At 62.6% G+C, this 57434-nt stretch carries 47 protein-coding genes and 1 pseudogene; 18 read left to right on the forward strand and 30 right to left on the reverse strand.

Annotation, left to right across the window (positions count from 1 at the left end; genetic code table 11):
* Positions 1-4: 4 nt before the first annotated feature.
* The 12 genes from tuf to B8784_RS13170 form a co-directional block, all read right to left on the reverse strand.
* A complete protein-coding gene (gene tuf / locus B8784_RS13115) occupies positions 5-1195 on the reverse strand; it encodes an elongation factor Tu (protein ID WP_084398400.1) in 1191 nt (396 codons plus the stop codon).
* Between the two features lie 80 nt (positions 1196-1275).
* Complete coding sequence (gene fusA, locus B8784_RS13120) at positions 1276-3420, reverse strand: elongation factor G (RefSeq protein ID WP_084398401.1); 2145 nt, start codon at positions 3418-3420, stop codon at positions 1276-1278.
* 51 nt (positions 3421-3471) lie between these two features.
* A complete protein-coding gene (gene rpsG, locus B8784_RS13125; protein ID WP_084398402.1) occupies positions 3472-3942 on the reverse strand; it encodes a 30S ribosomal protein S7 in 471 nt (156 codons plus the stop codon).
* A 12-nt stretch (positions 3943-3954) separates the two neighbouring features.
* Positions 3955-4326, reverse strand: coding sequence for a 30S ribosomal protein S12 (gene rpsL, locus B8784_RS13130; protein WP_084398443.1), 372 nt, complete (start codon positions 4324-4326; stop codon positions 3955-3957).
* Between the two features lie 252 nt (positions 4327-4578).
* Positions 4579-8775 carry a DNA-directed RNA polymerase subunit beta' gene (gene rpoC / locus B8784_RS13135; RefSeq protein WP_084398403.1) on the reverse strand — a complete coding sequence of 1399 codons (4197 nt, stop codon included), beginning with the start codon at positions 8773-8775 and terminating at the stop codon, positions 4579-4581.
* 88 nt (positions 8776-8863) lie between these two features.
* Positions 8864-12991: a DNA-directed RNA polymerase subunit beta gene (gene rpoB, locus B8784_RS13140; RefSeq protein WP_084398404.1), complete on the reverse strand. Its 4128-nt coding sequence runs from the start codon at positions 12989-12991 to the stop codon at positions 8864-8866.
* A 170-nt stretch (positions 12992-13161) separates the two neighbouring features.
* Positions 13162-13542: a 50S ribosomal protein L7/L12 gene (gene rplL / locus B8784_RS13145; protein ID WP_084398405.1), complete on the reverse strand. Its 381-nt coding sequence runs from the start codon at positions 13540-13542 to the stop codon at positions 13162-13164.
* Between the two features lie 64 nt (positions 13543-13606).
* On the reverse strand, positions 13607-14122 hold the full coding sequence (gene rplJ, locus B8784_RS13150) for a 50S ribosomal protein L10 (protein WP_084398406.1): 516 nt from the start codon (positions 14120-14122) through the stop codon (positions 13607-13609).
* Positions 14123-14541: 419 nt separating this feature from the next.
* A complete protein-coding gene (gene rplA / locus B8784_RS13155; RefSeq protein WP_084398407.1) occupies positions 14542-15240 on the reverse strand; it encodes a 50S ribosomal protein L1 in 699 nt (232 codons plus the stop codon).
* A 4-nt stretch (positions 15241-15244) separates the two neighbouring features.
* Complete coding sequence (rplK, locus tag B8784_RS13160; protein WP_084398408.1) at positions 15245-15688, reverse strand: 50S ribosomal protein L11; 444 nt, start codon at positions 15686-15688, stop codon at positions 15245-15247.
* Between the two features lie 212 nt (positions 15689-15900).
* Positions 15901-16761 carry a M48 family metallopeptidase gene (locus tag B8784_RS13165; RefSeq protein WP_158085680.1) on the reverse strand — a complete coding sequence of 287 codons (861 nt, stop codon included), beginning with the start codon at positions 16759-16761 and terminating at the stop codon, positions 15901-15903.
* A 127-nt stretch (positions 16762-16888) separates the two neighbouring features.
* Positions 16889-18289 carry a hypothetical protein gene (locus B8784_RS13170; RefSeq protein ID WP_084398410.1) on the reverse strand — a complete coding sequence of 467 codons (1401 nt, stop codon included), beginning with the start codon at positions 18287-18289 and terminating at the stop codon, positions 16889-16891.
* 178 nt (positions 18290-18467) lie between these two features.
* Here B8784_RS13170 and B8784_RS13175 point away from each other — a divergent pair, with 178 nt between their 5' ends.
* On the forward strand, positions 18468-19280 hold the full coding sequence (locus B8784_RS13175; protein WP_233356130.1) for a TrmH family RNA methyltransferase: 813 nt from the start codon (positions 18468-18470) through the stop codon (positions 19278-19280).
* A gap of 10 nt (positions 19281-19290) precedes the next feature.
* Positions 19291-20178, forward strand: coding sequence for a class I SAM-dependent methyltransferase (locus tag B8784_RS13180; protein WP_084398411.1), 888 nt, complete (start codon positions 19291-19293; stop codon positions 20176-20178).
* A gap of 13 nt (positions 20179-20191) precedes the next feature.
* Here the strand turns inward: B8784_RS13180 and B8784_RS13185 are convergent, their stop codons facing one another.
* Positions 20192-22789: a response regulator gene (locus B8784_RS13185; RefSeq protein ID WP_084398412.1), complete on the reverse strand. Its 2598-nt coding sequence runs from the start codon at positions 22787-22789 to the stop codon at positions 20192-20194.
* A gap of 556 nt (positions 22790-23345) precedes the next feature.
* Here B8784_RS13185 and B8784_RS13190 point away from each other — a divergent pair.
* Together B8784_RS13190 and B8784_RS13195 are read left to right on the forward strand one after the other, a co-directional pair.
* Positions 23346-25061: a L,D-transpeptidase family protein gene (locus B8784_RS13190; RefSeq protein ID WP_158085681.1), complete on the forward strand. Its 1716-nt coding sequence runs from the start codon at positions 23346-23348 to the stop codon at positions 25059-25061.
* 133 nt (positions 25062-25194) lie between these two features.
* Positions 25195-26073 carry a TerC family protein gene (locus B8784_RS13195; RefSeq protein WP_084398414.1) on the forward strand — a complete coding sequence of 293 codons (879 nt, stop codon included), beginning with the start codon at positions 25195-25197 and terminating at the stop codon, positions 26071-26073.
* Positions 26074-26083: 10 nt separating this feature from the next.
* On the opposite strand, the gene B8784_RS13200 is transcribed toward B8784_RS13195, so the two are convergent.
* Together B8784_RS13200 and dksA are read right to left on the reverse strand one after the other, a co-directional pair.
* The gene (locus B8784_RS13200; RefSeq protein WP_158085682.1) at positions 26084-27112 is read right to left on the reverse strand and encodes a flagellar motor switch protein FliM; all 1029 of its coding nucleotides are present in this window, start codon (positions 27110-27112) and stop codon (positions 26084-26086) included.
* Positions 27113-27430: 318 nt separating this feature from the next.
* Positions 27431-27847, reverse strand: coding sequence for an RNA polymerase-binding protein DksA (gene dksA / locus B8784_RS13205; RefSeq protein ID WP_084398416.1), 417 nt, complete (start codon positions 27845-27847; stop codon positions 27431-27433).
* A gap of 247 nt (positions 27848-28094) precedes the next feature.
* Between dksA and B8784_RS13210 the strand changes: the two genes are divergently transcribed.
* Positions 28095-29441, forward strand: coding sequence for a hypothetical protein (locus B8784_RS13210; protein ID WP_084398417.1), 1347 nt, complete (start codon positions 28095-28097; stop codon positions 29439-29441).
* On the opposite strand, the gene B8784_RS13215 is transcribed toward B8784_RS13210, so the two are convergent.
* Genes B8784_RS13215 through B8784_RS13225 form a run of 3 tightly spaced genes read right to left on the reverse strand, consistent with a single transcriptional unit; the run spans position 29442 to position 30789 of the window.
* Positions 29442-30080: a MarC family protein gene (locus tag B8784_RS13215; protein WP_084398418.1), complete on the reverse strand. Its 639-nt coding sequence runs from the start codon at positions 30078-30080 to the stop codon at positions 29442-29444. It lies immediately after the preceding gene.
* A gap of 9 nt (positions 30081-30089) precedes the next feature.
* The gene (locus B8784_RS13220) at positions 30090-30404 is read right to left on the reverse strand and encodes a hypothetical protein (protein ID WP_084398419.1); all 315 of its coding nucleotides are present in this window, start codon (positions 30402-30404) and stop codon (positions 30090-30092) included.
* Positions 30394-30789 carry a flagellar biosynthesis repressor FlbT gene (locus tag B8784_RS13225; protein ID WP_084398420.1) on the reverse strand — a complete coding sequence of 132 codons (396 nt, stop codon included), beginning with the start codon at positions 30787-30789 and terminating at the stop codon, positions 30394-30396. Before B8784_RS13225 ends, B8784_RS13220 begins: the two co-directional genes overlap by 11 nt.
* A 190-nt stretch (positions 30790-30979) precedes the next feature.
* On the opposite strand from B8784_RS13225, the pseudogene B8784_RS13230 reads away from it, so the two are divergent.
* Positions 30980-31842: pseudogene (locus B8784_RS13230) on the forward strand (AAA family ATPase); the annotation flags it as partial.
* 13 nt (positions 31843-31855) lie between these two features.
* Here the strand turns inward: B8784_RS13230 and B8784_RS13235 are convergent.
* The gene (locus B8784_RS13235; protein ID WP_233356132.1) at positions 31856-32590 is read right to left on the reverse strand and encodes a TlyA family RNA methyltransferase; all 735 of its coding nucleotides are present in this window, start codon (positions 32588-32590) and stop codon (positions 31856-31858) included.
* A gap of 96 nt (positions 32591-32686) precedes the next feature.
* Here B8784_RS13235 and B8784_RS13240 point away from each other — a divergent pair, with 96 nt between their 5' ends.
* The gene (locus tag B8784_RS13240; RefSeq protein WP_233356134.1) at positions 32687-33295 is read left to right on the forward strand and encodes a superoxide dismutase family protein; all 609 of its coding nucleotides are present in this window, start codon (positions 32687-32689) and stop codon (positions 33293-33295) included.
* Here the strand turns inward: B8784_RS13240 and B8784_RS13245 are convergent, their stop codons facing one another.
* Both B8784_RS13245 and arfB read right to left on the reverse strand, forming a co-directional pair.
* On the reverse strand, positions 33296-34027 hold the full coding sequence (locus tag B8784_RS13245) for an SDR family NAD(P)-dependent oxidoreductase (protein ID WP_084398422.1): 732 nt from the start codon (positions 34025-34027) through the stop codon (positions 33296-33298). It abuts the gene before it with no gap.
* Between the two features lie 10 nt (positions 34028-34037).
* Positions 34038-34472, reverse strand: coding sequence for an alternative ribosome rescue aminoacyl-tRNA hydrolase ArfB (gene arfB / locus B8784_RS13250; RefSeq protein ID WP_084398423.1), 435 nt, complete (start codon positions 34470-34472; stop codon positions 34038-34040).
* Between the two features lie 114 nt (positions 34473-34586).
* On the opposite strand from arfB, the gene B8784_RS13255 reads away from it, so the two are divergent.
* Positions 34587-35213 carry an RcnB family protein gene (locus B8784_RS13255; protein WP_084398424.1) on the forward strand — a complete coding sequence of 209 codons (627 nt, stop codon included), beginning with the start codon at positions 34587-34589 and terminating at the stop codon, positions 35211-35213.
* Between the two features lie 348 nt (positions 35214-35561).
* Here the strand turns inward: B8784_RS13255 and B8784_RS13260 are convergent, their stop codons facing one another.
* Positions 35562-37622: a lytic transglycosylase domain-containing protein gene (locus tag B8784_RS13260; protein WP_084398425.1), complete on the reverse strand. Its 2061-nt coding sequence runs from the start codon at positions 37620-37622 to the stop codon at positions 35562-35564.
* Between the two features lie 94 nt (positions 37623-37716).
* Between B8784_RS13260 and dapA the strand changes: the two genes are divergently transcribed.
* A complete protein-coding gene (gene dapA / locus B8784_RS13265; protein WP_084398426.1) occupies positions 37717-38592 on the forward strand; it encodes a 4-hydroxy-tetrahydrodipicolinate synthase in 876 nt (291 codons plus the stop codon).
* 5 nt (positions 38593-38597) lie between these two features.
* On the forward strand, positions 38598-39077 hold the full coding sequence (gene smpB, locus B8784_RS13270; RefSeq protein ID WP_084398427.1) for an SsrA-binding protein SmpB: 480 nt from the start codon (positions 38598-38600) through the stop codon (positions 39075-39077).
* 139 nt (positions 39078-39216) lie between these two features.
* Here the strand turns inward: smpB and B8784_RS13275 are convergent, their stop codons facing one another.
* From B8784_RS13275 to B8784_RS13290, 4 genes are all read right to left on the reverse strand, one after another.
* Positions 39217-40215, reverse strand: coding sequence for a threonine ammonia-lyase (locus B8784_RS13275; RefSeq protein WP_084398428.1), 999 nt, complete (start codon positions 40213-40215; stop codon positions 39217-39219).
* A 2-nt stretch (positions 40216-40217) separates the two neighbouring features.
* Positions 40218-41216, reverse strand: coding sequence for an NAD-dependent epimerase/dehydratase family protein (locus B8784_RS13280; protein ID WP_084398429.1), 999 nt, complete (start codon positions 41214-41216; stop codon positions 40218-40220).
* A 69-nt stretch (positions 41217-41285) separates the two neighbouring features.
* Positions 41286-42161, reverse strand: coding sequence for a UTP--glucose-1-phosphate uridylyltransferase GalU (galU, locus tag B8784_RS13285; RefSeq protein WP_084398430.1), 876 nt, complete (start codon positions 42159-42161; stop codon positions 41286-41288).
* Positions 42162-42231: 70 nt separating this feature from the next.
* Entirely contained in the window at positions 42232-42501 is a 270-nt protein-coding gene (locus B8784_RS13290) for a hypothetical protein (protein ID WP_084398431.1), read from the reverse strand.
* A gap of 164 nt (positions 42502-42665) precedes the next feature.
* Between B8784_RS13290 and B8784_RS13295 the strand changes: the two genes are divergently transcribed.
* Positions 42666-43709: a mechanosensitive ion channel family protein gene (locus B8784_RS13295; RefSeq protein ID WP_084398432.1), complete on the forward strand. Its 1044-nt coding sequence runs from the start codon at positions 42666-42668 to the stop codon at positions 43707-43709.
* Here B8784_RS13295 and B8784_RS13300 read toward each other — a convergent pair.
* A complete protein-coding gene (locus B8784_RS13300; protein ID WP_084398433.1) occupies positions 43706-44473 on the reverse strand; it encodes an SDR family NAD(P)-dependent oxidoreductase in 768 nt (255 codons plus the stop codon). The two genes, B8784_RS13295 and B8784_RS13300, sit on opposite strands and share 4 nt — an antisense overlap.
* Positions 44474-44531: 58 nt before the next feature.
* On the opposite strand from B8784_RS13300, the gene B8784_RS13305 reads away from it, so the two are divergent.
* The 3 genes from B8784_RS13305 to B8784_RS13315 are packed head-to-tail and all read left to right on the forward strand — an operon-like array spanning position 44532 to position 47446.
* Positions 44532-45656 (forward strand): Re/Si-specific NAD(P)(+) transhydrogenase subunit alpha, encoded by a 1125-nt coding sequence (locus B8784_RS13305; RefSeq protein ID WP_084398447.1) that lies wholly within the window; start codon positions 44532-44534, stop codon positions 45654-45656.
* Positions 45656-46024, forward strand: coding sequence for a proton-translocating transhydrogenase family protein (locus B8784_RS13310; RefSeq protein ID WP_084398434.1), 369 nt, complete (start codon positions 45656-45658; stop codon positions 46022-46024). Before B8784_RS13305 ends, B8784_RS13310 begins: the two co-directional genes overlap by 1 nt.
* 18 nt (positions 46025-46042) lie before the next feature.
* The gene (locus tag B8784_RS13315) at positions 46043-47446 is read left to right on the forward strand and encodes an NAD(P)(+) transhydrogenase (Re/Si-specific) subunit beta (protein WP_407646486.1); all 1404 of its coding nucleotides are present in this window, start codon (positions 46043-46045) and stop codon (positions 47444-47446) included.
* Between the two features lie 268 nt (positions 47447-47714).
* On the opposite strand, the gene B8784_RS13320 is transcribed toward B8784_RS13315, so the two are convergent.
* Both B8784_RS13320 and B8784_RS13325 read right to left on the reverse strand, forming a co-directional pair.
* Positions 47715-49538 carry a DUF885 domain-containing protein gene (locus B8784_RS13320; RefSeq protein WP_084398436.1) on the reverse strand — a complete coding sequence of 608 codons (1824 nt, stop codon included), beginning with the start codon at positions 49536-49538 and terminating at the stop codon, positions 47715-47717.
* 134 nt (positions 49539-49672) lie between these two features.
* Positions 49673-50002 carry a hypothetical protein gene (locus B8784_RS13325; protein WP_084398437.1) on the reverse strand — a complete coding sequence of 110 codons (330 nt, stop codon included), beginning with the start codon at positions 50000-50002 and terminating at the stop codon, positions 49673-49675.
* 148 nt (positions 50003-50150) lie between these two features.
* On the opposite strand from B8784_RS13325, the gene B8784_RS13330 reads away from it, so the two are divergent.
* Positions 50151-52535: a hypothetical protein gene (locus tag B8784_RS13330; protein WP_084398438.1), complete on the forward strand. Its 2385-nt coding sequence runs from the start codon at positions 50151-50153 to the stop codon at positions 52533-52535.
* Positions 52532-53656 carry a hypothetical protein gene (locus B8784_RS21345; RefSeq protein ID WP_143435475.1) on the forward strand — a complete coding sequence of 375 codons (1125 nt, stop codon included), beginning with the start codon at positions 52532-52534 and terminating at the stop codon, positions 53654-53656. The genes B8784_RS13330 and B8784_RS21345 overlap by 4 nt, the downstream gene beginning before the upstream one ends.
* A 34-nt stretch (positions 53657-53690) precedes the next feature.
* On the opposite strand, the gene B8784_RS13340 is transcribed toward B8784_RS21345, so the two are convergent.
* Positions 53691-54422, reverse strand: a complete 732-nt coding sequence (locus B8784_RS13340; RefSeq protein ID WP_084398440.1) for an HNH endonuclease — start codon at positions 54420-54422, stop codon at positions 53691-53693.
* 434 nt (positions 54423-54856) lie between these two features.
* Between B8784_RS13340 and uvrB the strand changes: the two genes are divergently transcribed.
* On the forward strand, positions 54857-57061 hold the full coding sequence (gene uvrB, locus B8784_RS13350) for an excinuclease ABC subunit UvrB (RefSeq protein ID WP_084398442.1): 2205 nt from the start codon (positions 54857-54859) through the stop codon (positions 57059-57061).
* A gap of 100 nt (positions 57062-57161) precedes the next feature.
* Positions 57162-57434, forward strand: a 273-nt coding sequence (locus B8784_RS13355) for a transposase (protein WP_143435342.1), incomplete at its 3' end; no start/stop codon positions are given.

Here is a 57434-nt window from a genome sequence, read left to right on the forward strand (position 1 = left end):
TGTCTTACTCTTTCACCGCCGAGACGACGCCGGCGCCGACGGTACGGCCGCCTTCGCGGATGGCGAAGCGCAGGCCCTGGTCCATCGCGATCGGCGTGATCAGCTCGACGTCCATTTTGACGTTGTCGCCCGGAAGAACCATTTCCTTGTCCGCCGGAAGCGTGACAACACCCGTCACGTCCGTCGTCCGGAAGTAGAATTGCGGACGATAGTTCGTGAAGAACGGCGTGTGACGGCCACCCTCTTCCTTCGTCAGGATGTAGGCCTCGGCCTCGAACTTCGCGTGCGGCGTGATCGAACCCGGCTTGCAGAGAACCTGGCCGCGCTCCACGCCTTCACGGTCGATGCCGCGGATCAGCGCGCCGATATTGTCGCCGGCCTGACCCTGGTCGAGCAGCTTGCGGAACATTTCCACGCCCGTCACCGTCGTCTTCTGCGTGTCGCGGATACCCACGATCTCGACTTCGTCACCAACCTTGATGATGCCCGTCTCGACGCGGCCCGTCACAACCGTCCCGCGGCCCGAAATGGAGAACACGTCTTCCACCGGCATCAGGAACGGCTTGTCCAGCGGACGCTCAGGGGTCGGGATGTACTCATCCACAGCCGCCATCAGCTCCAGGACCTTGTTCTTGCCGATCTCCTCGTCACGGCCTTCGACCGCCGCCAGCGCAGACCCGGCAATGATCGGGATCTCGTCGCCCGGGAAGTCGTACTCGTTGAGCAGCTCGCGGACTTCCATCTCGACCAGTTCCAGAAGCTCCGGATCGTCGACCTGGTCGACCTTGTTCAGGAACACCACGATCGCCGGAACGCCAACCTGGCGCGCCAGCAGAAGGTGCTCGCGCGTCTGCGGCATCGGGCCGTCAGCCGCGTTCACAACCAGGATCGCCCCATCCATCTGCGCGGCACCCGTGATCATGTTCTTCACATAGTCGGCGTGGCCCGGGCAGTCGACGTGCGCATAGTGGCGCGCTTCGGTCTCATACTCCACGTGCGCGGTGTTGATCGTGATCCCGCGTGCCTTCTCTTCCGGCGCGTTGTCGATGTCCTCATACGACTTCGACTCACCGCCCCAGCTCTCGTGAAGCACCAGCGTGATCGCCGCCGTCAGCGTCGTCTTGCCGTGGTCAACGTGTCCAATCGTACCAATGTTTACGTGCGGCTTGCTCCGCTCAAACTTTGCCTTGGCCATTTGGCCTCTCCTTCACTTCAAATCTTTCATTTCATCCCACCCGGCCGGACGTATCCGGACCGGGCCAGCCACCAACCAGCTTAGCCAGCCAGATCCTGAACGATCTTCTGAGCTTCGGCTTTCGGCACTTCGGCATAGTGGTCGAACTGCATGGTGAACTGCGCACGTCCCTGGGACATGCCCCGCAGGTTCGACACATAGCCGAACATGTTCACGAGCGGCACGAAGGCACTGATCACAACGGCATTGCCGCGCGGATTGGAGCCCTGGATCTGGCCGCGACGCGAGTTCAGGTCGCCGATAATGTCGCCCATATACTCTTCCGGCGAAATCACCTCGACCTTCATCACCGGCTCCATGAGCCTCGGATCGGCCTGGGTGCGCAGCTCACGAAAGGCCGCGCGGGACGCGATTTCGAAGGCGAGCACGGAGGAGTCAACGTCGTGGAACTTGCCGTCGATCAGCGTCGCCTTAAAGTCGGTCACGGGGTAGCCCGCGAGAAGACCGTTTTCCTTGGCTTGCGTCAGGCCTTTTTCCACGCCCGGGATGTATTCCTTCGGCACAGCACCGCCGACAATCGCGCTTTCGAAGACGAAGCCCGAACCGGCTTCAAGCGGCTCGAACTGGATCTTGACTTCGGCGAACTGGCCGGAGCCGCCCGACTGCTTCTTGTGCGTGTAGAGGATCTCGGTCGGCTGACCGAGCGCCTCGCGATAGGCCACTTGCGGCTGGCCGACATTGGCCTCGACCTTGAACTCGCGCTTGAGGCGGTCGACCAGGATGTCGAGGTGAAGCTCGCCCATGCCCTTCATGATGGTCTGGCCGGACTCGATGTCGCTTTCGACCTTGAAGGACGGGTCTTCCGCGGCAAGGCGCGCAAGGCCTGCCGACATCTTTTCCTGGTCAGCCTTGGACTTCGGCTCGACAGCGATCTCGATCACCGGGTCCGGGAAGGTCATCGTTTCGAGGACCACCGGGTCGGACTTGTCGCAGAGCGTGTCGCCGGTCGTCGTTTCCTTCAGGCCTGCCAGGGCGATAATGTCGCCAGCACCGGCCCACTCGATCTCCTCGCGGGAGTTCGAGTGCATCATCATCATGCGGCCGATGCGCTCCTGCTTGCCCTTCGTGGAGTTGAGCATCGAGCCACCCTTGGTGATCGTGCCCGAATAGATGCGCAGGAAGGTCAGCGAGCCGACAAAGGGGTCGTTCATGATCTTGAAGGCAAGACCGGAAAACGGCTCATTGTCGTCGGCATGACGCGGGATGTTGCGGACTTCTTCCTCGTCGCCCGGCTTGAAGCCCATATAGGCAGGCACGTCGAGCGGGCCCGGAAGATAGTCGATGACAGCGTTCAGCAGCGGCTGGACGCCCTTGTTCTTGAAGGCCGAACCGCCAAGCACCGGCACGAAAGCCATGGTCAGCGTGCCCTTGCGGATCAGTTCGCGCAGCTTGGCCTCGTCCGGCTCATTGCCTTCGAGGTAGGCTTCCATCGCCTCTTCGTCCTGCTCGACAGCCAGCTCGACCAGCTCGCCGCGCATTTCTTCGGCTTGCTCACGAAGGCTGTCGCGCACGTCACGGACGTCCCAGGACGCGCCGAGGTCGGAGCCTTCCCAGACCCACTCCTTCATCGTGATCAGGTCGACGACGCCTTCGAGCTCGTGCTCGGCGCCGATCGGCAGCTGGATCGGAGCCGGCGTGGCGCCCGTACGGTCCTTGATCATCTTCACGCAGTTGAAGAAGTCGGCGCCGGTCTTGTCCATCTTGTTGACGAACACGATGCGCGGAACTTCGTAACGGTCGGCCTGACGCCAGACGGTTTCGGTTTGCGGCTCGACACCGGCATTGGCGTCCAGAACGCAGACAGCACCGTCGAGCACAGCCAGGGAACGCTCGACCTCAATGGTGAAGTCGACGTGTCCGGGCGTGTCGATGATGTTGAAGCGGAATTTCGCTTCCTGCGGCGTGTCGCCATAGATGCCGGTCGGGTTCTTGCCGTCCTCGGTCCGGAACCAGAAGGTCGTCGTGGCAGCACTGGTAATGGTGATACCGCGCTCCTGCTCCTGCTCCATCCAGTCCATCGTCGCGGCGCCGTCATGGACTTCGCCGATCTTGTGGGACTTGCCGGTGTAGAACAGGATGCGCTCGGTGCAGGTCGTCTTGCCGGCATCGATGTGCGCCATGATGCCAAAGTTACGATAACGCTCCAGCGTGTATTCGCGGGCCATGGGATTACCTTTGTTGTCTTGCTCCGGGAGGGGAACGGTGTTGGGTGTCTGTTACCAGCGGTAGTGCGAGAAAGCGCGGTTGGCTTCCGCCATGCGGTGCGTATCTTCGCGCTTCTTCACAGCCGCGCCACGGCCCTGCGAAGCATCCAGAAGCTCGCCGGCGAGACGCTCACGCATGGTGTTTTCGTTGCGCGAACCGGCAGCAGCCGCCAGCCAGCGAATGGCCAGGGCCTGACGGCGCTCGGGGCGCACTTCGACCGGAACCTGATAGGTTGCGCCACCCACACGGCGCGAACGCACTTCGACAGCCGGGGAAATGGCTTCGAGCGCGGAGTGGAAAACCTCCACCGGGTCCTTCTTGGCCTTGTCCTCGACCAGGTCGAAGGCACCGTAAACGATGCGTTCGGCGGTCGATTTTTTACCATCCAGCATGATCTGGTTCATGAACTTCGAGATCACGATGTCCTTGAACTTCGGATCCGGAAGGACCTGGCGTTTTTCTGCGCGGTGACGACGAGACATGGCTGGCGACCCTTATTTCGGTTTCTTCACGCCGTAATGCGAACGGCGTTGCTTACGGTTCTTGACGCCCTGCGTATCGAGGACACCACGGAGAATGTGATAGCGCACACCCGGAAGGTCCTTCACGCGACCGCCGCGGATAAGGACAACGGAGTGCTCCTGGAGGTTGTGGCCTTCGCCGGGAATATAGCAAAGCGATTCAAACCCGGTGGTCAGACGCACCTTGGCCACTTTCCGAAGCGCCGAGTTCGGCTTCTTCGGCGTGGTCGTGTAAACGCGCGTACAAACGCCACGACGTTGCGGATTGCCCTTGAGGGCCGGTGTTTTCTGCCGCGCCGGCTTCGGCTTGCGCGGATTGCGGATAAGCTGTTGAATCGTTGGCATGAGGGCCTTTTGACTACTTTCTTCCATGGCCCCATCGGACCAGTTCAAACCAAGATAGCCCGATTGGGCCATTCCTGACCCGACCGGACCACCAATTCCGTACTATGCCGGCATTGCGGCGCCAGTAACGGGCCGCCGGAGACCATTTAACTCATGGCCTCAGCCAGCGTTCGGCGCGTGTTAAGACCCTGAACCCGCCGCGTCAAGTCTCCTCGACGGCGGCGGCTGTGATCAGGGTGCATTCCACCTCGCCTATTCCGCCGCATCCGGTGCAGGCAGCGCTGCTGCTGCCTGATCGGCGGCCTCGCGGCGCTTGGCACGGAGCTTCGCGTCGCGCTGGCCGGCAATGCGGCGGAAGTTGCGCATGCCACCGCCAGTACCGGCCGGAATGAGACGGCCGACGATGACATTCTCCTTGAGGCCTTCCAGCGTATCGACCTTGCCCTGAAGGGCGGCTTCGGTCAGCACGCGGGTCGTCTCCTGGAAGGAGGCCGCAGAGATGAAGCTGCGGGTCTGCAGCGATGCCTTGGTGATCCCGAGCAGCACCGGCACACCGGAGGCCTCACGCTGGTCCTGCTTGCGCGAGCGGCGGACAGAAGCGTTCGCCTCTTCCAGCTCGAGCAGGTCGACATGCTCGCCCTTGAGCAGCGTTGTCGTGCCCGGATCGGTGATCTCGATCTTCTGCAGCATCTGGCGGACAATCACCTCGATGTGCTTGTCGTTGATCGGCACACCCTGCAGGCGATAGACCTTCTGGACCTCGTCCACCAGGTAATTGGCAAGCGCTTCGATACCAAGCGAGCTCAGAATGTCCTGAGGCGCCGGGTTGCCATCGACGAGATATTCGCCGCGGCGGATGAAGTCACCGTCCTGGAAGGAGATGCGCTTGTTCTTCGGCACGAGATACTCGACCGGGTCGGCGCCCTCTTCTTCCGGCATGATCGCGATCTTCCGCTTGTTCTTGTAGTCGCGGAGATAGGATACACGCCCGTCGATATCGGCGATGATCGCATGATCCTTCGGACGGCGGGCCTCGAAGAGCTCGGCCACACGCGGCAGACCACCGGTGATGTCCTTCGTCTTCGCGCCACCCGTGGCGGTCCGTGCCAGGCTGTCACCGGCCCCGACCTCATCGCCGTCATTGACGGAGAGGATGGCGCCCGGCGACAGGAGGTAACGGGCCTCGGTGCCGTTCGGCAGCGTCTTGGCTTCGCCCTTGTCGTCGACGATCAGCACGGACGGACGCAGGTCGTTGCCCTTGCTGCCGCGATAATCGACGATCACGCGGGACGAAATGCCGGTGGCTTCGTCGGTTTCCTCGCGGGCCGTCATGCCGTCGACCACGTCGATCAGCTTGGCCGTGCCCGGGATTTCCGAGACGAGCGGTTGTGCGAACGGATCCCAGTCGGCCAGCTTGTCGCCCGGCTTCACCTTGGCACCGTCCTTCACATAGAGACGCGTACCATAGCCCGGCTTGAAGGTCTGGCGGGTGCGCCCGTCCTCGTCGACAACGGAGACAGACATCTGGCGCCCGACCACGACAAGGGTCTTGTCCTGCCTGGTGACCGTGTCGGCCTCCTCGAACTTGATCTTGCCTTCGAAGGCGGATTCGACAGACGATTCCTCGGCCACGGTCGCCGCACCACCGATGTGGAAGGTCCGCATGGTGAGCTGCGTGCCCGGCTCGCCGATCGACTGGGCGGCAATGACGCCAACGGCTTCACCGCGGTTGACCACCGTGCCCCGCGCCAGGTCACGGCCATAGCAGGCCACACAGACGCCGGTCTTGGTTTCACAGGTCAGCGGCGAGCGCACCTTCACCTCGTCGACACCGGCCTCCTCGATCGCAAGCGAGAGGGCTTCGTCGAGATAGGTATTGGCCGGGCAGATCAGCTCGTCGGTCTTCGGATTCTTCACATCCTCGCCGGTGGTCCGGCCGAGAATGCGCTCCGACAGCGGCACCACAACATCGGCGCCTTCCATGACGGCGGCGATCTGGATGCCGTTCTCGGTGCCGCAATCGTCTTCGACGATAATGCAGTCCTGGGCGACATCGACCAGACGGCGGGTGAGATAACCGGAGTTCGCGGTCTTCAGAGCCGTATCGGCCAGACCTTTCCGGGCCCCGTGCGTCGAGTTGAAGTATTCAAGAACGGTCAGGCCTTCCTTGAAGTTCGACACAATCGGCGTCTCGATGATCTCGCCGGACGGCTTGGCCATCAGGCCGCGCATCCCGGCAAGCTGCTTCATCTGGTTCTTCGAACCACGCGCACCGGAGTGGGCCATCATGAAGACCGAGTTGGTCTCCATCTGGCGGCCGGTCTTCTCGTCGACAGCCGCTTCACCGGCGGCATCCATCATCGCGTCGGCGACCTTGTCGGTACAGGTCGACCAGGCGTCGACCACCTTGTTGTACTTCTCGCCGCGCGTGATCAGGCCTTCGGCATACTGACGCTCATACTCGGACACCTGGGCCCGGGTATCCTCGACCAGCTTCGCCTTGGCAGCCGGGATCTTCATGTCGTCCTTGCCGAACGAAATGCCGGCCTTGCAGGCCTCGCGGAAGCCGAGCTCCATGAGCTTGTCACAGAAGATGACCGTCGCCTTCTGACCGCAGTTCCGGTAGACCTCGTCGATCAGCTTGGAGATGGCCTTCTTGGTCATCAGGTCGTTGACGACTTCCGGCTGGATCCCCTTCATCTTCGGCAGAAGCGACGCGATCATGTAGCGGCCCGGCGTCGTGTCGATGATGCGGACTTCTTCATTGCCCTCTTCATCGACGCCCTCGAAGCGAGCCTTGATCTTGGCGTGCAGCGACAGCTTCCCGCTCTGGAGCGCATGCTCCAGCTCGGACACGTCGGAGATCGCCATGCCCTCGCCCGGCTCCTTGTCCTTGTCGAGCGACAGGTAATAGAGGCCGAGGACGATATCCTGCGACGGCACGATGATCGGCTTGCCGTTGGCCGGCGACAGGATGTTGTTCGTCGACATCATCAGCACGCGGGCTTCCAGCTGGGCTTCCAGCGAAAGCGGCACGTGAACGGCCATCTGGTCGCCGTCGAAGTCGGCGTTGAAGGCGGCACAGACCAGCGGGTGAAGCTGGATGGCCTTGCCTTCGATCAGTTTCGGCTCGAACGCCTGAATGCCGAGGCGGTGCAGCGTCGGCGCCCGGTTGAGCAGGACCGGGTGTTCGCGGATCACCTCTTCGAGGATGTCCCAGACTTCCGGCTTTTCCTTCTCGACCAGCTTCTTCGCCGCCTTCACCGTGCCGGCGAGGCCCTTGGCGTCGAGACGCGCATAGATGAACGGCTTGAACAGTTCGAGCGCCATCTTCTTCGGCAGGCCGCACTCATGCAGCTTCATGTTCGGGCCAACCACGATGACCGAACGGCCGGAATAGTCGACGCGCTTGCCGAGCAGGTTCTGGCGGAAGCGGCCGTGCTTGCCCTTCAGCATGTCGGAGAGCGACTTCAGCGGGCGCTTGTTGGTGCCCGTGATGACGCGACCGCGGCGGCCATTGTCGAACAGGGCGTCGACAGACTCCTGAAGCATCCGCTTCTCGTTCCGGATGATGATGTCCGGTGCACGCAGCTCCATCAGGCGCTTCAGGCGGTTGTTGCGGTTGATGACCCGGCGATAGAGGTCGTTCAGGTCGGACGTCGCAAAGCGGCCACCGTCCAGCGGCACCAGCGGACGCAGGTCCGGCGGGATGACCGGAACGATCGTCATGATCATCCATTCCGGCTTGGCACCGGAGGCCAGGAAGGATTCAACGACCTTCAGGCGCTTGGAGAATTTCTTGGTCTTCAGCTCGCTGGTGGACTCGGCCAGGTCCTCGCGCAGCTGGTCGGCCAGCGATTCAAGGTCCAGAGCGCGCAGTAGCTCGCGAACGGCTTCGGCGCCGATCATGGCGGTGAAGCTGTCCTCGCCATGCTCGTCCTGGGCTTCCATATACTCTTCTTCGGTGAGCAGCTGGTTCGGCTCGAGCGGGGTCAGGCCCGGTTCGATGACGACATAGCTTTCGAAGTAGAGTACGCGCTCGACGTCCTTCAGCGGAATGTCGAGCAGCGTCGCGATGCGGGACGGCAGCGACTTCAGGAACCAGATGTGAGCGACCGGAGCCGCCAGCTCGATGTGGCCCATACGCTCGCGGCGCACCTTGGCGAGGGTAACTTCCACGCCGCACTTCTCGCAGACAATGCCGCGATACTTGATGCGCTTATACTTCCCGCAAAGGCACTCATAGTCCTTTATCGGGCCGAAGATACGGGCACAGAACAGGCCTTCGCGCTCGGGCTTGAAGGTCCGGTAGTTGATGGTTTCTGGTTTCTTGATCTCGCCGGAAGACCAGGACCGGATCTTTTCCGGGCTGGCAATGGAGATCTTGATCGCCTCGAAGCTCGGAGCCGGGGCGTTGTTGTTGAAGATGCTGGCGACGTCTTGGCGCATGTTTTCCGCTCCTTGGGAGGGGTGCGACCGGACCGGGGTCCGGCCAGAAAAAATCAGTCTCTACTCGACACGAATGCCTCGCGGCGGCCTATTCGGCCGCCACTGGCGTATCATCGTCATCCTCATTGGCTTCGATCAGTTCGACGTTGAGGCCGAGCGACCGCATTTCCTTGACGAGCACGTTGAAGCTCTCCGGAATACCGGCCTCGAAGGTGTCGTCCCCGCGGACGATCGCCTCGTAGACCTTGGCACGGCCAGCCGTATCGTCCGACTTCACGGTCAGCATTTCCTGCAGCGTGTAGGCGGCACCATAGGCTTCCAGCGCCCAGACCTCCATCTCGCCGAAACGCTGGCCGCCGAACTGGGCCTTGCCGCCCAGCGGCTGCTGGGTAACGAGCGAGTACGGGCCGGTCGAACGGGCGTGGATCTTCTCGTCCACCAGGTGGTGGAGCTTGAGAAGATACTTGTACCCGACCGTGACAGGCCGGCGGAAGGCATCGCCGGTACGGCCATCGAACAGCGTGACCTGACCGGAGGAATCGAGCCCTGCCCGCTCCAGCATCTCGACGATGTCGGCTTCACGCGCCCCGTCGAAGACCGGGGTTGCGATCGGCACGCCGCTCGTGAGATTGGATGCCAGTTCGACGATTTCATCGTCGGTTTCCGGCAGGCTCTCTTCTGCGCCATACACCTTCTGCACGGTCTCGCGCAGGATGGCGTTGTCGTGGTTCTCGTTCCACTCGTCGAGCGCGTTCTGGACGACCCGGCCAAGGCCGTTCGAGGCCCAGCCCATATGCGTCTCGAGAATCTGCCCGACATTCATCCGCGACGGCACGCCGAGCGGGTTGAGCACGAGATCGACAGGCGTGCCATCCTCGAGGAATGGCATGTCCTCGGCCGGGTTGATCTTGGAGATCACCCCCTTGTTGCCGTGGCGCCCGGCCATCTTGTCGCCTGGCTGAAGCTTGCGCTTCACGGCCAGGAAGACCTTGACGACCTTCATCACGCCCGGCGGCAGATCATCGCCGCGCTGGACCTTGTCGACCTTGTCGTTGAAGCGGGCTTCAAGCTCACGCAGCGACTCGTCGAAACGGGTCTGCAGCTGATCAAGTTCGCCCTGGGCCTTTTCGGACTTCAGCGCGATTTCCCACCACTGGCTCTGACGCAGCTCTTCGAGCGCAGCCTCGGTGATCTTGCCGGCCTTGAAGCCTTTCGGGCCTGCCGCGGCGTCCTTGCCGACGAGCAGTTCGTGAAGACGCGCATAGGTGTTGCGCTCAAGGATGTTCTGTTCGTCTTCCTTGTCTTCCTGCAGCTGCTCGATCTGCTCACGCTCGATCTGAAGCGCGCGCTGGTCCTTGTCGATGCCGTGGCGGTTGAAGACACGGACCTCGACAACCGTCCCGGCCCCGCCCGGCGGCACACGCAGGGAGGTGTCACGAACATCGGAGGCCTTCTCGCCGAAGATGGCGCGGAGAAGCTTTTCTTCCGGCGTCATCGGGCTTTCGCCCTTCGGCGTGACCTTGCCGACGAGGATGTCGCCAGCCTTCACTTCGGCACCGACGGCAACGATCCCGGCTTCGTCGAGGTTGCGGAGCGCTTCCTCGCCGACATTCGGAATGTCACGCGTGATCTCTTCCGGGCCGAGCTTGGTGTCGCGGGCGGCGATCTCATACTCCTCGAGGTGGATCGAGGTGAAGACGTCGTCTTTCACGATCCGCTCGGAGATGAGGATCGAGTCCTCGAAGTTGTAGCCATTCCACGGCATGAACGCGACGAGCACGTTACGGCCAAGCGCCAGTTCGCCGAGATCGGTCGACGGGCCGTCAGCGATGATGTCACCGCCGGAAACCACGTCGCCCACGCGGACGATCGGGCGCTGGTTGATGCACGAGTTCTGGTTGGAGCGGCGGAACTTGGCGAGACGGTAGATATCGACGCCGGACTTGCCGGAGTCGATGTCCTCGGTCGCCCGGACCACGATCCGGGTCGCGTCCACCTGCTCGATCACACCGGAGCGGCGGGCCACGACAGCCGCGCGGCTGTCACGCGCGACGACGGCTTCCATGCCGGTGCCGACATAAGGCGCTTCGGACTTCACCAGCGGCACGGCCTGACGCTGCATGTTCGAGCCCATCAGCGCGCGGTTGGCGTCGTCGTTTTCCAGAAACGGAATGAGCGCGGCAGCGACCGAAACGACCTGCTTCGGCGACACGTCCATGAATTCGACTTCCTCGCGCGGGACGAGGGTCGCCTCGCCATTGACGCGGGCGTTGACGAATTCGTGCTCAAGCTCGCCCTGGTCGGAGACCGTGGCGTTCGCCTGCGCGATGGCATAGCGGTGCTCTTCCATGGCGGAGAGATACACCACCTCATCGGTGAGCTTGCTGTCCTTGACCTTCCGGTACGGGCTTTCGATGAAGCCGTACTTGTTCACCCGCGCATGCGTGGCAAGCGAGTTGATCAGACCGATGTTCGGGCCTTCAGGCGTCTCAATCGGGCAGATCCGGCCATAGTGGGTCGGGTGCACGTCGCGCACCTCGAAGCCGGCGCGCTCGCGCGTGAGACCACCCGGGCCGAGCGCCGAGAGACGGCGCTTGTGGGTGATTTCCGAAAGCGGGTTGGTCTGGTCCATGAACTGCGACAGCTGCGAGGAGCCGAAGAATTCACGCACAGACGCCACGACGGGCTTCGCATTGATCAGGTCATGCGGCATCACCGTGTCGATATCGACCGAGGACATGCGCTCCTTGATGGCGCGCTCCATGCGGACGAGACCGATGCGGTAATTGTTCTCCATGAGCTCGCCCACGGAGCGGACACGGCGATTGCCGAGGTTGTCGATGTCGTCGACTTCGCCCTTGCCGTCCTTCAGGTCGAGAATGACCTTCATGACGCCGACAATGTCTTCCTTGCGGAGGATACGGGTCGTGTCCTCCGCCGGCTCATAATCTTCAAGCGCCATATTGAGGCGCATGTTCATCTTCACACGGCCAACCGCGGAGAGGTCATAGCGCTCGCCGTCGAAGAAGAGCTGGTTGAACAGCGCTTCGGCGGCTTCCTGCGTCGGCGGCTCGCCCGGACGCATGACGCGATAGATGTCGGACAGCGCCTCGAAGCGCGTCTCGTTCTTGTCGGCCTTCAGCGTGTTGCGCAGCCACGGGCCGCGGTCGGCGCCGTCGATGTCGAGGATCTCGATCGACTTCTGGCCCTGCTCGCGCAGTTCCGCGACCAGCTCTTCCTCGAGCAGGTCGCCGGCCTCGCCGAAGATCTCGCCGGTTTCCTTGTTGACGATGTCACGGCCCAGGAACTTGCCGACCAGCGCCGTGGACGGCACCAGCAGCTCTTCCGTGCCGCCTTCGGCAATCCGCTTGGCGGCCAGCGCGGTGACCTTGCGGCCGGCCGGCGCGACGACCTTGCCGGTCTTGGCGTCGACCAGGTCGAATTCCGGCTTCTGGCCCTTCCAGGCTTCCGGACGGTAGGCCGCGATCCAGCCCTTCTTGTCGAGCTTGTAGATCGAGCGGGTGTAGAAGAGGTCGATGATCTCATCGGTATCGTAGCCCAGCGCATACAGCATGGTGGTGGCCGGCAGCTTGCGCTTGCGGTCGATACGGATGTTCAGGATGTCCTTGGCATCGAACTCGAAGTCGAGCCAGGAACCGCGATAAGGGATGATGCGGGCTGCGAAGAGCAGCTTGCCCGAGGAGTGCGTCTTGCCACGGTCGTGGTCGAAGAACACGCCTGGCGAGCGGTGCATCTGGGAGACGATGACACGCTCGGTGCCATTGACGATGAAGGTGCCCTTCTCGGTCATCAGCGGGATGTCGCCGAGATAGACTTCCTGCTCCTTGACCTCCTTGATGGACTTGGCGCCCGTGTCCTCGTCGACATCGAAGACGACCAGCTGCAGCCGCACCTTGAGCGGCGCTGCGTAGGTCAGGTCGCGCTGCATGCACTCCTGAACGTCAAATTTCGGGGGTTCGAATTCGTAGGAGACGTATTCGAGAGTTGCGCGCTCGTTGAAGTCAACGATTGGAAAAACGCTCTTGAAGACACCACCAAGACCGTCATCCGTGCGCTCGGCGAGCGCCGTGTGCATTTGCAGGAAGTGCTCGTAAGAGGAGCGCTGCACTTCGATGAGGTTTGGCATGTCGATGGCTTCGGGAATACGACCGAAGGATTTGCGGATACGTTTTTTTTCCGTGAAAGAAAGAGCCATCACTTGTTCCGTTTCTTGCCGCTCAGAAGCCCGGGAGAGAGGCCACGAGGCGGCTTGCCACCTGAAACGCGAGGACGCGGCAGGACCAAAAAGGTCCCGCCGCGCTCATAATCTACTGAAATCGCGCCTCGCGCAGACACGATCCCATGCAAAGCAAGCCGTGAAAAGGCTTACTTGATTTCGATCTTGGCGCCAGCCTCTTCGAACTTCTTCTTGAGTTCTTCGGCTTCGTCCTTGGACACGCCTTCCTTGATCGGCTTCGGAGCGCCTTCCACGAGTTCCTTGGCCTCTTTCAGGCCAAGGCCGGAAACGACTTCGCGCACGACCTTGATGACGTTGATCTTCTTGTCGCCGCCATCGGTCAGGATGACGTCGAATTCGTCTTTTTCTTCTTCAGCAGCGCCGCCGGCGTCGCCGCCTGCTGCCGGGCCGGCAACAGCAACAGCTGCCGCAGCCTTGATACCACGCTCTTCGAGATAATCGTTGAGCTCTTTGGCTTCCATGATGGTGAGGCCGAGAAGTTCGTCACCAAGTTTTGCAATATCTGCCATTTGTCTGATCGACTTTCTGTTTCGGGTTTAGAGGTTGTTCTGGTTTCGCGTTGAATGCCTGACGTTAGGCCGCTGCCTTTTCGCCAATGACGTTGATCGCGCCAGCAAGCTGCTGCCCAGGTGCGTTGATACGCTGAACAACTTCGCTGGCCTGACCCGTCAGACGGGCAACAATGGTTGCAATCAGCTCTTCGCGCGACGGCATCTTGGCAAGCGCTTCCACGCCAGCCCCGTCCATCACTTCGGCGCCCATGACGGCACCGATGAGCTTCAGCTTTTCATTGTCCTTGGCAAATTCGGCGGTCGCCTTTGCAGGAACCGTCGGGTCCTCCGCATAAGCAATTGCCACCTGACCTGAAAAAAGGTCCGTCGCCGCATCACCGCCCTTGCCGCGAAGGGCAATCTTGGCAATCCGGTTCTTGACCACTTTGAGCCGCCCGCCCTGCTCTCTGAGCTTGGCACGCAGCCCCGTCATTTCCGCAACGCTCAAACCGGTATAATGCGTAACGACAACTGCACCGGAATTCTCGAAAACTTCTTCGAGTTCCGCGAGCGCCGCCTGCTTTCCAGCTCTATCCATTACGGTTCTCCAGTTAAGGCGTCCGGCCCATCCGGGCGCCCGGGAATTCGCCTTCGATGGCTGCCGCCACCTCCAGCGCCTGCCCAGGGCCTGGCGAAACCAAACTGACCGAAAGCGTCGCCTTCGACAGCCTCTAACCTCGCCTCACCCCGTCTATCATGGGAATTACATACCGAAGGGCATGACCCATGGTCTTGGACAGGAAAACGGGAGACCGCCGAATGGTTCGGAGAGCTCCCGTCGAGCCGAGCCTGTTAACGTGTAATCCACGGCGCCGCAACCCCTCGCCAGCACAAAATGTCATGCGGCGGGGTTGCTCTATCACCATTTTGCGGGAGGCTACTCTGAAACGCCCCGAAACGCAAACACCCGGACCAGACGGCCCGGGTGCTGCACTGTCTCTGGATTGCTCTGGCGCCTTAGCTGGCCGCCAGCGCGTCCGCCGTATCGATCTGAACACCCGGCCCCATCGAGGAAGAAAGCGCGACGCGCTTCAGATAGGTGCCCTTGGCGCCAGCCGGCTTCGCCTTGATCACGGCATCGAGGAAGGCCTTGAGGTTCTTCTCGAGCGCATCCTCGCTGAAGCTCGCCTTGCCGATGCCGGCATGCACGATGCCCTGCTTCTCGACACGGAACTCCACAGAACCACCCTTGGCGTCCTTGACGGCCTGGCCGACATTCGGCGTCACGGTGCCGACTTTCGGGTTCGGCATCAGGCCACGCGGGCCGAGCACCTTACCGAGACGGCCGACAACGGCCATCATGTCCGGCGTCGCGATGACGCGGTCGAAATCCATCATGCCGCCCTGGATCTGCTCCATCAGGTCCTCGGCACCGACGATGTCGGCTCCGGCTTCCTTGGCTTCTTCCGCCTTGGCGTCGCGAGCGAAGACCGCCACGCGGACATCCTTGCCCGTGCCGGACGGCAGCGCGACCATGCCGCGAACCATCTGGTCGGCATATTTCGGCTCGACGCCGAGATTGAGGGCGACTTCGATCGTCTCGTCGAATTTCGCCTTGGCGTTCGACTTCACGAGCTTGACGGCTTCACTGAGACCATAGGCCTTGGTGGCGTCCACTTCCGCCATTGCGGCGCGATAACGTTTTCCCTGTGCCATGTCCTTACCCCGTCACGTCGAGACCCATCGACTTCGCGGACCCTTTGATAATTTCGGTCGCGGAATCGAGGTCGTTGGCATTGAGATCCGGCATCTTCATCTCGGCAATCTCACGGCACTGGGCCGTGGTCACCTTGCCGGCGACGTCCTTGCCGGGCTGCTTGGCGCCCGAGTTCGGCTTGCCGATCTTGAGACCGGCAGCCTTCTTCAGGAGCACGCTCGCCGGCGGCGTCTTGGTGATGAAGGTGAAGGACTTATCCTGATAATAGTCGATCACGACGGGGATCGGCAGGCCCTTCTCCATGTTCTCGGTCTTCGCGTTGAAGGCCTTGCAGAACTCCATGATGTTGATGCCGCGCTGACCGAGCGCAGGACCAACTGGCGGAGACGGGTTGGCCGAACCGGCCGGGATCTGGAGCTTGAGCTGCCCCAGCAATTTCTTAGCCATGTCATCCTCTCTGGCTTGATACTCTGGCCGGTGGTCTTTCGATCCGGCCGCCTTTCGATTGAGGTCCCGTGGTCTGACCCGGCAATGGACTTGTCTGCCGGCAACCTTCCACAGGAAATCCGCCCATAGTTGAGCGAGAGGCGGGGTACACACGAAAAGACCCGGCAGGTCAAGCCCGCCGGGTCAGCCCTCCTGCCGCACAGGCCGCCTTGCTAGATGATGGCATAGCCCTTGGCATTGATATATTGGCGCAGCTCATTGATCCGCGTGCCCGGATGCGGGTGGGTCGACATGAATTCCGGCTGGCGGCTGGACGAGGCATTCGCCTGCATCAGCTCCCACAGCCGGATCGACTGTTTCACGTCATAGCCGGCCGAATGCATGTAATCGACGCCGGCGCGATCCGCCTCAAGCTCGCTCTCGCGGCTATAGGGCAGGACGACGCCGAATTGCAGGGCCGCCCCGCCGAGCGCGGCAACCGCACCGCCATAATCGTTGAGCGTATCCGAGGAGGACACGGCGACCTGCCCGGCCGCCAGCGCGCCCTGGGCAAGCATCGCCCGCGACATCCGCCGGTTGGCATGACGATAGATCGTGTGGCCGACCTCGTGGCCGAGCACCGTGCTCAGCTGGTCGTCATTCTCGGCGAGGTCGACTATCCCGCGATACACGCCAACGCGGTTGCCCGGCATGACGAAGGCGTTGACGTCATCGGAGTCGAACACCGCGACGTCCCACTGCTCCCCGGCTTTCGGCGTCACGCGCTCAATCCGGCTCCAGACATTGAGGACCCGGTTCTTCAGCCGCGTATTGGAGGTCTGCGGGGTCTGCGATTTGAGGTCCGTCCAGGCGCTCGCCGCCATGGAGGCGATCTGGTCGTCCCCCATGAAGGCCAGTTCGCTCTGGCCGGTATACGGGTTGGTCGTGCAGCTCGACAGGATGGGAAAGACGCTGCCGGCCGCAAGCCCGGAGATGATGGCCCGCCGCGAGAGGTTGATCTTCGGCGCGTCCTTCAGGAGTGCGCTATCAATCTCGATACGTTCTGAGTCTTCAAAATTGACGGGCTTGTTCATGGTCATCCTCCAGTTTGCGCCACTATAGCCAGCGCGGGCAGAACCCCTAAGTTCAAATTTCGTTCAATTCGTCCCTGTCAGACTGGCAAGGCGCAACTGAACCTCACATGAAAGACCCGGCGGCTTCTCAGCCCTCGGCCTGCTCATTGGCCGCGATAAGGTCATTGGCCTGTTTGATCCAGTCTTCGCGGCTCACACGTCCGGCAAAATTCAGCTGCTGGTCCACCCAGGCTTCGTTTTCCGGTGTCCAGCCTGCGATCTGGCGGAAATGCCAGATCCCGAGATCATTCAGGATATTCTGGATGCGTGGACCGATCCCCGTAATCAAAGTCAGATCGTCCGCCTCGCCCTCGGGTTTTTCCAGAGAGGCTGGCGCCAATGGCTCGATTGCCGGCTCCTCGTCGGCATCTTCACCCTCATCTCCGGCGGCCTGATCCCTGGCCTCAAGGGCGCGCAGCATCCTGTCGGAGGGGTGCTCATCCTCTTCCGCAGGCTCATCCTGCGCAGAGACCTCAACAGGCTCCTCTTCCGCGACGGTTTCCGTCGCCGTGCCCTCGTCTTCAGGCTCGACAGCTGTTTCAGCTTCGGGCTCGTTTTCAGCTTCTGCTTCCGGTTCAGCCTCGACCTCCGGCTCGGTGGCCTCCTCGGCGGATGCCTCTGTCGTGGGCTCGTCCACCGCCGGCGTTTCCTCGCTCAGGGCTTCAGCATCGGCGGGAAGATCCGGCGCCGGTTCAGGGGCCGGAGACACCTCCCTGGCTTCGGGCTCTGGCTCTGGCTCTGGTTCCGGCTCAGGCGCTTTGGCCTGTACAGCCGGGGCCTCGGGCTTCTCCTCGAAATAGGCAAGCCGTCCTTCGAGATAACGATTGCGCCAGCGCAACCGCGCCAGCTCTTCCTCAAGCGACGCATCGGGAGCCGGCGCTTCGGCCGGCTGGGCAGCCTTCTCCGCCGCGATCAGCTTTTCCTCGAGCGCGGCGACACGGGTCTGCAGATACTCGACCTGCCAGACCTGCTTGTTCTCTTCCACGGAGGATTTCGGCGCCGGCTTTGGCGCGGGCTCGGCCGGCTCATCGGCAACGGGGGCCTGCGCCTGGGTCGCCTGTTCGTGCAGGCGGATCTCCAGCTCGCCCACCCGCTCTTCCAGGAACGCGTTGCGCGAGGTCAGATCGGCCAGCGCTGTGCTCTCCTGACCGGCCGCCTCTGCCTCCTCGCCGCGCGTTTGGCGCAGGCCGTCAAGCTCGGCCTTGGTCGCTTCAAGTTCATTGGTCAGCTGGGCGAGGCGCTCTTCATGGTCTCTGTCAGCGGCCTCCGCCTCAGCGGGCGGCGCCTGCTTCTGCCGGCGATGGGCGGCATAGAGGCTGTCGAGTTCGCCCCTGACCTGTTCGAGTTCCGTCAGGGCGACATCGCGCTCAACCGTCGCCCGGCGGCGCTTTCCCGCGAGCATCAGCCCCCGCATGAGCCAGGCGAGAAGGAACCCGACCAGCGCTGCGCCGCCGATCACGTACCAGACATATTCAATAACAATATCCATTCAGTACGGCTCCTTGTTGGAGGACCAGATCAGAACCCCGAGTCGTGTCCTTAAAAAGGCAAGGTGTTGCTGTCCCCACTTCTGCACATCTCACGTCGTCCACCGGAACTGTGCGCTTCGTTAACCAGATGCATGCCGCATCAATTGCCTTCAGGCAAGTCTGTGCTAAAGGCCGCCCATGCCGCTGTCCCTTGAGATCATTTCAAGTTCTGCCAATCCGCTCATCAAGATGATGCGGAGTCTGGAGCGCAAGAAGGCGCGCCAGGAGACCGGGCTCTTTCTGGCCGAGGGCGCCCGCCTCGTCGAACAGGGCCTGCAGGCCGGCTGGGCCCTCGACAGCCTGCTGGTATCGGCCTCCAGTATCGACCGGGGCTTCATCCAGGCGCTGGTCGAGAAGGCCCAGGCAAGCGGGGCGCGCGTGGTGCAGGTGCCCGACCGGCTGGCCGGCCAGGTCGCCCGCAAGGACAATCCGCAATCAGTGATCGGCGCCTTCAAACAGAGAGACCTGTCGCTGCAGGCGCTTCAGCCGTCCGCCAGCGATCTCTGGATCGCGCTTTACGAAGTCCGCGACCCGGGCAATCTCGGCACCATCCTGCGCACCTCCGACTGTGCCGCCCTGTCCGGCGTCATCCTCATCAATCAGTGTTGCGACCCTTACAGCATCGAGGCGGTTCGCGCTTCCATGGGCTCGGTCTTCGACATGACCTTCGCGAGCGCCGATTTCGACACCTTCAATGCCTGGCGCAAAGCCGGTGGGCTCAACATGGTCGCCGCCAGCGTCAATGGCACCGAGCGCCATACCGAGATCGACATGGCGCAGGGCACGGTGATCCTGATGGGCAATGAGCAGGCCGGCCTGCCCCGGGATGTCGAAAGCGAGTGCGACACGCTCTGCCTGATCCCCATGCGCGGCGGCGCCGACAGCCTCAACCTCGCCCAGGCGACGGCCATCATGACCTATGAAGCCTGGCGCCAGAGAGACTTTGCCTGAGAGATTTCGAATGAAATACGACCAGACCCTTTTTCTCGCCGATGACTGGACGGACTACGCCCTCCTCGACTCCGGCGACGGCCTGAAGCTCGAACGCTTCGGCAATCAGACGATCATCCGTCCGGATCCGCAGGTTTTCTGGAAGCCCCAGGCCCCGGTCAAAAGCTGGAAAGCCGATGCCTGGTTCGACGCCAAGGCGGGCGATGACGAGCGCGGCCAGTGGCGCAAGCTCAATCCGAAAGCCCCCGATACCTGGCCAATGGAATGGGACGGGCTGAAGTTCAAGGCCCGGCGCACCCCCTTTCGCCACCTCGGTGTCTTCCAGGAGCATTCCATCCACTGGGCCTATGCGCGTGAGCAGATCAAGGCCGCCGGCCGGCCCACCAAGGTGCTGAACCTCTTCGGCTATACCGGCATGATGTCGCTCGCCTGCGCACAGGCCGGGGCCGAGGTCGTCCACCTCGACGCCAGTCCCAAATCCAATGGCTTCGGCAAGGAGCATCAGGAGATGTCCGGCCTGCAGGACCGCACGATCCGCTGGATCGCCGACGACGCGATGAAATTCGTCGCGCGCGAAGGCCGACGCGGCAACCGCTATGACGCCATCATCCTCGATCCGCCCAAATTCGGGCGCGGCACCAAGAACGAGACCTGGCGCTTCGAGGAGGACTTCCCGGCCCTGCTCGACGGCATTGTCCCGCTTCTGGTCGACAATCCGCTCTTCGTCATCCTGACGGCCTATGCCGTACGCCTGTCCCACATTGCGCTCGGTCAGGCGCTGGGCGACCGGATGGCGCCGTTCGGCGGCCGGATCGAGATGGGCGAAATGGCGATCCCGGAACAGAAAAGCGGCCGGATGCTTCCGACCGCTATCTGTGCCCGCTGGCAGGCGAAATAAGAGCTGAAAGGGCTTAAGCCGCCTCGCGTTCCTTGCGCATACCGAGCTGCTGTTTCACACGTTCGGCGAGCTGGCGCACGCTGAACGGTTTCGGCAGGAAGGAGACCTCGCGGTCGTCGTCGAGCTTCTTGGCGAGGTCGCGCTCGGCATAGCCTGAGATGAAGATCACCCGTGCATCGCCGAGATAATCCTTCGCCGCCTTGATCAGGGCCGGTCCGTCCATGCCCGGCATGACGACGTCGGAAATGATGAGGTCGAAGCTGCCAGCCTCGTCTTCGAGGATTTCCAGCGCTTCCTCGCCATCCTCGGCCGAGAGGACTTCATAGCCCCGCGAGATCAGGTGCATGACGGCGATGTCGCGCACGCCTTTCTCGTCCTCGACCAGCAGGATCTTGCCGCGGCCCGAAATATCGACCGGGCGATGATCGACGGCTTCTTCTTCCGGCCCGACGATTTCAGGCTGGGCAATCTCGTCAGCCTTGAGGGCTGGTAGATAGATCTGAAAGTTCGTGCCCTCATCGACCTTGGAGATCGGGCAGACATAGCCTTCCGACTGCTTGATGATGCCGTAGACGGTGGCAAGGCCAAGACCGGTGCCGACGCCGACATCCTTCGTCGTGAAGAAGGGCTGGAAGATCTTGTCCATGATGTTGGCCGGAATGCCGTGGCCGGTGTCGGCAATCTCGATCAGCAGATAGTCCCCGTCGGCGACGAAATTGAAGCCGTGCTTGTGGGCATCCTCGGCGGTCGCCCGCGAGGAGCGGATGGTCAGCTTGCCGCCGGCACGCCCCTTCTGGAGCATCGCGTCGCGAGCATTGGTGACGAGGTTGAAGATCGCGGTTTCGAGCTGGTTCTTGTCGGCCTTCACATAAGGCAGGTTGCGCTGCGGGATGTTCTGGAACTCGATGCGCTCATCCAGGATCTGGCGCAGCAGGATGGAAAGCTCGGACAGGAAGTCGTTCACATCGAAGACTTCGCGCTTGAAGGTCTGCTGACGCGCATAGGCGAGCAGCATGTGGACGAGGTCCTTCGCGCGCACCGAAAACTCGTGGATGCTCTTCAGGTTCTCATAGGAGGGGTCGCCGACCGGGTGACGGGTCATCAGCTCGTCATTGTTGAGCATGATGCCGGTGAGAACATTGTTGAAGTCGTGAGCGACACCGCCGGCGAGCTGGCCGATGGCCTGCATCTTCTCACCCTGGGCCAGGCGCAGCTCGAGCTCTTTCTGCTCGGTCATGTCGATGATGTAGGCGACAGAGGGCTGGCCCATATTGTCCAGCGTGACGAAGACGTTGACGCTTTTCGGCTCTTCGCCGGCAAGTTTCAGGCCCATCGGCTTGTCGACCGCCTCGATCAGCTTGGCCGCGAGCCCCTCTTCGCCATCCTCTTCTTCTGCGGAGAACAGGTCCGAGAAGCGTGTGCCCGGCGCCGAGCGGCCTTCGGCCATTTCCATCAGCGCCTTGTTGGAGTCGAGAATGATCGCGCTTTCGACCGAGTTGCCTTCGAGGCGGACCGCGCCGAACGGGGCGTCATCGAACATCGGGTCCCCTTCCGGCTTGGCCGGGCGGCTGGCGGAGGCCGCGAGGAAACGGCCCTCGCCTTCGAGCTGGGACTGGCTGTTGGCGACAACGACCGTGCGGCCCTGGGCGTCGGCGCCCTTGCCGGTCCAGGTCGTCATGGTCTGCACGGGCATTTCGACCCCGTCGCGCGTGCGGATCATGATATTGGCGCGGCCCGGCGCGCCGGACTTCTTGTCCCGGCCCAGCATGCGCACGAATTCCGGGCGCATGATGTCGTCGAGGCGGACATTCTTGGCGGTTTCAGGCAGGCCGATCAGGTCACGCAGCCAGCCATTCGCATAGGTAATCGTGCCGTCCGGCTTGGCGGCAAAGAAACCGAGCGGGGCATCCTCGACATATAGCGCCTTCATGTCGGCGGCCCCGGTCGCGGCTTCCGCGCCATTGATCCGGCGCAGGCGCCAGACGACACGGTTGCGCGGCAGCGGGGCCACGCTCGCCTCATACTGAACCGGCAGCGCATCGGAGCCGATCGTCATGGCCGGCAGGACTTCACGATGGGTCTCACCCGCCTTGGCGGACTTGGACAGGCGGAAGACCGGTGCCGCAAGCCCCGGGCTCGCGCTGAAGATGCGGTCGACGGTCACCGCAGTGGCAGAATCCTGCTGGCCGGCAAGCGCGATCTGACTCAGCTCGCGATACTTCTCATTGGCGGCGATGGGCGCGCCGCCCTGATCGGCGATCAGAACCGCTTCATCGAGCGACTCGATCCAGCCAAAGCGTGGCATGGTGGCGTTGACGGCATCCTCGGCAGCGCCCTTTTGCGGAAACAGGCCCAGCCGGCGCCCGGCGCCCTTCAGGACCCAGAGCAGGAAGACCATGCCGCCGGCGGCCATGGAGATGAGCAGGATCGGGCCGGTGCCACCCACGGCGCCCGGCCAGGCAATCGCAATACTGGCGGCGGCGACAGCCACCAGCAGACAGCCCCAGAAAGCAAGCTGCAACATATCGAGACTGTCGAGCTTGTTCTCTCCCGATGCCTCATGGTCCAAAGTGGTGATCGTGACGTCGTCTCTGCTCGCGCGTGCCGTCATGAGGCCCAACTCCTGCCGCCTGTCTGGCTTTCTCGCCCGTGCGGCGATTCGCCAAGTCTACACTAGATATCGCCGGGACGCACTTTCTGAGGCCCGGCATATCTTATCCTCACCTCCACTTCTCAGACCGAAAGGTTAATCAATCCAAAAGCGGCGTTAATCAGATCGGGAAAATTTCACCCGCCCCGGTTGCGGTCTGGCGATATTCCGTCTTCGGATAAAGTGAAAAGTTCAGCCTTTTCAGGCCCTGATACGGTGCCTTGCTTCTTCGCCGGCATCCATCTGATTTTCAACGGTTTTCACAAAGGCTCAGCCATTGCTCAGGTGACGGTGTCACGAGCGGTCTGCCGGGCTGGAACTGGCATTTGCGGGAACCGCCGCGATCCCGCCCCCGTTGCCCTTGCAACAGTAGAATGCAGTCGAGGCAACCATGAAAACGGTTTTGATTACGGCAGTTATGGCGACCGCGTCGCCACTGGCGTTGGCCCAGAATGGGCTCAATCCCTCCCCTACCAAACCTGCCCTTTCCGCTCAACAGCAAGCCGTGGACGGCAATATGGCCGTTACCAGCCCCATGGCCCGGGCCATCAAGCATCGGATGCTTGGCGATTCGGCCAGCAGACAGCCTGAGGCCGACATCGCGTCGCAAGTGAACGAGACGGTCCGCCGCGCCTACACCCAGTCGGCCTTCGAGCCGATCTGGAGCGAGGATGGGGCGGTCTCTCTCATGACCCTGGCCGATCATCTGCCAGAATATGGTCTCGCCCCGGACACGCTGCCGGAAGCAGACCTCCGTCAACTCGCCGAGCAGCGCTTCCAGAGCGAGTCTCCCGAAACTCGCGCAAGCGCCGACATTGCGCTCAGCAAGGCATGGCTGCGCCTGACGGCGGCTGTCAGCGGAGGATGGCCGGGGGATAAAGCGTCTGCGCCGTCGCCCCAGCAGACGCCGGCCTATGCGGTGCTTCCCCAACAGCTGAAGATTGCCGGCGAAGGCAATGCCGAGAAAGCGCTGAAGAGCTTCGAGCCGACAGCGCCGCAATACGTCGCCCTCAAGCAGGCCCTGGCAGAGTATCGCGCCATTCGCGACAATGGCGGCTGGCTGGCCATTCCTTCTCTGGCTGACGGTGAAATCATCGAGGCCGGCGACACGGATCCGCGCATTCCAGCCATCCGCGAGCGCCTCGCGGTTGAAAGCTATGACGCAGACCGCAACCTGTTCAACCTGGTCAACGATGCCATCAAGGCCGGCCAGAGTGATGAGGAAACGCCGGTCAGTTCAGCAGCCGCCGCCTCAGAAATCGCAACCGTGGATGTTGAAGAGGCCCAGCAGGTGCTCGATCCGCAGCGCTATGACGAGACCCTCGTGGAGGCCGTGAAGACCTTCCAGAGTCGCCATGGCATCAAGTCGGATGGCGTCGTCGGCCCGAATACGCTCGCCGCCATGAACGAAAGCGTGGACTCGAAGATCGTCCGCATTTCCGAGTCCATGGACCGCTGGCGCAAACAGGGCGCAATGAGCGAGCGCTACATCTGGGCCAATATCCCCTCCTACACCGCGGAAGGCTGGAAGGACGGCCAACGGGAGATCACGGTCAGGACGATCGTCGGCACCCCCGAACACGAGACGCCCGCCTTCAACGACGAGGTCGAATATGCCGTCGCCAATCCGCGCTGGTACACACCGGCCAGCATTGTCCGCAATGAGAAGGCGCCGAAACTGGCGAACGATCCCGGCTATGCCCAGCGCAGCAACTTCAAGGTCATCGACCGTGCCACCGGGCAGGAAGTGAGCGCCTATTCCGTCAATTGGAAAGATGCGTCCGCGGCTGAGAATTATCGGCTGGTTCAGATGCCGGGCGCCAATAACGCGCTGGGCGAACTGAAGATCATCTTCCCGAACCAGTACGCCATCTATCTGCATGGCACGCCGGGCAAGCACCTGTTCGACCGTGCCGAACGCGCTTTCAGCCATGGCTGTATCCGGCTTGAAAACCCGACTGAGATGGCAGGCTGGATTGCCGGGCTCGATTCCACCACCGAGGCCGACACGCTGAAACAGACGGTCGCCTCGAAGACGCGGCAGAAGTTCGAGTTCAAGACCCGTGTGCCGATCCACATCACCTATATGACGGTGACGGTGAACGATGATGGCAGCGTCAATTTCTGGCGCGACATCTATAATCGCACTGGCGGCATCGAGCAGACGCACGAGATGGCGCCGCTCGACAACCCGGATTCGCTGATGCAGACGGCAAAACTTGAGCAAGGATAACTGGCGCTGGCTGACGGGCACGCCCGGCGGGCATGCATTTGACCGCCGGGCCAGGATGAAGGCCTTGCGCTTGTTGCATCACGCCTCCACAAAGCCAGCTCCTGACCTGATGGACTGACAAAGGGGGCGCACGATGCCTGAGATTTTCGGTGACCTGTTCACGACGAGCGGCTTCTTCACCTTCCTGATGCTGCTTCTGCTGCAGGCCGTGCTCGGCTTCGACAACCTGCTCTACATCGCCATCGAGTCGAAACGGGTCGGCGAAAAGGCGCCCATGGTGCGCCGCTGGGGCATCGGGCTGGCCATGCTGTTCCGGATCGTTCTCCTGATCATCATTGTCTCCCTGTTCGGTGTCCTGGCCGAGCCGCTCTTCTCCATCGGGATCCCGCGCGTACTCGATGGCGAATTCACGCTCCAGTCGCTGGTGACGCTGCTGGGCGGCGGCTTCATCATCTACACGGCTGTGAAGGAAATCACCCACCTGCTGACGGTCGACGAGTTCGGGCATGAGGAAGGCGGCAGCGAAAAGTCCGTCGTCCAGGCCATCACGCTGATCGTGACGATGAACCTGGTCTTCTCCTTCGACTCCATCCTGTCGGCCATGGCGATCGCCAATGTGAAGGAAACCGTCGATGGCGTCGTGGAGACGCGCTATCAACTGACCATCATGACCGTGGCCATTCTCGCCTCCGGCGTCGCGATGATGCTGATGGCGGACTATGTGGCTGACTTCATTCGCAAAAACCGGATGTATGAGGTCCTCGGCCTGTTCATCCTCTTCCTTGTCGGCGTGCTCTTGGTCACCGAAGGCGCCCACCTCGCCCACATGCACATCTTCACCTTCGAGATTGCGGCGATGTCGAAGTCGAGCTTCTACCTCGTGGTTGGGGTGCTGGTGATCACCGACATCATCTCGACGAATTATCAGAAGCGGCTCTGGGCCAAGCGTGAGGCGGACCTGCGCAAGCTGCGCATCGCCGAAGCCAGAGAGGCTCAACGGCCCCGCGAATAAGGGTCAGTCGTCAGTCGGCGGTCCGCTTGCGGATCCGGACCGCCATCTGGCCGCCCTTGCGCCCAACCTCGCCTTCGAAGGCACTGACACCATTCCGGCCGCCCGAAAGGAGCTCCACGGGCTGGTCGGCCGGTACGCCCAGAAGGAGCGTATCACCGGGCTTCAGACCGGACAGGCGGTTCACCGGCACGCTGAGCGACGCGATCCGCGCCGTCAGGATGGCGGTTACCGGCTTGCGGCGCGGCGCCTCTTCGGCCACCGGCTGCTCCGTGCCGGCTTTCCGGGCCATCCGGATCAGTCCCAGCTCTGCGGACTGGCCGGCGAACTTCACGGTGAAGCGGAATTCCTGGCCCGTACGCGATGGCAGAAGCGAGGCGGCATAGTCCGGCTCGGTTTCGACCCCGGTCAGGCGGACATCACCATCCAGCGCGCTGCGAAGCGGGGCTGCGAGTTGTTCTATCAAGGCACAGTCAATCGCGCTCAGCGCCCTGTGCGAAGCCATCATCGCCGCGCCCGGGGCGCCGCCGCAGGCCTGGGTCACCATTGCATCGGCGAGCGCCGGCGGCAGCACCATCATGTGCGAGACGTCGCCATCGGCCTCACCGAAGCAGATGAACGCCGCGCCGGGGCGTGCCTGGCGGGCGGTAAGGGTCGTCTCGAAGGCGCTGAACTGCGTATGGCCGGCGATCCGGAACGCTGCCTTCAGCCCTGAAATCTGTGCCATGAGCAGCGACAGGCGCGCGGCAATCCGCTGGCCTTCCTCACTCCCGGCGCTGTTATCCGGCGCATCGAAATCCGGCGCGGCAAGGTCGGTTTCGGCAGCTTCGTCCGAGGCTTCGCTGTCATTAATGGTCGGCAGGTCCGGCCGAAGCAGCGCTTCTATCTCGGCCTTGGAGAGAACGCCGCGCGGCGTGGGAAAGCGGAAGTCCTCCGCCCCGGCCGCCGCCTCGTGCACAGGCTCCATGTCCCGCATCACGGCGCGCGCCCGGCGGTCCGACATGGCCCAGTCACCATCATTGCCTGAAGCGGAACCCTGCATCGTTTTCCCATGCTTTCTGTCAGTCATTTGTGGGCTGCGCTGGTTAATGAGACGTTAGTAATTTGGAGTCCGCCGGGAGAAGAATCAGCTATTTTCCGGATTATGACAGCAAAAAGCCTAACACCTTCCCGGAATTTCTTAACCCTCTGCCTGATGATTTAATCTGGCAGAAAGAAACGGGTAAGAAACGATTTGGATTCTGGTGGCATTGTAACTGGCAACGGACCGGCAACGACAAAAACCCGCCGGGCGTTGGGTGATAAAAAAGCGGCAGCGGTCTTACGACCCTGCCGCTTTTACAATTCATGGGATGTGAAATCAGTCGTCGCGGACCGTGCGCTCCTGGCGCTCGTGACGCTCCTGGGCTTCCAGGCTCAGCGTCGCCGTCGGGCGCGCTTCGAGCCGGCGCAGGCTGATCGGTTCACCCGTCTCGTCGCAGTAACCATAAGTGCCTTCGTCAATCCGGCGCAGCGCGGCGTCGATCTTGGCGATCAGCTTGCGCTGACGGTCACGGGTGCGCAGCTCCAGGGCCTTGTCGCTCTCCGAGGAGGCGCGATCGACGAGATCCGGCAGGTTGCTGGAGTCTTCCTGAAGATTGCTGATGGTCGATTTTGTTCCGTCGAGAATATCGGACTTCCACTGTTCGAGCCGGGCCCGAAAGTAAGCTTGCTGACGCGGGTTCATGAACTCCTCGTCGTCAGAGGGAACATAATCCGTAAGGTTGACGTCTGCCATGGTCTCCACTCCTCCAACAAGGCGGGCCTATATAGCGTGTCGCCTGTTTTCGCAAATGTGCTTTGCATTTTTCGTGCTAAATGCCCTTTCACAGGAATGCGGCGTGAATCGGCCGACAAACTGACACTTTAACCATATTGACCTGATCCGTCTGCTTTGGCGGGCTTGCTTCAGACAGCAAGCCTGTGCGGTATATCTCCCGGCACCGGATACGCGGCGAACGACGGAAGGGTTGAACCAGCTCCACATGGCCCGACTTCGAAGACGCAGGGAAACAGGCAGACAGGGCACATGGCGCCAGGCGCTGCTCTTCAACAGCCTCCTGCTTTTGCTCATCGTTCTTGGCACGCGCGTGATGACGAACGCCTACACCGCCGAAAGCGCCGGTGACGTCCCTGACATCCAGGCGCGAAACGAGACACGCCGCGAGATCGAATCGGCCTTCCAGACGATCGTTCCGAAGGGCAATGTCGCCCGCGCCTTCTGGGCCGACCAGATTTCACGCGAACTCGATGCGCGCGACTTTTCAGCCGCCCGCGGCTATCTGCTTGCCGCCCCCGTCATGCTCGAACGCGACGATGCCCGTGCCATTCTGGCCGCAGCCGATGCCGAGGAGTCCGGCTCGCAGGATCAGCGCCTGGTCAAGGCAGGCTTGCTCTTCCTGCCGAACGAGACCCGCGCCGAATATCAGCGCGCCATCGAGCCGCCGCGCATCGAGGTGGTCCCGAGGCCGGACCTCGAAGCAAGGGAAGAACTTCGCGAAGGCGAACACCCCGGCAATGTCCCCGAACCGTCTGACGACACCGATGCCGCCGGCACAGCCTCTCCGGAGGCGGCGAGCGAAGGGGGGATCCAGCCCCTCAGCCCGGACACGATGCTTGCCACCGAGGACTATGAGGAGCCGGGCGGACCGGCCTTCTCCATGGTGGGCGACCGGACAGACCTGGTCCGGCGCGCGCAGCACTGGGTCAATGGCGACCGGATCGACAGCCTGCAATTGCGCCTGAGCGCCATCAGCCTGATCGGCGCGACGGAGCCGGCCGGCATCTCGCCCTATGCCGAAGCCATCTCGGTCCTGAAAGCCGCCGACCGCGCCGGCCGGCTGACCCCGGACTATCGCGAATACCTGTTCGAGCGCGTCGACCTCGCCCTGCCCGAAGAGACGGCCTTTGCCGCGGTCCGCGATGCGCTTTCCAAAGTCGCCCCCATGGCGGAGCTTGAAGAGCGCGTGCTGGAAGCTTTCCGCAACGCCATCAGCGCCGAAGGCCTGGCCCGGCTGCAGCGTGACCTCTCCGCCGTCGCCCGGATCGCCGACCTCACGAGCCCGTCAGGCGCGGTGACGCTTCTGGAAACGGCCCGCTCGCCGGAGGATGTGAAGAAGCTGCAGCTGATTTCGGAAGCCGGTGGCGACCGGGCCGTGGCGCTGACCAAGCAGATTGGCCCGCGCGTCCTGAAGCTTGCCCAGATCGGGGTAAAATGGTCGCTGAACTTGGTGCTTCAGCTGATGGCTCTTGCGGCGATCGCCATGGCGCTGATCTGGACGGCCGTCTCGGCTGTCGGCCAGGCGCGCCCTGTGCGCCATTACCGCCACTGATCAGACCCCGAACGCCCCAATGATGCCGTCGATGAGCAACTGAGCCGAGAGAGCGGCCAGGATCACACCGAAGATCCGCGTGATGGCGCCGGCAACGCTTTCCCCCATCGCCTTCACGAGCGGCGACGCAACGAGGAAGACCAAGAGACACAGCACCATGTTCGCCCCGATAGCGGAGAGAACCGCGCTCTTTTCCATCCAGCTTTCCGACTCCGACATGAACAGCATCGCCGTGGCGATCGAGCCGGGCCCGGCCAGCATGGGAATCCCGATTGGAAACACCGAGACATCTTCCGGCGTCTCGTGCTCCTCGAGATATTCGTCCGCACGCGTTTCGCGGCGCTCGGTCCGCTTTTCGAAGACCATGTCGAGCGCGATGAGGAAGAGCAGCACGCCACCCGCGGCCCGGAAGGCATCGATGGTGATCTTGAGCTGCTGTAGCAGCCAGGCCCCGAAGAAGGCGAAGCCGAAGATAATCAGCGTCGCGACCAGGATGGAGCGCACCGCCATGTTCCGGCGATAGGCGGCATTCCCGCGCGCCGTCAGCGACGCGAAGATAGGCGCCACGCCCAGCGCGTCGATCAGAACGAAGAAGGTCACGAAGGACGCGGTAAAGATATTCAGGAAATCGCCACTCATGCCGGCGCCTTATCCAGACTGCTTCAAGGCGTCCAGTATCTCTTCCACCAGCGGATGCAGGACAGACATGCCGGAACGCAGCCCTGCCGGACGCTCGACGGGCTCCTCATCGGCCATGGCCTTGAGCAGGCGAAGCCCTCTGGCCCGCTGCAGCAGGCCCGGAAGGTCTTCGGCGCGGCTGGCCGTACCGATATAGCCATGACCGAAATCGACGCGGATCGACAGGTCGGCCTCGCCCGATTCCAGAAGCTCTATGGCCTCGTCGAGAGGAAGGGGCGCTTGTTCGGCGCCCTCTCCCGTCTGCAGGTTGGGTTTAGCTGACATGGGCGCCTCCGCCCGTTTCCATCAGGCCGAGCTTCCGGAAAGCGCCCAGGCCGCGGTAGATCTGACCCGCTGCCACAGCCCGCGTGATATCGAGCACCTTGTCGCGGCTCGCCTGGTCGGGGGCCTCTTCCATCAGGTCGGCAAGCGCGGCGATGCAGGTATCGAAGACGGCGCCGTCTGTCTCCCCGGTGAGGTAAAGCTGCATGACGGCAAAATAGGCCGCCTCGGCCTGCGTCCTGATCCGGTCGGGAAAAATGATGTCGCGCTCACGCAGGATACGCGCCTTGGTTTCGAGCAGCAGGGTACCCCGCCGTTCGCCATTGCGGATCACAGCGCCATTCACGACCACGGCTTCGCCGGGCTTGAGCGACAGTTTGAGAGGCATTTTGCCTTCCCCCCCAAGGGATAATTCGGTCCGAATCAGCTTCCTATCGTAGAAAGTCAATGGTTAATACGGCATTGAAAGTGCCATATGCCAGCGGTTTCCCGCTTGACGCGAAGACAGCGTGAGCCCGACGGTTGCCCTCTGCTGCACTGCGTCTATCATCGCACGGGAATGTGAATTGGAGACTGTCATGCGATTTGAAGGCACCGAGAACTACGTCGCAACCGAAGATTTGCAGGTGGCCGTTAACGCCGCCATCGCGCTTCAGCGGCCCCTTCTGGTGAAGGGCGAGCCGGGCACCGGCAAGACGGTTCTCGCCATTGAAGTGGCCCAGGCCCTCGGCGTTCCGCTGATCGAATGGCACATCAAGTCCAGCACCAAAGCCGCCCAGGGCCTGTACGAGTATGACGCCGTCTCACGCCTGCGCGACGGCCAGATGGGCGACGAGCGCGCCAAGGACATCTCGAACTACATCAAGAAGGGTAAGCTGTGGGAGGCTTTCACCTCGCCCGAGCGCCCGATCCTGCTGATCGACGAGATCGACAAGGCCGACATCGAATTCCCCAACGACCTCCTGCAGGAGCTCGACCGGATGGAGTTCTATGTTTACGAGACCGACGAGGTCATCAAGGCCAAGCAGCGCCCGATCGTGATCATCACGTCCAACAATGAGAAGGAACTGCCGGACGCCTTCCTGCGCCGCTGCTTCTTCCACTTCATCAAATTCCCGGACGAACAGACGATGCGCGACATCATCGACGTCCACTATCCGGGCATCAAGCAGAAGCTGGTGAAGGAGGCGCTGACCACCTTCTACTCCATGCGCGAAGTGCCGGGCATGAAGAAGAAGCCGTCCACCAGCGAACTGCTCGACTGGCTGAAACTCCTCATGAACGAGGATATCGACCTGGAGACAGTGCGTGAGAAGGACCCGGACAAACTGACCCCGCCGCTGCACGGCGCGCTGCTCAAGAACGAGCAGGATGTGGCCCTGTTCGAGCGCCTGGCGTTTCTCTCGAGACGCGAAAACAATCCGCGCCGCGGCCCGGCCGGCTAAGCGATAAAATCATCCATGCCGGGCGTGCACCAGCCGCTCGGCATTGCCATCTCCGCCCGTGATCGGGCTGTCATCGCGTCCGGTCACGTGCCACCCCTGCCAGGCCAGCCAGCTGCAGAAGGCTTCTTCCGCACAGGCCACCGCGGCGGTGTCTTTCACAATCCCGCCCTTGCCGACATGCGCACGGCCGACCTGGAATTGCGGTTTGAACAGGCAGACAAGCTCGGCCTGCTCGGCTGAAAGCGACAAAGGCACGGCCAGCAGCTTCTCGAGCGCGATAAAGCTCGCATCGCAGACAATCAGCGACGGCGCGTCGGCGATCTGTTCGCGGGTCAGGTCCCGGGCATCGGTGGCCTCCAGCGCCGTGACGCGCTCATCGGCGGCGACCTTTTCATGCAGCTGCCCCCGGCCGACATCCACGGCATAGACGTGCTGGGCCCCCTTCTGGAGCAGGACGTCGGTAAAGCCGCCGGTCGAGGCGCCGATATCGAGACAGATCCGTCCTGCCGGATCGACGCCGAAAATCTCGAGCGCATGAGCGAGCTTCAGGCCGCCCCGGGAGACCCAGGGGTGGACGGCGGCCGCCTCGATCCGGTCCGTCGATGCAATCCTGGCCGATGGTTTGCTCAAACAGGCACCATTCACGCGAACGTGACCGCCGGCGATTGCCTCCTGCGCGGCGGCCCGGCTGGCATAGTGGCCAAGCGCCACCAGCAGCCTGTCAGCTCTGTCTGTCTGGCTCAAAAAATTATGCCCTCCGGGAACATCGACTTTATGCCACGTGTTGAACGGTCGAGTGTGATCTTATTAATCTGGATCAGGAAACCAAGGAGTCCCCTCATGACACGAACCACCATCGCTCTGGCATCCACCGCGGCCATGGCCGTCCTGTTTGCCTGCTCGCAGCAAGCTTCGGATGCGCAGGAAGAAGATCAGGCCACGCCGGCGGAAGAGTCCATGCCGGCCGATGAGATGACCGGCGAGGGCGAGACCTCCACCCCCTCAATGATGCGCGCCACCGGCGACCTCATGGGCGGTGACGGCAACCAGATCGGCACGGCCAACCTCATTGAAGGGCCGAACGGAATCGTCATGGAAGTGAACATCGAGGCCGGCAGCCTCGAAACGGGCTGGCATGCCATCCACCTGCACCAGACCGGCGATTGCAGCGATACCGGCGAATACAAGGCCTCGGGCGGCCATATCGGCAAGATCGAAGGCGGCCACGGCCTGCTCAACCCCGACGGCCCTGAAGCCGGTGACTTGCCGAACCTCTATGTTGCCGCCGACGGCTCGGCCAATTTCGAGACGTTCAGCAACATCGTCAAAATGTCCCAGATCCTCGACGACGATGGCAGTGCCGTCATCATCCACGAAGGCCGCGACGACCATATGAGCCAGCCCATTGGCGGGGCCGGCAGCCGCGTGGCCTGTGCGGTGATCGAATAGCTACTGCAGGGTCAGGCCGCCATCGGCGATGATGGTCTGGCCCGTCACATAGCTGGCGAGCGGCGACGCCAGGAACATGACCACACCGGCCATGTCCTGCGGCGTGCCCATCCGGCCCTGAGGAATGCCTCGCAGCGCGCCTGCGAGGCGTTTTTCGTTTTTCGTGGTGACATGGGTAAGCTTGGTTTCGACAAGCCCCGGTGCCAGCCCGTTCACGCGGATGCCATCGCTCGCCCAGGCCGCGCCGAGCGTCTTGGTCAGCCCGACCGCGGCGTGCTTCGATGCGCTGTAGGCCGGCGTGCCGATCGTCGCGCCGAAGCCCGCGACGGAGCTGACGATGATCATCGATCCGCCGCGCGCCTGCAGCGCCGGTTTCAGCGCCCGGGCAACGTCCATGACGCTGTTGATGTTCACGTCCATCACATCGTCCCAGCCTTCACGCTCGAACTCCTGGCGCTTGTAGCGCACAGTGCCCTGGCAGAGGACCAGCACGTCGAGCTCGGTGATATCGGCTGTGGCGCGGTCGATGGCGGCGCGGTCGGCAACATCGACCTGGGTGTAGGCCAGTCCGGTCAGGTCGGAGCCTTCGACGCCGTCATAGTCGGACGCCGTCGGCCTTGTGCCCCAGATGGACACCTCGGCGCCCGCGGCCCGGAAGGCCTGAGCCACCCCGTTTCCAATCCCGCTGGATCCACCGACGACCAGCACTTTCCGGCCTGAAAAATCGAGCATGATGACCTCCCTATTCGTCGCGCTCGACCTTTCCTCTCAGGGCTTTGGTCTGCGCGCGTTCTTTCTTCGCCTTGATCCGCCGTTCAATGGCCCCGCGTCCGGGCCGCGTCGGAATCCGGCGCTTTCGCTTATGGGTCGCTTTCCGGATCATGCCCGTCAATCGTTCCCTCGCGGCATCCCGGTTGCGCGCCTGCGAGCGGTGCTCGCTGGCCTCGACCAGGACATCGCCCTCCTTGGTGATACGGTTCTTCCAGAGCCGGCGGAAGCGCGCCTTGATCGCCGGCGGCAGCGAAGAGGCCTCGACATTCCAGCGCAGCTGAACCGCCGTCGAAACCTTGTTCACATTCTGCCCGCCAGGTCCGGATGCGCGTGTAAATGTCTCGACCAGCTCCCAGTAAGGCACTGTAATTTCGTCATTAATTTTCAAGTCTGTCGAGACCGACATGATGAAGGACCTGTTCAGCTAGGGTTCAAGCACCGGAACATAGGATGAAACCAAGGCTTTAGACTGTAAGCCAAACACATACCGGTTCTCCGGTACAATCATAAGGAGGCTGTCATGGCGCTCTTTTCTTATCTGGCGCGGATTGGCGCAATAGGCGCTCTGGCGTTTGCCGTCCTGGCGCCGGCTTCAATGGCAGACGAGCGCGGACGCGGCGACCGTGGCGGCCATCATGACCGCGGCGATCGCGGCCATCGCGGCGGAGACTGGAACCGGGGCGACAGGGGCCACCGCGGCGACTGGAATCGTGGCAGCCGCGACCATCGCCGCGACTGGAACCGCCACCACAACAACCGCCATGACTGGGATCGCGGCCGGCGCCATGCGCGCGACTGGAACCGGCATCACCGCCCGGCCCGCCACTGGAACAATCACTACCGGTCCTACCGCCCGCGCGTGATCAACCGCTACTATTACAGCGCCCCGCGCTATGCCTATCCAAGGCCGCGCTCGCGGGTGATCTTCCACTATAATTCCGGCTATTATCACAACGGCTACCGGATCGGCGGCTATTACGACTATTCGCCGAGGACGATCATCATCAACGATTATGGCCGCTACGGGCTCTACCGCCCGCCGCACGGACATCACTGGGTGCGCGACCCGTATAGCGACGACGCCGTCCTGACCTCGGTTGCGACCGGCGCCATCATTGGCCTGGCCGTGGGGATCCTCTCCCAGTAGCCCGAACCTGACCGCTTCAACACCGCCCCATGCCCGGTATTCCTTGCGAATGCCGGGCATTTTCATCTTTCATTAGGGCCGAGTCATGCTTTACTTGTCCGTACCGGGCGTAACTTGCGGTCGGTGCTTTGTTTTCAACATCAGAAAGGAGGTGATCCAATGTCGAGTGAGAAACCAGGGGCGGCGATTGGATCCGTCTGTGCTGGTGGCCTTGGAGAGCAGCCTCTCTTCGTCCGCTAGCACTGACATCAGGCAGGATATGTCCTGCCGGGATTCAAGAGCCAAACCGGCTCACGGAGGCCACCCCTCGGGGTGGCCTTTTCGTTTGCGGGGATCCTGCCTGAAAGCTCAGTCACTGCTCGCCGGCTGCACATTCATGGTGCGGCCCCGGTGAAGGTCCTGGCTCAGCTGGATGTCGACCGGCTCCTTGGCGAGCCGCTGGCGGTAGACCTGTGTATTCTCCAGAACCCGCTGGACATAGTTGCGGGTCTCGGAGAACGGGATGAACTCCACCCAGTCGATCGGGTCCACTTCCCCGGCCCGCGGATCGCCATACTCCCTGATCCAGCGCCGCGGACGCGAGGCCCCGGCATTATAGGCCGCCGCCGTCATGATGTAGCTGCCATTGAAGCGATTGAGCAGCGTGTCGAGATGCGCCCCGCCGAGCGTCATGTTGTAGCCCGGATCGTCCGTCAGCCAAGAGGTCCGGAATGGCAGCCCCAGATTACGCGCCTCGGCCCGCGCCGTGCTTGGGATAAACTGCATCAGCCCGCGCGCATTGGCGTGAGACACCGCAGAGGGGTTCATCTCGCTTTCCTGCCGCGACAGCGCATACATCATGGCCCGCTCGACGCCCGGCTCGCGCATCAGGCTGTAATCCGGCACGGGGAAAGCGGCATTCGTCGCCACGATGCCCTTGGCCAGACCGGCCTTGGCGCCGCGCACGCCGATGTCGGCATAGAGATAGTCCGAGGCGAGCTCTGACAGCAGCAGGTAATCGGCTTCGCTGTCGAGCAGGTCGTCTAGGTGATAGGCGAACTGCCTGAATTCCCCGGACTCCCCGTTTTCCGCGAGAAGCTTCAGTGCCTGGACAAGCGGGCGGTCATTGAAGGCCTGACGCTCCTCATCGGTGATGCTTTCGCGCGCTTCGAGATAAAGCTGCGTCTTGCCGACCTTCTCGGCGGCCAGCTGGCCATAATAGACGAAGGGATATTTGGCCGCCTCTTCATACGCCGCCTTGGCAGCCGCCTCGTCATTGAGCGCTTCATGCGCGCGGCCCTCCCAGTAATAGCCGCGGGCGAGACTGATCGGGGTCGAGACATTCGCCGCCAGCGTCTGGAAATGCGTCAGCGCCCGGGCCGGCTGGTTCAGGTGGCGCAATGCGATCCACCCGGCCGCCCATTCGGCGGCAGCGAAATCGGCGCCTGAGCTCATGCCGTGGGGGGCTGCCAGCTGGTAGGCGACCTGGAACTGGCGCTCCTTCAAGGCATCGCGCATGGCCATGCCGCGCTCGCCCCAGAGGTTGTCACGGCCGGCCGGGGGCACATCGGCCCCGTCGATCTGGGCCAGCAGCGGCACATAGGCCGACTCGTCCTGCCCGGCCCGGCGGCGCCATTTGGCCCGGTCATAGAGCAGGCCCGGATGATTGACGAGGTCGCCCGGCACCGCATTGATGGCCGCATCCACACCCGACCGGCGCAGCTGCAGGCTGCTGCGCGCATCGACGAGCCGCTGCCAGCCGGAACTGAGATACGGCTTCAGCCGCGCGACGGCCGAATGCTGGGCCGTCCAGAGGAGGAAGTCGGCACGTGCTTCATGGTCGGCCTGCGTCAGGGCATCGCCATAGGTCGACAGGATGTCCTGCGTCATCGAGCGATCGAGCGTATTGCCGTGCCAGGCCTCGCGGATGGTCTCGACCGCGGCCGCGCGATTGCCGCTGCGGCGATAGGCTTCGGCCAAGGCATAGCGGCCCGGCCCCGATATCGGGCCGCCAATCTCGTCGAACCAGGCGATGCGCTGCTCCGGGGTCAGCGCCGACAGCGCGACGGCTTCCTCGGCGCGGACCTGGACGCTCCTCATCTGCGGCCAGTCGGACTGCGTCCTGAGGAGATGGCTCAGCTCGTCGAAGGACATTTTCGTATCCCCGCGGCCGCGATACCAGCGGATCAGCTTGCGCACGGTCTCGTCGCGGGCCTGCGATTCGAGAACGCGCACGCGATTCCAGTCATAATCCTCGACGGCATTCAGGGCGTCCCGCAACACGCCCGCATCGGTGGTCGAGACCACATTGGACGCAGCGATCAGGTCCGGCTTCAGGCTGGGTGCCGTCGGTGTGACGGCCACAGCACTGGATGCAGCGGAAACCAGTATAGAGACTGCCAGTATGGCCCGGTGTGTGCTAACGCGCATATGCCCTGCCTGTTTTCATTGGGTCGTCAGCGTGCAAAACACGCTGCACAAGTTTCAAATTAGTGTTCAACATATAAATCACGGCAAGATTACGATGTTCCAAGGATCCATTCCCGCGCTCGTCACTCCCTTCAAGAACGGAGCCGTGGACAGGAAAGCCTTTGCCGATCTCGTCGAACGCCAGATCGAAGGCGGCTGCGGCGCGCTCGTGCCCTGCGGGACCACGGGGGAATCGGCAACGCTGAGCCATGAAGAACATAGAGAGGTCGTCTCACTCTGTATTGAAGTCGCCGGGGGCCGCGTGCCGGTCATTGCCGGTGCTGGCTCCAATTCCACGCGTGAGGCCATCGGCCTGGTCCAGCATGCCAAGGATGCCGGCGCCGATGCGGCTCTTTGCGTCTGCCCCTATTATAATCGACCCGACCAGATCGGACTAGAGGCTCACTTCCGTGCGATCTCAGATGCGGTGTCGCTGCCCATCATCATGTACAATGTCCCGGCCCGGACCGTCTCCGACGTCCAGCCCGAGACCGTGATCCGGCTCGGCAAGCTGCCAAACATTGTCGGGATCAAGGATGCGACCGGCGATCTCGGCCGCGTCAGCCTTCAGGCGGCCGGTCTGGAAGGCGAACAGTTCGTGCAGATTTCCGGCGATGACCCCTCCGCGCTCGGCTATTGCGCCATGGGCGGCAAGGGCTGCATCTCGGTGACGGCCAATGTCGCACCGCAGGAAATGGCGAAGATGCACAAGGCCGTCCAGGACGGCGACCTCGCCACCGCGCAGGAGATCGAGAAGCGCTTCATCGCGCTCCACAAGGCGCTCTTCGTGACCCCCTCGCCCGGCCCGGCCAAATATGCCCTGGCCAAGCTCGGCCTCTGCTCCGGTGAAGTGCGTCTGCCCATCGTTGCCCCGCACGATGCAGCTGCGGAGAAGATCGACGCTGCAATGGAACTCGCAGGTCTTATATAGGGCCCATGTCGAAGAAAAGTCAGATCAAGGGAAGAAACGACGGCCTTGTCGCCGAAAACAGGCGCTCGCGCTTCGATTACCATGTCGAGGATACGCTTGAGACCGGCCTGGTGCTCGAAGGCAGCGAGGTGAAATCGCTGCGCGAGGGCAAGGCGAACATCGCCGAAGCCTATGCCGCCGTCGAGAATGGCGAGCTCTGGCTCGTCAATGCCGACTTCCCGCCCTATGAGGGCGCGAACCAGTTCAATCACGAGCCGAAACGCCGCCGCAAGCTGCTCGCCTCCAAGCGGGAAATCTCGCGGCTATCGCAGGCCGTCGAACGCGCCGGGCGCACCATCGTGCCGCTGAAGCTCTACTTCAACGAGCGCGGCATCGCGAAACTGCTCATCGGCGTGGCGACCGGCAAGAAGGCGCCGGACAAGCGCGAGGTCCAGAAGAAGCGCGACTGGCAGCGCCAGAAGGCCCGCATCCTCAAAGAGAATTAGGGGGCCGCGACACCTTTTATTAAAGGCCTTCCCACGGCTTGTCCGTGGGGTCCATCTCCTGACCTGTTCTCCTGATGATATCTCGGGGAGATGGGCACCACGGACCCTTCGCTGCGCTCAGGACCGTGGCGAAGCATGATTACTGGCCTGATGAGAGAATGTCTGCGAACTGCGCCGGGTCGACATTGCCGCCGGAGAGCACCACGCCCACGCGCTGGCCTTTCGCCGCCTCCGGCAGGTCATAGAGCGCGCTGGCGAGCGCGGCCGCGCCGCCCGGCTCCAGCACGATCTTCAGATGGCGGAACGCCAGCCGCACCGCCTCGCGGATCTGGTCGTCGCTGACTGCGCAGCCGCCGGCGAGCAGGCGTTTGCCGACGCCCCAGGTCAGCACGCCGGGCGATGGCGTCAGGATCGCGTCGCAGATGGAGCGGGTACCCGGCGCATTGGCCTGCACCTCGCCCGAAGCCAGAGAGCGGCGCCAGTCGTCATGAGCTTCCGGCTCGGCCGTCCAGATCTTCGTTTCCGGGCTCAGCGCCTCGAAAGCGAGCGCGATCCCGCTGATCAGCCCGCCCCCGCCCGCACAGCAGATGAGATGTTCGAGAGACGCGCCGGCCTCGCTCACCTGCTCGGCAAACTCGGCCCCACAACTGCCCTGTCCGGCAATGATGTACGGGTCGTCGAAACTCGGCACCAGCACAGCGCCGCGCTTTTCCGCCTCTTCTGCGGCGATCTCTTCGCGGCTTTCCGTGTCGCGATCATAAAGCCGGATCTCGGCGCCGTCGCGCCGGACGCCTTCGACCTTCACGCCCGGCGCATCCGCCGGCATCACGATCAGCGCCGGCAAGCCCAGCAGCCTCGCCGCGCGGGCAACCCCCTGCGCATGGTTGCCCGAGGAGAAGGCGACGACGCCGCCCGCTTTTTGAGCGTCCGGGATCTGCAGGAGACGGTTCGTGGCCCCGCGAATCTTGAACGAGCCCGTCGTCTGTAGCGGCTCGCACTTGAAAAAGAGCTCCGCGCCGGCCAGCGCATCGAGCGCGTCATTCCTGAGAACCGGCGTGCGAACCACATAAGGCTTCAGGCGCGCGGCCGCCTCCAGCACATCCTGTGAGCGGGGAAGAGTCTTTACTGTCGTATCCAAGGCTAAAAGGACCTCTGTGCCGGGCCGGAGGCCACGCGTTGGGTGGTGAACCAGTCGACGAAACGGCCAATGCCGGTCTCGAGGCTGATCTTCGGGTCATAGCCGTAGTCGGCCTGCATTCTGGAGATATCCGCACAGGTTTCGGTGACATCTCCGGGCTGCATCGGCTCCAGCGCGATCCGCGCCTTCTTGCCGGTCGCCTTCTCGATGGTCTTGATGAAATCCATCAGCGCAATCGGCTCATTATGACCGATATTATAGAGCTTGTGCGTCCGCTCTCCCGTAAAGACGGCGTCCTGGGTGGCAATCGCCTTCAGCCCGTCAATCGCGTCGTCGATATAGGTGAAGTCGCGCTTCATCTTGCCACCATTGAAGACCCGGATCGTCTCGCCCCGCAGGATGCGGTCGGTGAACGACCAGTAGGCCATGTCCGGACGCCCCCACGGCCCATAGACGGTGAAGAAGCGCACACCGATCTGCTGGATGTCGTAGAGCTTGGCATAGGCCTGGCTCATCAACTCGTCGGCCCGCTTGGTGGCCGCATAGAGCGAGACCGGCCGGTCGACATTCGCATCTTCCTTGAACGGCGCCACGGCATCGTCGCCATAGACCGAACTGGAGGAGGCATAGATCAGCATGGGGGCCTTCGCCGCGCGGCGGCAGAACTCCAGGATGGCGAGATGCCCGGTCATGTTGGAGTCGGCATAGGCAAAGGGGTTTTCCAGCGAATAGCGCACGCCGGCCTGGGCGGCGAGGTGGATCACCCGGTCGATCGTATCGCGCTCCGGCAAGGCCAGAAGCGTGTCATGATCGGCAATATCGAGCCGGCGGAACTCGAAGCCCTCGAGACGCTGCAGCTGGTGCAGCCGTTCCTGCTTGTAGGTGACATCGTAATAGGCGTTGAGATTGTCGACGCCAAAGACGTCATGACCGTCGTGCAGAAGGGCTTTCGAGATCTGCGATCCGATAAAACCCGCAACTCCAGTGACAAGAAATCTCATTCGCTTACCTCGATCCCGAAGCGTATAGCGGTCTCGCCGCAACGGGGAAAGAAGCAGGCTGTGTTCGCGTCAGCCACCCGCGGCATATTTCTTCAGAATGGCCCGCGCCGCCTCGGCGGTTTCCGGATGCTCCAGCGCATGGGCGACAACAGCTTCGAAGTATCCGGCCTTCGATCCGCAATCGAATTCCTCACCTTCGAATTCGTAGGCATAGAAGGCCTGCTTCTCCATGAGCCGGACCATGGCATCGGTCAGCTGGATCTCGCCGCCGGCACCCTTGCCCTGGTCTTCCAGCAACTCGAAGATATCCGGCTGCAGGATGTAGCGCCCGGTGATCTTGAGATTGGAGGGGGCTTCCTCGCGCGGCGGCTTTTCCACCATGCCACTCATCTCGACCAGCCGGCCATCGCGGGATTTCGGCGCGATGACGCCATAGGAAGAGACGCGCTCTTCCGGCACCGGGTCGACCGCGATCACATTGCCACCGACCTTGTCATAGGCCGCCACCATCTGCGCCAGGCAGGAGGGCTTGGCGCGCACGATCACATCCGGCAGCACGACGGCGAACGGCTCGTCGCCGATGATATCCTTCGCGCACCAGACCGCGTGGCCAAGCCCCAGCGGTGCTTGCTGGCGCGTAAAGCTTGCCGCGCCGGCCGGCAGTTTCGTGCGCTGGACATCCTTCAGGATCTCGGCTTTCGAGCTTTTCTGCGCTAGCGAATGCTCAAGCTCATAGGCTTCGTCGAAATAGTCCTCGATGGCGCCCTTGCCGCGCCCCGTCACGAAGACGATGTGCTCGATGCCGGCGGCCAGCACTTCATCGACGACATATTGCAGGGCGGGCTGGTCAACGACCGGAAGCAGCTCCTTCGGGATACTCTTGGTTGCCGGCAGCACGCGCGTGCCATGACCTGCAACCGGCAGGACTGCTTTCTTGATCGCCATTCATAACCTCCGTGTGGTCCGCCCTTGCCGGGAGACCATAATACCTTGCCCGGACAAGACCAGTCCGGCGTTACCAGATTCCGCTGAAGATAAACGCACCAAGGATGAGTGTGATCCCTGAAGACGCGGCAAGCACCCGACCGATATCCATCACCGATTTCGAACGCGGCTGGCTCGTCAGGGAGTGGTGCAGCTGATCCTGCATGGCCCGGGCCGGTGAATCCCCGCCCTCGACTTCCGTCGCATCGGAAACGTCCTCGAGCTGGGCTCCGGAAGCCGGCGTTTCGGTCTCCGGCTTTTGATCCGGCTCGACGGTCTCATGTTTCTTGATGGCGGACATGGGTTCAGCCTCTCTACGTTCCCTCCTCTCTGGCACAGCCATCCCTAATGAAGCGCTAAACAGTGCTTTGAAATTGATCAGGAAAGAGGCAACGCCCCGCAATCTGGCCTTCTCTCGCGAGGCCGCGCTGGACACCCGCCCCGCAGGCTCGCTATTCATTTTGCATGGTCAGGAAAATACCCGGCAAGCTCGCCTGGATTGGCCGGCTTCGCACGCCGGTTCTCATTCTGCTCACCGCTCTCGCCCTCTGGGCGGGCGCCACCTATGTCTGGCCACTGCATGAACTGGCCGGCGAGACCATCATTGCCGTGCGCTTCCTGACGATCTGCGCCGTCGGCTGGGCGATCACCTCCTTTACCGATCTCGACATCAAGCGCCGCATGGCGAAGCTCGACATCGACGTCGCCGACAACATGCAGGCCCGCAAGACCGCCACACGGCTCGATGTGATGCGTCGTGTGATCGTCGTGGTGGGCGCCATCGCGACGCTGGCCTGTGCGCTCGTCGTCGTGCCCTGGGCGCGGCAGCTCGGCGTGTCGCTGCTGGCCTCGGCGGGCATTGTCGGCATTGCCGTCGGCCTGGCCGCCCGGCCTGTGCTCTCCAATCTCATCGCCGGCATCCAGATCGCCTTCACCCAGCCCATCCGTATCGAGGACGCCGTCGTGCTCGAGAATGAATGGGGCTGGATCGAGGAGATCGACCTCTTCTACGTCGTCGTGCGCATCTGGGACCGGCGCCGCCTGATCGTGCCGCTCACCTATTTCATCGAGAAGCCGTTCCAGAACTGGACGCGCACGTCAGGCACCATCATCGGGTCGGTCTACTGGTGGCTCGACTATCGCGCGCCGGTGGCCAAGATGCGCGACAAACTCGAGGAGATCGTCCGCTCGACCGATCTGTGGGATGGCGAGGTCGTGAACCTGCAGGTCTCGGAAACCGACAAGATGACCATCCAGGTCCGCGCCCTGGCGACCGCGAGCACCTCGCCGCGCGCCTGGGACCTGCGCTGCTATATCCGTGAGCAGATGATCAACTGGCTGCAGGCCGAACACCCCGAAGCCTTCCCGCGCCTGCGCGCCCGGGCCGAGGTGTCCGACGAACCCATGTCCTTCTCGCCGCCGCCGAAGCCGTCCGACATCGAACTGGGCGACCAGTCGCTCGACGGCACCGAGAACCTGCCGGAGAACCACCCCGAGCCGAAGGCCTAGAGCGCACTCACCAGATGCCCGCCGTCCACGGTTATGGTGGATCCGGTCATGTAGCTGCCGGCATCGGAGGCCAGCAGGAGCAGCGGACCGGCCAGCTCCTCATAATTGCCATAGCGGCGCATCGGCACGCGCTTGCGCATTTTCTCGCCCAGTTCGCTGTCGAGGAATTCGTCATTGATGTCGGTCTTGAAATAGCCGGGCGCGATGGCGTTCACGCGGATCCCGTAGCGCGCCGCTTCCAGCGCCATGACATGGGTGAGGTGATTCACCGCCGCCTTGGATGCGGCATAGGCCGAGATGGTCTGTGAGGGGCGGAACGCGGTGATCGAGGCGATATTGACGATCGAGCCCGGCTTGCCGGCCTCCATCAGCGCATTCGCCCCATGCTTGGCCACCCGCCAGACGCCATCGAGATTGGTGTCCATCACGGCGCGCCAGTCTTCCTCGCTCATCTTCACGAACCAGTTGTCGCGCGCGATGCCCGAATTGTTCACGATGATGTCGGCCGGACCGCCGCACCGCTCGTCAATCGTCTTGAAGGCCGCTTCCACGCTGGCCGGGTCGGTGACATCCATCTGTACGGCGACAGCCTGACCGCCCTCTTTCTCGATTTCCCCCGCGAGAGCCTCCAGCCGGTCGAGTCGGCGTGCCGCAAGGACAACCCGCGCCCCGGCCTTCGATAGCACCTTTGCGAAGCTCGCACCCAAACCGCTCGAAGAGCCTGTAACGAGCGCGGTTTTCCCGGACAGATCAAACAACTCCATGCCTCAACTCCCTAGTTTTCTATTGCTTTCACGCAATATTTTTCCGATCACATCCCCCATGAAGCTGACAATCACAAAAGAAACAAGTCCGGGGGAAACGCGCGTCGCGGCAACCCCGGAATCGGTAAAGAAGCTTGTCGGTCTGGGACATTCGGTAACGCTGGAAAGCGGTGCCGGTGCGGATGCAGGCTTCCCTGACAAGGCTTATTCGGAGGAAGGGGCCACCATCGCCAAATCGGTGGACGAGGCGGTGAAAGGGGCAGACCTGTTGTTAAAGGTCCGCGCCCCGAGCGCCGAGGAAGCCGGGCAATATCCCGAAGGTCTGACGGTCATCGCCCTGATGAACCCGTTCGACATGGGTGACCTCACAGACGCCTTCAACAAGAAGAAGCTCAACACGCTGGCCATGGAATTCACACCGCGAATCACGCGCGCGCAATCCATGGATGCGCTTTCGTCCCAGTCGAACCTGGCGGGCTATCGCGCCGTGATCGAAGGGGCGCAGATTTATGGCCGCGCCATGCCGATGATGATGACGGCTGCCGGCACGGTCGCCCCGGCCAAGGTGTTCGTCATGGGCGCCGGTGTCGCCGGCCTCCAGGCCATCGCGACCGCCCGCCGGCTCGGCGGGGTCGTGACCGCCACCGACGTTCGCCCGGCGGCCAAGGAACAGGTCGCCTCGCTCGGCGCGAAATTCGTCGCCGTCGAGGATGAGGAGTTCAAGGAAGCCGAAACCGCTGGCGGCTACGCCAAGGAAATGTCGGACGAGTACAAGCAGAAGCAGAACGAGCTGACCCGTAGCCACATCGCCAAGCAGGACATTGTCATCACCACCGCGCTCATCCCCGGCCGTCCCGCGCCGGAGCTGATCAGCGAGGACATGGTCAAATCGATGAAGCCGGGATCGGTGATCGTCGACATGGCGGTCTCCTCGGGCGGCAACTGCCCGCTGTCGAAGCCTGACGAGGTGGTCGATGTCGAGGGCGTGAAGGTGGCCGGGTTCTCGAACCTGCCTGCCCGCCTGCCGGCTGATTCCTCGTCCCTCTACGCCAAGAATCTCATTTCCTTCCTGCCGCTGATCACCGCGGAGGATGGCGCGCTCAACCTTGAGACCGACGATGAGATCGTGACCGCCATGCTGCTCACGCGCGGCGGCGAAACCGTCAATGAAAGGCTGAAATAATGAAAGCCATTCCTGTAATCCTTTCGGCCGCAGCGCTCGCCCTGCCAGCGCACGCCGCAGAGATCTCGAATCTCAACCCGACCGTCTTCCTGGCCGCTATCTTCGCGCTGGCCTGCTTTGTCGGGTATTACGTCGTCTGGTCGGTGACCCCGGCCCTGCACACCCCGCTCATGGCTGTGACCAACGCCATCTCGTCGGTCATTATCGTCGGCGCAATCGTTGCCGCCGCCTCGCTGACCGACGTGAATGGCGGCTGGATCGCCAAGATCCTGGGCGGCGTCGCTGTGGCGCTCGCCAGTGTGAACATCTTCGGCGGCTTCCTCGTCACCCAGCGCATGCTGGGCATGTACAAGAAGAAGGGGGAGTAAACCGTGCAACAGTTCGAAATCACCTGGGCCCCGCTTCTCTATCTCATAGCGGGCATGCTTTTCATCCTCGCGCTGCGCGGGCTCTCCAGCCCGTCCACGGCGCGCAAGGGCAACCGTAACGGCATTATCGGCATGGCCATTGCCGTGGGCACCACCATCGCCCTCTGGTGGGACCAGCTCGACGCCATCACCTGGGGCATTCTCATCGGCGGCGCCGCTGTCGGCGGCATTGTCGGCGCGATCATCGCCCGGCGCATCGCCATGACCGCCATGCCGCAGCTTGTCGCCGCCTTCCACTCCCTGGTCGGCCTGGCCGCCGTCCTCGTGGCCGCAGCCGCGCTCTACGCCCCGGCCGGCTTCGGCATCGGGATCGTTGGCGACATCCACATGGTCTCGCTGATCGAGCTGTCGGTCGGTTCCGCCATCGGTGCGCTGACCTTCACCGGCTCGGTGATCGCCTTTGCCAAGCTCAACGGCAACATGTCGGGCTCGCCCATCCTGTTGCCGGCCCGCCACCTGCTGAACATCGCGCTCGCGGGCGGCATCGTGGCACTGGTCGTCCTGCTGATCATGTCGGCGGGCTCGGCAACCTGGGCTTTCTGGGCGCTGACAGCACTGGCCCTAGTCCTCGGCATCACGCTGATCATCCCGATCGGCGGGGCCGACATGCCGGTCGTGGTCTCGATGCTCAACTCGTACTCCGGGTGGGCAGCGGCCGCGCTCGGCTTCACGCTCGGCAACTTCGCCCTGATCATCACCGGCGCGCTTGTCGGTTCGTCGGGCGCGATCCTGTCCTACATCATGTGCAAGGGCATGAACCGCAGCTTCATCTCGGTCATCCTCGGCGGCTTCGGCGCTGACGATGATGGCGGCGCGGCCGCCGGCGCGGATGTCGACCGCCCGTTCAAGCAGGGCTCGGCCGACGATGCGGCCTTCATCATGAAGAACGCCTCCAAGGTCATCATCGTGCCGGGCTACGGCATGGCGGTGGCACAGGCCCAGCACGCGCTGAAGGAAATGGCCGAGCTTCTCAAGGAAGAAGGCGTAGAGGTGAAATACGCCATTCACCCGGTCGCCGGCCGTATGCCGGGCCACATGAACGTGCTGCTCGCCGAGGCGCAGGTGCCCTATGACGAGGTGTTCGAGCTGGAAGACATCAATTCCGAGTTCAACACCGCCGATGTGGCCTTCGTGATCGGTGCGAACGACGTGACCAACCCGGCTGCGAAGACCGACCAGTCCTCGCCGATCTACGGGATGCCGGTCCTCAACGTCGAGGACGCCGGCACGGTCCTCTTCATCAAGCGCTCCATGGGGTCGGGCTATGCCGGCATCCAGAACGAGCTCTTCTTCAAGGACAACACCATGATGCTGCTGTCCGACGCGAAGAAGATGGTCGAGAACATTGTGAAGGCTTTGTAGCCGGTGCGGCGTAGCCGCAGAAATCGATCCAGTGAATCGATTTCAGGCGGAAAAGGCCACGGCAGTGGCTGATAGGCGCCGGAGACGATACACAAACAAAAAGCCCGGCCGCTCTGGCCGGGCTTTTCTTTTTGCTGCGTTTCCCGGGATACGCCTCACTGCGGCTTGACCGCAGTGCCCATCTCCTGCCGCGTCCTCAAACGCGACGGGGGGAGATGGATCCCACGGTCAAGCCGTGGGAAAGCGCAAACACAGGAATCACTTCTCCCTATTCCCCAAACACCGCGTGGGCTTCGTCCTCGTCCATCATGGCCTGACGGACCTGCGGGATGTTCGGGCCGCCATAGGAGAGGAATTCGTCGTGGAATTCCTTCCAGCCTTCGGTGCCCTCGGCATCCGGGAAGTTGGCCTCGACCCAGTCATTGCGCAGCTTGCGGATCATGAGCTTGCCCATCGTATAGTTCAGATAGGCCGGGTCATACGTCCCGCGTGCGGCCTGCTGGAGGGCGTTGCCGCGGTCGATATGGCATTCCTTGCGGAACAGCTCATAGCTGTCATCCGTCGTCCAGCCCTGCGTGTGCAGGCCAATGGCCGAGAGATAGCGGCAATTGCGCAGCAGCGCGTTGGAGAGCTGGCCGATCTTGGTTTCGGGATCGCCATCGTGCAGCCCTGCATCCACCATCATCTCCTCGGTATAGTGCGCCCAGCCTTCGGCGAAGGCATAGCCGACGAACATCTGCCCGAAGACCGAGTCGGACCGGTTGGCGTGCAGGAAGTTCAGGAAGTGACCGGGCCAGACTTCGTGAATCGTCGTGCCCAGCAGGTCGAGCTTGCCCGGGATGTAGGCAGCGCGGGTCGCCTCGTCCCAGCTCGGGTCCGGCGGGGAGATGTAATAGACCGACGGCAGACCGACTTCGTACGGCCCCGGAATGGAGATGTAGGCCGAGTTCTGCCGGCGATAGGGCGGCGATTCCTCGACCTGTGCCTCTTCCGTTCCCGGGATGGAAACGAGGTCATTGTCGAGGATGAACTGCTTCAGCGCCGGCAGGGAGTCGCGGGCTTCCTGCACCGGGCCGTTCTCGGGCTTGTTGGCCGCCATCTTGGCCATGCAGTCCGACATCGTCTCGCCCGGCGCGAAGTCGGCGCAGGCGTCGGCCAGTGCATCCTGATTAGCCTTGAGATCAGCTCGGCCCACCGCTTCCAGTTCTTCCAGCGAGATGTCGACGCCTTCGGTCAGGCGGATCATGTCGGAGAACCGCTCCGCGCCCAGCGCATAGCCGTCATCGGTGCCGGGCTTGCTTTCGATATAGTCGGCGACCGACCGCATCGCGGCGGCGGCATCTGCGACAACCGCATCGTATTCGGCCTGCAGGTCCGGATCGTCCACTTCGGCAAAGGCATCTTTCGCCCCGCCTTCATAGTGATCGGCAAGGCCGTTGAAGCCGGCCGTGCCGAGCTTCACGAACGTCTTGGGCATCGGCACCTCAAGGTTCGCCTTCACCTGTTCAGCCGCCTCGGGGACGTTCTTCGCATAGTCGATGAAAGCCTTCATCCGCGTCTCGGCATCGGCATAGGGCCGCGCGACATAGACGCTGGGGCCGAGCGGGCCGAGATAGAAGGACGGGTTGGTGTGCGGCGCATCCGCCTCGACCAGCCAGAACAGCTCGCCCTTCATCGTGTTGATGAAATACTGGCGTTCAAAGGCGTCGGCATCGTCCAGCGTGGCCGGATCGATGGCTTCGGCCTTGTCGATCATGTCCTGGCGCATGTCGATCTGCGCCTGCAGGCCAGCCTCGCTCCAGTCCGGCAGCTCGCCGTCGAACTCATGCTTGCCCTGGGAAATGGCAAAGGTCGGGTTGAGCTCGAAATAGGTCTCGAGGAAATCGGCCATGAAGGCATCCCATTCCCCGCTCGCCTTTTCCGGCGCCATCTCTTCGGAGGTGTCGTTTGCCGCTGCTTGCGGCGCAGGCGCCGTGTCGGTCATGGCCGCGGTGGTGTCACCCGCCGCCGGCTCTGTATCCGCCGCCGTCGTACAGCCCGCCGCCACAAGGGCGCTGACCGAAACGGCCGCGAACAATCCGCGCAATGTCATGAGAATACTCCCTGAAATATGTCAGCTCCGAACCACCCGGAGCGATGCTGCAAGTGTTAGCACCTCGGGAGCTGACGCCAAGACCGCACATTGCGCATGAAAAAACCCGGTGCCGAAGCACCGGGTCTGGCAGGTCAGGATTTCGGCTCGACATCCGGGTCGGGCACCGAATAGGCGTCTTCCAGAATATGCCCGTCAGGCTTCTTCTTCATGGCGGCATGGCCTTCGATCTCGGCACTGGAGTCGTCATCCGTCCCGTCATTCGGGACATTGGGCAGACGCTCATCCTCCATGTCGGTGACAAGGTCGGCCTCATGCTCCGGCTGGTCAGCCACGGGCGAGCCATCCTTGTAGCCCGCCGCTTTCGTCTGCTGCTCCTCGACGCTCTCGCCCTTGCGAAAGCCTTCGCCATAACCGCGCTGGCGGTCGACTTCTTCAACTCTCTGATGGTCGCGCTCGGCCATGGTCTGTCTCCTTTTCTGATGTCTTGCCAGAGAAACGGGCACAGCCGCGGGCAGGTTCCGCGCCGCATCAGGCCACCATCTGGACCCGGCCTGCGACCCATGCGAAGACGGCGCGTCCCCTTGATTGCAATTGCAAAGAGTTTTCCCGATGCCCGCCGATCTCGACATGCTGAAGACCATCGAACAGCGCCTGCTCTGGCTGTCGGCCTGGACGGTCCACAACGCCAACAATATCCGGCCCAAGGGCGACGGCGCGATCAAGGTCGGCGGCCACCAGGCCTCCTGTGCGTCGATGACACCGATCATGACCGCGCTCTATTTCCACGTCCTGAAACCCGAAGACCGCGTCGCGGTGAAACCGCACGCCTCGCCGGTCTTCCATGCCATGCAGTATCTGATGGGCAACCAGACGCGCGAGAAGCTCGAAGCCTTCCGGGCCTATGGCGGCGCGCAATCCTATCCCAGCCGCACCAAGGACACAGACGATGTCGACTTCTCCACCGGCTCCGTCGGCCTTGGCGTCGCGGCCACCGCCTTCAATTCGCTGGTGCAGGACTATATCGCCGCCAAGGACTGGTCGGGCGACAAGCCGCTCGGCCGGCAGGTCGCCCTCGTCGGCGATGCCGAGCTCGACGAGGGCAATGTCTATGAATGCCTGCAGGAAGGCTGGAAGCACGATCTGCGCAACACCTGGTGGGTGATCGACTATAACCGCCAGAGCCTCGACGGCGTCGTCCATGAGGGCCTGTGGGAGAAGATCGACGCCATCTTCAAGGCGTTCGGCTGGCGCACCGTGGTGCTGCGCCACGGCGTCCTGCAGCGCGAAGCCTTCAAGGAACCGGGCGGCGAGGCGCTGAAGGAATGGATCCAGAACTGCCCGAACATGGATTATTCGGCCCTCACCTATCAGGGCGGCGCGGCCTGGCGCAAACGGCTGATGAACGACATCGGCGACCAGGGCGACGTCTCCAAGCTGCTCGACAAGCGCTCCGATGAGGAGCTGGACGCGCTGATGAACAATCTCGGCGGCCAGTGCCTCAAAACGCTGACCGACGCCTTCGACGCCATCGATGACGACAAGCCGACCGTCTTCCTCGCCTATACGATCAAGGGCTGGCAGACCCCGCTCGCCGGGCACAAGGACAATCATGGCGGCATCATGAACAAGCCGCAAATGGCCGAGTTCCAGAAGGCCATGGGCGTGCCCGAAGGCGAGGAATGGGACAAGTTCGCGACGGTGAAGGACGAGGCCGCGCTGAAAGCCTTCCTCGATCAGGTCCCCTTCTTCGCCAAAGGCACGCGCCGCTACACCGCGCCGGAGGTCAAAAGCCCCGGCCCCGTCTGGCTCGACGACCGCGAACTCGCCACCCAGGCCGGCTTCGGCAAGATCCTCGACGGGCTCGCCAAGTCGGACTCCGAGCTGGCCGACCGCATCGTCACCATGTCGCCGGACGTCACCAGCTCCACCAACCTCTCGGCCTGGGTGAACCGGCGCTCGCTCTTTGCCCGTCGCGAGGTCTCCGACACCTTCAAGGAACAGTCGATCCCCTCGACGCAGAAATGGGAATTCTCGCCCGACGGCCAGCATTTCGAGCTCGGCATTGCGGAGATGAACCTCTTCCTCCTGCTCGGCCAGGCGGGCCTTGCGCACTCGCATTTCGGCGAGCGGCTCATCCCCATCGGCACGCTGTACGACCCGTTCGTCGCGCGCGGCCTCGATGCGCTGAATTATGCCTGCTACCAGGATGCGCGCTTCATCTTTGCCGGCACCCCGTCGGGCATCACGCTCGCCCCGGAAGGCGGCGCGCACCAGTCGGTCGGCACCCAGCTCATCGGCATGAGCCAAGACGGGCTTGTCAGCTTCGAGCCGGCCTTCCTCGACGAGCTCTCCATCATCATGGACTGGAGCTTCGACTATCTCCAGCGCTCCGGCGAGAACGACCCCGACGAGCGCACCTGGCTGCGCGACGAGACTGGCGGCTCGGTCTATCTGCGCCTCTCGACCCGCCCCATCGAACAGCTCGGGCCGCGTAACCGAGATGACGAAGAATTCCGCCGCGGCGTGGTCGACGGCGCCTACTGGCTGCGCGAGCCGGGGCCGAATTGCGAGGTCGTCATCGCCTATCAGGGCGTCATCGCGCCGGAAGCCATCGAAGCCGCCGGGCGCATCGGCAACGACCGGCGCGACATCGGCGTGCTGGCGGTGACGTCGGCCGACCGGCTCAATTCAGGCTGGACCGCCGCCCGCCGCGCAAGGGCCCGCGGGCATGCGTCTGCGCAAAGTCAGATCGAGCGCCTGATGGCAAAGGTGCCGCGCGACGCGACCCTGATCACCGTCACCGACGGCCACCCCGCCACCCTCGCCTGGATCGGCTCCGTCGCCGGCCACATGACCGCCCCCCTCGGCGTCGAACACTTCGGCCAGACCGGCACCATCCCGGATTTGCACCGGCACTACCAGATCGACACCGACGCCATCGTCAACGCGGCGAACCATCTGAGTGCAGGGAGAAGGATCAGGTTGTCGCAATGATCCGCAAGGTAAATCTTCGTCGACGTGGACCCAGCGGGCCAACGACATCTTCCGTTCACGATATCGATCTCAGTGATGTCGCTTTTGCCGCTGCCAAGGAGACTTTACAGACGGGCATAAATGTAACGCCGTGGATCGGTTTATTCGGTGAACTGTTATCGCCAACCTCAAACTATTTGGTTTGGCGTGACCGAGGTCCGGGCGTTGGCCGAGAGCTAAAACGAGCATATTCAAACATCCTCGGAAGGTTCGTTGCACGCGCTTATCTCGAGAATCATGAAGGCGTGCAGAATCTGATACCAATCGAAAGCAACCGGATGCTGTTGTGGCCCGGGCACTATTTAGTGAGCCGGCGCGCAGGAATCGAGGGCGACATGCCAGACTGGGTAGGCTGGTCGAATTCTGGATTCGTGATCGCCGAGGCCAAAGGGAGCCACGAGACTTCAGACTGGACTAAGGCGGTGTGGCCAGCACCCGTGAAGCTTGCACTCAAACAAGTCGCACGTGCAGAGATAATTCGGATGCCGTCCACAGAATTATTGCCTACTGGGCGAATACGGCGACGGCGAGGCTCGCGGGTGCCCTTCAAAGGCTGGGTTGTTGCTTCGCGATGGGCAACTGAATTCAATTCAGATATACCCGACCTAATCGCGGTTGATCCCCCTCAGGATGGAACACCTTTAGATGATGGGGAATTCGGTGCTGCAGAACTCGCGATGCGAAGCAGGTACATTCAATCTCTTATTCTGGGCATGGGATACAAACCTGAAGTTCTCTTTGAACAGGTAACGGCCCCCGATACGAACCTCACAAGACTAGTCGTCGAAGGTCAAACGATTGAAGAAGGGTTTAGCATCCTTTTGACGGGCGCAGGCAGAATGGCGATGAACTCATCACTCGATGGGGTATTTGCCCGCGAACTTGCAGAACGTGGCATCCCAGCCGCAATAGTTACTCTTTCCCGGAAGTCGATTGAGTTGCTGATGGCTGGCTCTATTTCAAAGTCGGGTGAAACCCGCAGGCCGCAGGAACGAATTATCCGCGACGATGATTTGATCATCACGCGTCTGACTCCCGATATCGATTTTGACATCCAGCTTGCGAGCCGCGATTCTAGTTAGTGAATTTGAATCGATGTGCTCAGAAGACAAATTACTACGGCAGCTCAAAAACCACATCCCGGTGATGCTCCAAATACTCAGGCAAAGGCCGAAACTTCGCCGGCTGCAACCGGATATCCTCGTTGAACAGCGACCGGACGTGATCCGGCACGACGATCTTCGATGAGACCATCATGGTCAGGTCATCGCGGAAGGAGATCAGCCCGCGATCAAAAGCGCGATCATGCAGCGAATTCAGGCTGATGCCATTGCGCGGATCGAGGCGTGTGTCTTCACGCGCCTTCCATGGAATGATATGGCTCGCCGTGAGCAGCTCGGGCGAGACTTTACCGATAACCGCGCACTGATTGTCATAGGACGGCAGCACGATCTCCCGGAAGACACGCTGGTTCTGGCGCACCTTCACGATGCGCTCGACTTCCTTGCCTTCGGCCACTTCGAGCACCGCTGACGGCTCGGCCTCCGCGTAGAATATCTCGCCCACGATCCGCCGGGCCCGCTCAATGAATTGCGTCGGATGCGCCGTGAAGTCCGCCCACACCTCTCGATCCAGCGAGGAAGCGTTCCCAAGACCCTTGCGGTCCAGATCCTCGTCCAGCGACGCCAGATTGACCAGCTTCATCGCCAGCGCACTTGGCGTACGCCCAATCTGCTCAGCCAGGGCAATGATTTCCGGGTTACGGCTATGTAGCCGCCCAAAGGGCAGCCGCGTATACAGCTCAATCGCGAGCGTGACCTGCCTGCGATCCCAATTCTTGCGCGCCATTCCGCTCCCGACCACTGTCACCTCGAACAGCCGAGACTATCGCATGGGCGCGATTACGAAAGTCTTGCGGCAAGTCGTCGGAACTCGCCGCCTCCAGCAAAGCCAGCATGTCCGGTGCCGCCAACATCAGACGCGCCACTCGGTCCTCATCCGGCCCGAGGCATGGATTGATCACGGCAGCGAGATAGCCGTCGCTAAGCTCAATCGCCCGGCAACTCTCGCCTGCCTCCTCCATAAGAAGGTCTACGACCTCAGCGGTATCTCGCGAACTGTCTTCTAATTTCAGCATTAGCAATAATGCTATCCCAGTCTAATTTTCTACTCAAGCGTGTCTTTCTATTAATTTCCACTTCGTGCATTTGGCACCACTCCTGACACACCCCTGTCAGCAGTGCCCCCTTTACGGCACACCACCCCTGCCCCATCTTCCGTTCATGGCTCGTTCCCCTTCCGGCGTTCAGGACGCCTCTGCGACATTTGACTGGTCCGGCGCGGCATCCGATGCCGCCGGCCGCCTGCCGTCCGACAACTGGACGCCGCACCGGCCCGACCGGCAGTGGGAGAAGATCGAGGGCGGCAAGCGCTTCCAGGTCGCCTCCGACTATGAGCCCGCCGGCGACCAGAAGACCGCCATCCCGGAGCTCGTCGAGGGCATCGAGGCCGGCGAGCGCGACCAAGTCCTCCTCGGCGCGACCGGCACCGGCAAGACCTTCACCATGGCCAAGGTGATCGAGGCGGTGCAGCGCCCGGCCCTCATCCTCGCGCCCAACAAGACGCTCGCCGCGCAGCTCTATGGCGAGATGAAATCCTTCTTCCCGGACAATGCGGTGGAGTATTTCGTCTCCTACTATGACTACTACCAGCCGGAAGCCTATGTGCCCCGCTCGGACCTCTATATCGAGAAGGAATCCTCCATCAATGAGGCCATCGACCGGATGCGCCACTCCGCCACCCGCGCCATCCTGGAGCGCGACGACGTGATCATCGTTGCCTCGGTGTCGTGCATCTACGGCATCGGCTCGGTGGAGACCTACACCTCGATGACGTTCAAGCTGGAGGAAGGCCAGCAGATCGAGCCCAAACAGGTCGCCGAGAAACTCGTCTCCCTGCACTACACCCGCAACGACGCCGCCTTCCAGCGCGGCACCTTCCGCATGAAGGGCGACGTGCTCGACATCTTCCCGGCGCACTATGACGACTGCGCGTGGAAGCTCTCCTTCTTCGGCGACGAGCTTGAATCCATTGTGGAATTCGACCCGCTCACCGGCAAGAAGATCCAGGACCTGCCGGCCATCAAGCTCTACGCCAACAGCCACTACGTCACGCCGCGCCCGACGCTCAACAACGCCATCAACTCCATCAAGGCCGAGCTGCGCGACACGATCGCCCACTTCGAGAAGCACAACAAGCTGCTCGAGGCCCAGCGCATCGAACAGCGCTGCACCTACGACCTCGAAATGATGGCCGCGACCGGCTCGTGCAACGGCATCGAGAACTATTCGCGCTACCTCACCGGCCGCAAGCCGGGCGAGCCGCCGCCGACCATGTTCGAATACCTGCCCGATAACGCCCTCGTCTTCGTCGATGAGAGCCACCAGACCGTGCCCCAGATCGGCGGCATGTTCCGCGGCGACTTCAACCGCAAGTCCACGCTCGCCGAATACGGCTTCCGCCTGCCGTCCTGCATCGACAACCGCCCGCTCAAATTCCCCGAATGGGAGGCGATGCGCCCGCAGACCGTCCACGTCTCGGCGACGCCCGGCCCCTGGGAGCTGGAGCAGACCGGCGGCGTGTTCACCGAGCAGGTCATCCGCCCCACCGGGCTGGTCGATCCGCCGGTCGAGGTCCGCCCCGTCACCGGCACGAAGGAGAACAACAATATCAACCAGGTCGACGACCTGCTGGCCGAGGTGAAGGAGGTCGCCGCCAGGGGCATGCGCTCGCTGGTGACCACGCTCACCAAGAAGATGGCCGAGGACCTCACCGAATATCTCCACGAGAACGGCGTGCGCGTGCGCTACATGCACTCCGATATCGACACGGTCGAGCGCATCGAGATCATCCGCGACCTGCGGCTGGGCGAGTTCGACGTGCTGGTCGGCATCAACCTGCTGCGCGAGGGCCTCGACATCCCGGAATGCGGCTTTGTCGGCATTCTCGACGCCGACAAGGAAGGCTTCCTGCGCTCGGAAACCTCGCTCGTCCAGACCATCGGCCGCGCGGCGCGCAATGCCGATGCCCGCGTCGTCCTCTATGCCGACAAGATCACCGGTTCGATGTCGCGCGCCATGGAGGAGACCGAGCGCCGGCGCGAGAAGCAGATCGCCCACAATGAGGAACACGGCATCACGCCAACCACGATCAAGCGCGCCGTCGCCGACATCCTCGCCGATCTCGGCGAAGCCCGCCCCGGCAAGTCGGAACAGCTCAAGGGCGGCAAGTCCCGCCGCGTCCCGGCGCGCGGCCTGGCCGAGGAAGCCGTCGCCAAACTCGAGCCCGGCTCCGGCCACAACGTCCAGGCCGTCATCTCCGACCTGGAAAAACAGATGCGCGAAGCGGCGGCGAATCTGGAGTTTGAAGAGGCGGCGCGGCTTAGGGATGAAGTGAAGAAGCTGCGGGAGAGCGAGCTGGGGCTTTAGGGGCTATTTCAAACCAGGACAATTCGGCCAATAAATGTCTTCTACACGTTTGAACCGCGCCGGGTTTGCCGGAGGCCATTTTCATTGAGAGAGTGGTTTTATGACAGACAGGAAGCAGAGACATCCTTACTCGCCAGAGGTGCGTGAGCGAGCCATTCGGATGGTGATGGAGCATGGCGGGGAGTACCCGTCGCAATGGGCAGCGATCGTCTCGATTGCCGGCAAGATCGGGTGCGTGCCGCAGACGCTGCATGGCTGGGTGGCGCAGGCCGAGCGGGATGCCGGCAAGCGGGCGGGACCAAGCACCGAAGAGCGCGAGCGGATCAAGATGCTTGAGCGCGAAGTGAAGGAGCTTCGCCAGGCGAACGAGATT

This window comes from Henriciella aquimarina (assembly GCF_002088975.1).
GTDB lineage: Bacteria > Pseudomonadota > Alphaproteobacteria > Caulobacterales > Hyphomonadaceae > Henriciella > Henriciella aquimarina.

What these genes read in the sequence shown, in the direction of transcription:
- tuf (WP_084398400.1), bottom strand. Translation starts at nt 1,195, where the DNA reads ATGGCCAAGGCAAAGTTTGAGCGGAGCAAGCCGCACGTAAACATTGGT.
- fusA (WP_084398401.1), bottom strand. Translation starts at nt 3,420, where the DNA reads ATGGCCCGCGAATACACGCTGGAGCGTTATCGTAACTTTGGCATCATG.
- rpsG (WP_084398402.1), bottom strand. Translation starts at nt 3,942, where the DNA reads ATGTCTCGTCGTCACCGCGCAGAAAAACGCCAGGTCCTTCCGGATCCG.
- rpsL (WP_084398443.1), bottom strand. Translation starts at nt 4,326, where the DNA reads ATGCCAACGATTCAACAGCTTATCCGCAATCCGCGCAAGCCGAAGCCG.
- rpoC (WP_084398403.1), bottom strand. Translation starts at nt 8,775, where the DNA reads ATGCGCCAAGACGTCGCCAGCATCTTCAACAACAACGCCCCGGCTCCG.
- rpoB (WP_084398404.1), bottom strand. Translation starts at nt 12,991, where the DNA reads ATGGCTCTTTCTTTCACGGAAAAAAAACGTATCCGCAAATCCTTCGGT.
- rplL (WP_084398405.1), bottom strand. Translation starts at nt 13,542, where the DNA reads ATGGCAGATATTGCAAAACTTGGTGACGAACTTCTCGGCCTCACCATC.
- rplJ (WP_084398406.1), bottom strand. Translation starts at nt 14,122, where the DNA reads ATGGATAGAGCTGGAAAGCAGGCGGCGCTCGCGGAACTCGAAGAAGTT.
- rplA (WP_084398407.1), bottom strand. Translation starts at nt 15,240, where the DNA reads ATGGCACAGGGAAAACGTTATCGCGCCGCAATGGCGGAAGTGGACGCC.
- rplK (WP_084398408.1), bottom strand. Translation starts at nt 15,688, where the DNA reads ATGGCTAAGAAATTGCTGGGGCAGCTCAAGCTCCAGATCCCGGCCGGT.
- B8784_RS13165 (WP_158085680.1), bottom strand. Translation starts at nt 16,761, where the DNA reads ATGAACAAGCCCGTCAATTTTGAAGACTCAGAACGTATCGAGATTGAT.
- B8784_RS13170 (WP_084398410.1), bottom strand. Translation starts at nt 18,289, where the DNA reads ATGGATATTGTTATTGAATATGTCTGGTACGTGATCGGCGGCGCAGCG.
- B8784_RS13175 (WP_233356130.1), top strand. Translation starts at nt 18,468, where the DNA reads ATGCCGCTGTCCCTTGAGATCATTTCAAGTTCTGCCAATCCGCTCATC.
- B8784_RS13180 (WP_084398411.1), top strand. Translation starts at nt 19,291, where the DNA reads ATGAAATACGACCAGACCCTTTTTCTCGCCGATGACTGGACGGACTAC.
- B8784_RS13185 (WP_084398412.1), bottom strand. Translation starts at nt 22,789, where the DNA reads ATGACGGCACGCGCGAGCAGAGACGACGTCACGATCACCACTTTGGAC.
- B8784_RS13190 (WP_158085681.1), top strand. Translation starts at nt 23,346, where the DNA reads ATGGCCGTTACCAGCCCCATGGCCCGGGCCATCAAGCATCGGATGCTT.
- B8784_RS13195 (WP_084398414.1), top strand. Translation starts at nt 25,195, where the DNA reads ATGCCTGAGATTTTCGGTGACCTGTTCACGACGAGCGGCTTCTTCACC.
- B8784_RS13200 (WP_158085682.1), bottom strand. Translation starts at nt 27,112, where the DNA reads ATGCAGGGTTCCGCTTCAGGCAATGATGGTGACTGGGCCATGTCGGAC.
- dksA (WP_084398416.1), bottom strand. Translation starts at nt 27,847, where the DNA reads ATGGCAGACGTCAACCTTACGGATTATGTTCCCTCTGACGACGAGGAG.
- B8784_RS13210 (WP_084398417.1), top strand. Translation starts at nt 28,095, where the DNA reads ATGGCCCGACTTCGAAGACGCAGGGAAACAGGCAGACAGGGCACATGG.
- B8784_RS13215 (WP_084398418.1), bottom strand. Translation starts at nt 30,080, where the DNA reads ATGAGTGGCGATTTCCTGAATATCTTTACCGCGTCCTTCGTGACCTTC.
- B8784_RS13220 (WP_084398419.1), bottom strand. Translation starts at nt 30,404, where the DNA reads ATGTCAGCTAAACCCAACCTGCAGACGGGAGAGGGCGCCGAACAAGCG.
- B8784_RS13225 (WP_084398420.1), bottom strand. Translation starts at nt 30,789, where the DNA reads ATGCCTCTCAAACTGTCGCTCAAGCCCGGCGAAGCCGTGGTCGTGAAT.
- B8784_RS13240 (WP_233356134.1), top strand. Translation starts at nt 32,687, where the DNA reads ATGACACGAACCACCATCGCTCTGGCATCCACCGCGGCCATGGCCGTC.
- B8784_RS13245 (WP_084398422.1), bottom strand. Translation starts at nt 34,027, where the DNA reads ATGCTCGATTTTTCAGGCCGGAAAGTGCTGGTCGTCGGTGGATCCAGC.
- arfB (WP_084398423.1), bottom strand. Translation starts at nt 34,472, where the DNA reads ATGTCGGTCTCGACAGACTTGAAAATTAATGACGAAATTACAGTGCCT.
- B8784_RS13255 (WP_084398424.1), top strand. Translation starts at nt 34,587, where the DNA reads ATGGCGCTCTTTTCTTATCTGGCGCGGATTGGCGCAATAGGCGCTCTG.
- B8784_RS13260 (WP_084398425.1), bottom strand. Translation starts at nt 37,622, where the DNA reads ATGCGCGTTAGCACACACCGGGCCATACTGGCAGTCTCTATACTGGTT.
- dapA (WP_084398426.1), top strand. Translation starts at nt 37,717, where the DNA reads ATGTTCCAAGGATCCATTCCCGCGCTCGTCACTCCCTTCAAGAACGGA.
- smpB (WP_084398427.1), top strand. Translation starts at nt 38,598, where the DNA reads ATGTCGAAGAAAAGTCAGATCAAGGGAAGAAACGACGGCCTTGTCGCC.
- B8784_RS13280 (WP_084398429.1), bottom strand. Translation starts at nt 41,216, where the DNA reads ATGAGATTTCTTGTCACTGGAGTTGCGGGTTTTATCGGATCGCAGATC.
- galU (WP_084398430.1), bottom strand. Translation starts at nt 42,161, where the DNA reads ATGGCGATCAAGAAAGCAGTCCTGCCGGTTGCAGGTCATGGCACGCGC.
- B8784_RS13290 (WP_084398431.1), bottom strand. Translation starts at nt 42,501, where the DNA reads ATGTCCGCCATCAAGAAACATGAGACCGTCGAGCCGGATCAAAAGCCG.
- B8784_RS13295 (WP_084398432.1), top strand. Translation starts at nt 42,666, where the DNA reads ATGGTCAGGAAAATACCCGGCAAGCTCGCCTGGATTGGCCGGCTTCGC.
- B8784_RS13300 (WP_084398433.1), bottom strand. Translation starts at nt 44,473, where the DNA reads ATGGAGTTGTTTGATCTGTCCGGGAAAACCGCGCTCGTTACAGGCTCT.
- B8784_RS13305 (WP_084398447.1), top strand. Translation starts at nt 44,532, where the DNA reads ATGAAGCTGACAATCACAAAAGAAACAAGTCCGGGGGAAACGCGCGTC.
- B8784_RS13310 (WP_084398434.1), top strand. Translation starts at nt 45,656, where the DNA reads ATGAAAGCCATTCCTGTAATCCTTTCGGCCGCAGCGCTCGCCCTGCCA.
- B8784_RS13320 (WP_084398436.1), bottom strand. Translation starts at nt 49,538, where the DNA reads ATGACATTGCGCGGATTGTTCGCGGCCGTTTCGGTCAGCGCCCTTGTG.
- B8784_RS13325 (WP_084398437.1), bottom strand. Translation starts at nt 50,002, where the DNA reads ATGGCCGAGCGCGACCATCAGAGAGTTGAAGAAGTCGACCGCCAGCGC.
- B8784_RS13330 (WP_084398438.1), top strand. Translation starts at nt 50,151, where the DNA reads ATGCCCGCCGATCTCGACATGCTGAAGACCATCGAACAGCGCCTGCTC.
- B8784_RS21345 (WP_143435475.1), top strand. Translation starts at nt 52,532, where the DNA reads ATGATCCGCAAGGTAAATCTTCGTCGACGTGGACCCAGCGGGCCAACG.
- B8784_RS13340 (WP_084398440.1), bottom strand. Translation starts at nt 54,422, where the DNA reads ATGGCGCGCAAGAATTGGGATCGCAGGCAGGTCACGCTCGCGATTGAG.
- uvrB (WP_084398442.1), top strand. Translation starts at nt 54,857, where the DNA reads ATGGCTCGTTCCCCTTCCGGCGTTCAGGACGCCTCTGCGACATTTGAC.